Source organism: Streptomyces sp. NPDC127129, assembly GCF_042671585.1.
Classification (GTDB): Bacteria; Actinomycetota; Actinomycetes; order Streptomycetales; family Streptomycetaceae; genus Streptomyces.
The window spans coordinates 280,677-336,864 of record NZ_JBHXTV010000011.1; the positions used below are offsets into that span (position 1 = coordinate 280,677).

Here is a 56,188-nt window from a genome sequence, read left to right on the forward strand (position 1 = left end):
CCGCCAAGGAGTTCGTCTCGTGACCGGCTTCCTCTTCGACCTCAGCTTCTACCTCGCCGCCCCCGTCTGGCTGCTCATGATCTTCGCGCCACGGTGGCGCTGGACCGAGCGGATCGCGGCCTCGCCGCTGACCGTCGTACCGATCCTCGCGGTGTATCTCGCCCTGGCGCTCCCCGTCTTCCCCGAGCTGTGGGCAGCGGTCAGCAGCCCGGACCTCGACCGCTTCCGCGAACTCACCGCCCTGGCGAACGGGGCCGCGGCGGTCTGGGCCCAGGTCATCGCCTGGGACCTGCTGGTGGGCCAGTGGATGTACCGGGAGGCCCGCCTGCGGGGCATCTCGCCCCTGGTGATGGGCCCGCTGCTGGTCCTGACGATCCTGCTCTCCCCCTTCGGAGTGCTCGTGTTCCTGGCCCTGCGAGCGGCCAAGAGGAAGCCCACACCCCCCGTCCCGACCCCCCACCCCGCCTGACCCACCCACACCGACGCCCAGGGCCCGGAGGGCTGAGCCCAGGCAGGGCCAGACCGCCCCGGTCCCCGTACCCGGTGACCGGGGCCGCGTCTCACGTGCCCGGCAGGAGCCGTCTCTCGGCTGCCGGCAGTTTGCTCCACCAGTGGGCGTAGCGGCTGTAGACCCGTGGTTCGCGCGGGGCGAGGAACGCCGTCAACGAGCGGGCCTCCGCGGCGAGTTCCTCCCAGTCCTCGTCCGCGAGGCCGTGGAACGCGGTCGCCTCGATGCCTTCCTCCGTCGGGCGCCACACCCCGGCGACCTGTCCGTCGACGAGCAGGGTCGGCAACACGTCTCCGTTCCTGCGGATGACCACCGGCCGGTAGTCGGGTGGGATGACCCGGCTGCGGTCGGCGTAGGCCAGCAGCGTGCTGTCCCACATCGCCATCAGCCGCGGTGGGGCGGGCGTGTCCTCGTCCGGGCAGGGCGCGTCCGGCACGTCGAACAGCTCTTCTCCGGCCGGCCCCTCCCGCCGTACCAGTGCGTCGCCCAGCGTCGTCAGCGCCCTTCTGACCCTGGCCCGCTGGACCATGGCGAACTGCGCCATGTCCGCCGCGGACGCGGGCCCGAACCCTTCGAGGTAGCGCAGGAGCAGCGTCCCGAGCGCGGCGTCCGACTCCTCCGGCGTCGGAGGCTTCGGCGGGTCCGGGGGTGCGATGTACGACGGCCGCTCCCCGAACGACCACGGTGGCGCGGTGGGTGCGTGCAGCAGCGGGGTGTACTGCCGCAGCCCCCACCAGGCCCCGGACTTCGGCGCCGTCCCCACCCGTTGCTCCAGCCAGGCCTCGTACTCCGCGTTCGTCCGGGGCCGGTCCGCGAAGGCCAGCAGCTCGGGGACGAGCATGTCGGCGTCGGCCGGGGTCAGACCCGACACGGTGAAGCGGTCACCGAGCCTCGACGCCCTCAGCACGGGGTGCAGGGCCGTACGGAAGGCCCGGTAGTCGTCGGCGTGGACGGCATGCAGGGTGATCCGCATGAGCGTCGTCTTGACCACCGACCCGTGAGTGAAGGCGTCGTCGAGTCCGGACGGGTCGAACCCGGCGATCCTGTTCCACAGGGCGAGGTACGGCGAAGCCGGCTGCTGGGCCTGGAGCGCTACCACCCGCCGTACCGCGTCGACGGCACTGATGTCCTCCCTGCGGAGCAGCAACTGCCGTGCGAGAGTGGACCGGTTGAGCCCCCGGGCACTGATCTTCATACGGAGATCATCCCGCACCTCACGGACGGCGCGCGCGGACCGTGGCGAGGACCTCCCGGTCGGGCTGGAGGGTCAGGCTCGGCACGGGGCGTATCTCGCCGGGGTCGAGGTCGAGCCGGAACCGGCGGCCGAGGACGGCGAGGATGAGGACCGCCTCGACCATCGCGAACCGCGTCCCGAGGCACGCCCGGGGCCCACCGCCGAACGGGAACCACGCGTACTCCGGTATGTCCTCGCCGGCCTCGCCCTCCGCCGTCCCCCAGCGCTCCGGGCGGAACTCCTCCGGGTCGTTGAACCAGCGCCCGTCCCGGTGCGTGGCCCACTGACTGCTCCACACCCGCGTCCCGGGAGCTATCGGCATCCCGCCGAGCTGCGCGCCTTCCCTGGCCACACCGGTCAGGAGCCAGATCGTCGGGTAGAGCCGGAGCGTCTCCTTCACGACAGCCTGCGCGTACGTCAGCTGTGCGTAGTCGTCGAAGCCCGGCTCCCGGTCGCCGAGGACGCGGTCCAGCTCCTCCCCGAGCGCTTCCCTCACCCGGGGGTTGCGGGAGAGCAGGTGCCAGGCCCAGACGAGGGTGGAGCTGGTGGTCTCGTGTCCGCCGATGTAGAGCGTGACGGTCTCGTCGCGGATCTCCTGGTCGGAGAGGTGCGCGCCGGTCTCGTCCTGGGCGGCGAGGAGCCTGCTGAGCAGATCGGGCCGCTCCCCCTCGCCGTCGCGGTGACGGGCGACGACCCGGGCGACCTCGGCGTCGATGACCGCGGTCGCGCGCTTGATGCGCGCCCGTCCCGGTGTGGGCACCCAGTCGGGCAGCAGGGCTCCGATGCCGCTGAATTCGGCGCCGATCTCCTTCTGGGCGACGTCCATGGCACGGCCGATGGACTCCGCGTCGGCGGCGGTGTCCACGCCGAAGATGGTGCGGACGGCGATCAGTTGGGTGAGGGCGGCCATCTCCTTCTTGATGTCGATGTGCTGTCCGTCGCTCCACCGGTCGGCCAGGTCGACGGCGCACTCGGCCATCGTGGCGGCGTAGGAGCGGACCTGCTTGGGCCGGACGGAGGGCTGGACGAGGGAGCGCTTGCGGCGCCAGTCGGCGCCCTTGGCGACCACGACTCCGTTCCCCAGCAGCGTGCGGAAGGCTATGCCGAGGTCGGGCTGGTCGAAGGTGCTCTCGATCCGGGTGAGGAGTTCACCGATGGTGTCGGGGTGCGCGATGAAGAGCGCGGGGCCGCGTCCGAAGCGCCACCGGACGACGTCACCGCGCTCGCGCAGTCGCTCGAAGAAGGCGAGCGGGTCCTTGCCGAACTCCGGAAGGTTTCCGAGCAGCGGTACACCTCGTGGCCCCGGCACGATCGTGTGTCCGTCGGCCGTCTCCTCGACGGCGGCCGAACCGGCTTGCGTGGTCACGTGCGTCCCCTCCCAGCGGTGTTCCCCGGTGTGTGCGTCCATGCAATCGGAGAGGGCTGACACTCCGCCACCCCTGTGGACAACGACCTGTGGACAACCCGGCCCCACCCCACCCGGACGACGTACCGCACCATCGGCGAAGAAGCACGCCGAGGGGCCCGTGGCGTCAACCACGGGCCCCTACAGGCGAGTTCGCGAGCGAGGCGTCAGCCCACCGAGCTGTACGCCACGACTCCCCTCAGCAGCGACTCCACCGCCTTGCGCGCGTTCTTGGCGACGGTGCTGTTCTCCTTCGGCGCCGCGGCCGCGATCTGGCCCAGGACGTCGATGACCTGCTTGCACCAGCGCACGAAGTCGCCGGCGGGCATCTCCGCCTCCCGAAGGACTTCGTCGAGACCCTTGTCGGACGCCCACTGGTAGGCGGCCCAGGCGAAGCCGAGGTCGGGCTCGCGCTGCCCCACCCCTTCCGCCTGGTTGATCTTGAACTCTTCCTCCAGGGCGTCGAGACGGCCCCAGATCCGCACCATCTCGCCGAGCGCGGCCTTGGCCTTCCCTGCGGGCACCTTCGGCGCCACGGCGTCGTCGGACTGACGTGCCTCGTACACCAACGCCGAGACGCACGCGGCCAGTTCGGGCGAGGTCAGCCCCTCCCACACCCCGTCACGCAGGCATTCGCTCGCCAGCAGGTCGAGCTCGCCGTAGAGCCGGGCGAGCCGCTTGCCGTTGCCGGTGACCTCGTCGCCGCGCAGATAGTCGAGCTCGGTGAGGAGCGCGACGATCCGGTCGAAGGTGCGGGCGATCGTGTTCGTCCGGCCTTCGATGCGCCGTTCCAGCTGCCGGGTGTCACGCTGCAGCCGGTGGTAGCGCTCGGCCCAACGGGCGTGGTCCTCACGCTCGTCACAGCCGTGGCAGGGGTGCGCGCGCAGCTCGGTACGGAGCCGGCTGATCTCGCGGTCGTCCGCCGCGGCGGCACGCTGCCTGTGGTGCCGCTCGGGGTTCAGATGGCCCGCCTTGGTGCGCAGCGCGGAGGCGAGGTCCCTGCGGGACTGCGGGGAGCGCGGGTTGAAGGACTTGGGAATCCTCATGCGCTCCATGGCCTCGACCGGCACCGGGAAGTCGATCGATCCGAGGCGCTTGACCTGCCGTTCGGCCGTGAGCACGAGCGGGCGGGGCCCGTCGTGGGACTCGAAGCCGCGGTGGCCGTTGGTCCGCCCCGCCGGGATCCCCGGGTCGAGCACGAGGGCGAGTCCGGCGAACTTGCCCGTGGGCACGTGGATGACGTCGCCCGGCTTCAGCTTCTCCAGGGAGGCGGCGGCCGCCGCACGCCGCTGCGCGACGCCCTGCTTGGCCAGTTCGGTCTCACGGTCCTTCAGGTCGCGGCGCAGTCGCGCGTACTCCTCGAAGTCCCCGAGGTGGCAGGTCATGCCCTCCCGGTAGCCCTCCAGGCCCTCTTCGTTCTTCTGGACCTGACGGGAGATGCCGACGACGGACCGGTCCGCCTGGAACTGTGCGAACGAGGTCTCCAGGAGCTCTCGCGAGCGGTGGGCGCCGAACTGGTCGACCAGGTTGACGGCCATGTTGTACGACGGCTTGAAGCTGGAGCGGAGCGGGTACGTACGCGTGCCCGCGAGTCCGGCGAGGTGACCCGGGTCGAGACCGCGCTGCCAGAGGACCACGGCGTGGCCCTCGACGTCGATGCCGCGCCGCCCGGCGCGTCCGGTGAGCTGGGTGTACTCGCCGGGGGTGATGTCGGCGTGCTGCTCGCCGTTCCACTTGACGAGCTTCTCCAGGACCACGGACCGGGCGGGCATGTTGATGCCCAGGGCGAGCGTCTCGGTCGCGAAGACCGCCTTGACCAGTCCGCGGACGAACAGCTCCTCCACGACCTCCTTGAACGTGGGCAGCATGCCGGCGTGGTGCGCGGCGATGCCGCGCTCCAGGGCTTCCAGCCACTCGTAGTACCCGAGGACGTGCAGGTCCTCGGACGGGATGGCGGCCGTGCGCTCCTCGACGATCTCGCGGACCCGCTGACGCGCCTCGTCGTTGTTGAGCCGCAGTCCCGCGTAGAGGCACTGCTGGACGGCGGCCTCGCAGCCGGCCCGGCTGAAGATGAAGGTGATCGCGGGCAGGAGCCCTTCGGCGTCGAGACGGTCGATGACCTCGGGCCGTCCGGGCGTCCAGATGCGGGAGCGCTGACGGCGCTCGCGCTCGCGGTCGGCCTCGCGGACCATCTTGCCGCGGCGCCGCTCACGCGGGTTGTACGTACGGGAGTTCTCGGTGCGGGCCAGGCGCAGCAGGTCGGGGTTGACCTCGCGGCGGGCCGCGCCGCGGCCGCCGTGGTCGGTCTCCTCCTCGAAGAGGTCGTACATCCGGCGGCCGGCCAGGACGTGCTGCCAGAGCGGCACGGGGCGGCTCTCGGAGACGATGACCTCGGTGTCGCCCCGGACGGTGTCGAGCCAGTCGCCGAACTCCTCGGCGTTGGAGACGGTCGCGGAGAGTGACACCAGTGTGACCGACTCGGGGAGGTGGATGATCACTTCCTCCCAGACGGCGCCGCGGAAGCGGTCCGAGAGGTAGTGCACCTCGTCCATGACCACGTACCCGAGGCCGCTGAGCGCCTGGGACCCCGCGTACAGCATGTTACGGAGGACCTCGGTGGTCATGACGATGATCGGGGCGTCCCCGTTGACACTGTTGTCGCCGGTGAGGAGGCCGACCTTGCCCGGGCCGTACCGCTTCACGAGGTCGGCGTACTTCTGGTTCGACAGCGCCTTGATCGGTGTCGTGTAGAAGCACTTGCGCCCTTGGAGCAGGGCGAGGTGGACGGCGAACTCGCCGACGATGGTCTTGCCGGAGCCCGTGGGCGCGGCGACGAGCACGCCTTTGCCCGCTTCGAGGGCCTGGCAGGCCTCGATCTGGAAGGGGTCCAGACCGAACTCGTACATCTCGCGGAAGGGGGCGAGCGCCGTGGCCTGCTCGGCGTTGCGGGCCCGGGCAGCTGCGTAGGCTTCGGCTGGTGTGAGGTCCTCTGTCATCTTGCTGTCGAGCCTACCCGCCACCTCTGACAGTGACGCGATCTTTAATGAGGGACCGGAGACCCGGCCGGAGGCGCCAGGACCCGCAGCGCTCCGGGCACGCACTCGGCGGTCAGCGGAAGCGGTCCGAGCGGCTCTCCGTCGGCGTAGCCGGTGACTCCAGGCGCGTCGAGGGTCAGCGAGCGGACGCGGTGGACGGTGACCGCGGGGTGGTCGAGGTGGGTGCCCCGGTAGACCCGGGGGAAGACCTTGATCAGCGTCGTACGGCTGCAGTCGCCGACGACGGTGACGTCGAAGAGGCCGTCGTCCAGGCTCGCCCCGGCGCAGATCCGCATGCCGCCGCCGTACGAGGTGCCGTTGCCGACGGCCACGAGCGTGGCGTCGACCTGGCGCTCGGTGCCGTCGCCGAAGGTGAGGCGGTACGGGACAGGCCGGAAGGCGGCGAGCTCGGCGATCATCGCGAGGTCGTACCTGAAGCGGCCGACGGGCAGCCGCATGCGGTTGCCGCGGTCGTTGACCCGGGAGTCGAAGCCGGAGGCGAGGACGGTGCCGAACCACCGGTCGCCGACCCTGCCGAGGTCGATGTCGCGCCCGCCGCCGCCCTGGAGCAGCTCGGCGGCGAGCCGGCCCGCGGCCGCCGGTTCGCGCAGGGGCAGGCCGAGGGCGCGGGCGAAGTCGTTTCCGGTGCCGACGGCGACCACGCCGAGCGGGGTGCGGGTGCCGGCCACGGCCTGCAGGGCGAGGGAGACCATGCCGTCGCCGCCGACGGCGACGAGCGCGCCGGTTCCGCCCTCGACGGCCTCACGGGCGCGCCGCAAAGCGTCGTCGGCGTCGGCGCCGAGGAGGGTGCGGACGGTGAATCCGGCGTCCTCGAAGGCGCGAGCGGCCGGTCGCGCGGCGTGCGCGCCCCGGCCGCGGCCCGCGGCGGGGTTGACGAACAGGGCGATCTCGCGGGTCATGGGCGTCCCCCCGGACGGAGCTGGGGGCAGGACCCTACAAGATCAGGTGATGTCGTCGTAACCGCCGGGACGGAGTGACCTTCCGCCGTCGGCCTCACCGGCGGACTGCTCGGGCAGGGCTCGGACGGTGCCGGACCGTTCGAGGGCTCCGACCGGCTCGGGGGTGAGGTCGAGGCTGGAGGCCTCGTCGTCGTCGAGCTCGGCGTCCGGGTTCTTGCGGGCGCGGCGCCGGTCGTTGAGCATCGCGATGCCGACGGCGATGAAGTACAGGACGATGATCGGCCCGGAGAGGGCGATCATGCCGAAGGGGTCGGTCGACGGGGTGGCGATCGCACCGAAGACGAAGACGCCCATGATCACGCCGCGCCACCAGCCCGCCATGCGCTTGCCGGTCACGACGCCGGCGAAGTTGAGCATGATCAGCAGCAGGGGCAGTTCGAAGGCGAGTCCGAAGACGAGCACCATGCGCGTGGTGAAGTCCAGGATGTCGTCGAGGGAGACGAAGTTCGAGGCGACGTCGGGCGTGATGCTGATCAGGACCTTCACGCTGACCGGCATGATCAGGTACGCGACGTAGGCGCCGGCGGCGAAGAGGGGCACGGCGACGGCCGCGAAGTAGTACGCGTACCGCTTCTCACTCTTGTGCAGGCCGGGCGCGACGAACGCCCACAGCTGGTACAGCCAGACCGGGGAGGCGGCGATGACACCCGCCAGCATGACCACCTTCACCGTCGAGGTGAACGGCGACAGCACGGTCTGGTACGCGATGACGACGCAGCGTCCGCCGGTGTTGTCGGCGATCGAGGTGCCGGGCGGGCACTTCGGGACGGGCGAGGAGAGGAAGTCCATCAGCTGCTGGCTGAAGAACGCGGCCACCACCGAGGTCACGATGACCGCGAGCATCGCCTTGGCGACGCGGTTGCGCAGCTCGCGCAGATGCTCCACGAGAGGCATCCGCCCCTCGGGGTCCTTCTCCTTCTTCGTGCTGCGGGCAGGCTTGAGCAACCCACGTCCTCATCTCGTGCGTCAGGCCGTCGTGCAGCGGCCTTGGGGGTCGAGCGGGGTCAGCGCTGGGTGGTGTCGGACGGCTCGGTGACGGGCCGGGCGGAGGTGACGTCGCCGGGGGCGGCCTTGATGGTGCGCTGCGCGGCCGGGGGCTGCTCGGCCGGCGGGTCGGCGGGGGCCGGCTGCTGGCCCTCCGACTTCATCGCCTTGGCCTCGCTCTTGAGGATGCGGGCCGACTTGCCGAGGGAACGGGCCATCTCGGGAAGCTTCTTGGCTCCGAAGAGCAGCACGATGACAAGGAGGATCAGGCTGATCTCGAGAGGACCGATCTGACGGAACATAAGCGTGGTCTACCTTCTCATCGAGGCGGCGTGGTGCTGGTCTGGCGGTCGCCGTCCGGACCTGTGTCCGAACCCCGACCGTCAGCGATCGTAACGCGCACGAGTAAACGCAGGGCAATCCCCGTGCGTACACCCGTTTGCGACCCGCACCTCCGGAATCAGGGCCGCGATCAGCAGCGTACCCCGGGCTGCCGCAGGCGAGGAGACCACTACCCGCGCCCGCGGAGCGCCGCCGCGGGGCGCGGATTCCGTGTGCTAGCGCAGTGCCCCGCCGGTCTGGCTGAGGTCGGCGGCGGCCCGTTCGAGGTCTTCGGCGGCGCGGTTGATGCGCTCGGCGGTACGGGCCACTTCGCGGCCGAGCCGCTGGGCCTCGAGGAAGACCTTGATGGCGAGGACGCCGAGGACGGCGATGCCGAGGAAGCCGAGAGCGATGGCGAGCATGGGCCAGAACATGTGCCGAGCCTAGACGCTGTCCGGAGGCCGGCTCGTCCGGCGAGGCACGGCACGGCCCCCGGACAGGGCGTCAGACGGTGGAGGAGTGCAGGCGCAGGGTGCGGACGCCGCCGCCGGTGAGGAGTTCGACGATCCGCTCGCCCGCCGGCTTGCGGACGGAGCTGCCGCACTCGGGGCAGGTGAACGAGTAGAAGGTCGTACGGCGGCTGGCGCCGATGGCGAGGCGCAGGGCGCCCGCGGAGAGTTCGAAGCGGGCGCGGCAGTCCGGGCAGGCGGCCTTGAAGAAGACCGGTGCGATCGAAGCCGTCATTCCGTGCATCACGGACATTTCCCTCGTACCTCTCGTTCCCGCGCTCTCGCTTGCCCTGTACTCGGTCCCGCGTCCCCCGCCACCGCGTCTTCGCCCTCCCCCGGGCAACTGCGCCGGCTCGGCGGGGAATGTCACATTCCCCCGGGCCTCAGGCCTGACCCTCGTACGCGGCCAGCGCCGCGGACGCCGCCTCCCGCGCGCTGTCGGCGAGGTCCTGCGGGGAGACGATCCGGCCGTCGCTGCTTAGCCGCAGCGCCAGCCGACGCAGCGAGGCGGGGGTCGGCGTACGCAGCGTGATGCGCAGCCCGCCGTCGGCCAGCTCCTCGGCCCGGTCGTGCGGGTAGTACTCCGCGACCCAGCGGCCACCGGGTCCCACCTCGACGACGACCTCCGGGTCCTCCGCGGAGGGCTGGACGAGCCCTTCCGACAGATCCCGGAGTTCGATCTCCGGCGGCGCGGCGTGCTCGTCCAGGATCCGGATCTCGGCGACCCGGTCGAGACGGAAGGTACGGCGCGCCTCGGAGAGCCGGCACCACGCCTCCATGTAGGTGTGCCCGACGGCGAAGAGCCGGATCGGGTCGACCTCGCGCTCGGTCAGCTCGTCGCGGGCGGGCGAGTAGTACCGCACCCACAGCCGCCGGCGCTCCGAGATCGCCCGGTCCACCTCGGCGAAGACCCCGCCCTCGGACTCGAAGGTGACCGAGAGCCGCGCGCTCGCCCCGGCGACCTCACCGGCCGCCGTCTCCAGCTTGGCGGTGGCCCGCAGCAGGGCCTCCCGGTCGCTCTCCCGCAGCCCGGGCAGTGTCGCGACGGCCCGGGCGGCGACCAGCAGCGCCGTCGCCTCGTCCGCGGCCAGCCGCAGCGGCTCGGCGACGTCGTCCGGGTTGTGCCACCAGATCCGGTCGCCGTCCGTGTCGATGTCGAGCAGGTCGCCGCCGCGGAAGCTCGTGCCGCACATCGGCAGGACGTCGAGGTCCGAGATCAGCTCGTCCTCGGTGATCCCGAAGGCGCGGGCGACATCGGCGACATGCGCGCCGGGTCGTTCCCGCAGGTACGTGACGAGGGAGAGCATCCGCCTCGTCTGGTCGATCGCGTTCGCAGCCATGCTGTACGTCTCCCCCTTCAGCCCTTGGCCACGGCGCGCAGCCGGTCCACCACGTCGGCCCGCAGATCCGCGGGCTCGAGTACGACGACATCGGGACCGAACTCCACGAGCCAGGCGTCCAGGCCGTGCCCGTACGGAATCTCCAGCTCGTCCCAGCCGTCCGCGCCCTCGTGCACGGACCGGGCGCGGGCCCGAAGCGGGTAGCCGCAGCCGGCGCGCAGCCGGATGCGGGCGGAGCGGGTGGCGGTCTCACCGGCCCAGCTCTCCACGGTCTCGCGGACGGTGACCACGTCGGGCACGGGCGCGGTGAAGGCGCCGGCCCGGGAGCGGACCTTGCCGGTGATGCGGGAGAGGCGGAAGACGCGCTCGGCGCCCCGGTCGCGGTCCCAGCCGGCCAGGTACCAGTGGCCGCGCCAGCACTCCAGGGTCCACGGCTCGACCTGGCGGGTCTCGGGGCGGGCCGCCGTCGCCTTGCGGTAGTCGAAGACGACCGGGCGCCGGTCGCGGCAGGCCAGCATCAGGGGCTCGAAGGCGGCCTCGTGGACGGGGATGCGCGGTTCGAGGGCGCTGTGCTGCGCGTCGTACGAGTCCTCGGCCTCGGGCATGCCGGCCGCGCGGAGCTTCTGCAGGGCGCCGCTGGCGGCGCCGGCGAGGCGGGCCTGCTGCCAGACCCTGGCGGCCAGGCCGAGCGCCGCGGCCTCCTCGGCGTCGAGGGTGATCGGGGGGAGGCGGTTGGAGTCGCGGCGGGCCAGGTAGCCGGTCTCGCCCTCCAGGTTCTCGACGGTCTCGATGACCAGGCCGAGCTCGCGCAGGTCGTCCTTGTCGCGCTCGAACATCCGGTTGAAGGAGTCGTCGGTTCCGGCTTCCATGTAGGCCTCGATGGAGCCGCGCAACTCGCGCTTGCTGAGCGGCCTGCGGGTCCCGAGCAGGCAGAGGGCCAGATTCATCAGCCGCTCGGCCTTGGCAATCGCCATCGACGCCCTGCACCTCTTCTGCCGGATTGACTTCTGGGGACATCCGACCGTACCGCCCCGGGGTGTCCGGGCAAAAGCGAGGGCCCGTGCCTGGACAGGCACGGGCCCTCGTTCGAGCGGTTCCGGTCAGCGCTTCTTGACCGCGACCAGGTCGCAGACGAAGATCAGCGTCTCGCCGGGGGCGATCGCGCTGCCCGCGCCCCGGTCGCCGTAGGCGAGGTGCGCCGGGATGACCAGCTGGCGGCGGCCGCCGACCTTCATGCCCTGCACGCCCTGGTCCCAGCCCGCGATGACCTGGCCGACACCGAGCTGGAAGTCCAGCGCGCTGCCGCGGTTCCAGGAGGCGTCGAACTCCTCGCCGGTGGAGAAGGCCACACCCACGTAGTGGACCTTGACGAAGTCGCCGGCGCCGGCCACCTCGCCGTCGCCCTGCCAGATGTCCTTGATCTCCAGGTCGGCCGGCGGCTCGCCGCCCGGGAAGTCGACCTCGGGCTTCTCGATGCTCACTGCAGTGTGCTCCTCAAAACTGATGAACCGCGCAACGGTGAAGTGCGCGACCGGGACAGTCTTACATCTTCGCCAGGATGTCGACGGCGAACACCAGCGTGGAGTTCTTCGGAATCCCCTGCTGCTCCTGGTCGCCGAAGGCCTCGGCCGGCGGGGCGACGATCAGGATGCGGCTGCCGACCTTCTTGCCGGTGATGCCGTTCTTGAGGCCCTTCAACGTCAGCTGCTCGAGCGGGAAGTTCGCGGTCTTGCCCGTCGCGTACGTCGAGTCGAAGACCTTGCCGTCCTTCCACAGCGCCGCGACGTAGTTCACGACGACCGTGTCGGTGGCCTTCACGACCTCGCCCTTGGACTCCAGGATGTAGTTGGAGACGAGCTTGGTGGGCGGGTCGACCTTCGGCACGGTGAGCGAGGGGGCCTTGCCGTCGGTGTTCGTACCGACCTTGGGCAGGTCCTTGTTGTCCTGGGCGACCTCGGTGCCCTCGGCGGACTTCGGGATCGTGGTGGACTTCAGGATGTCCACGACGAAGACGAGGGTGGCGTTGGGCTTGATGTCACCCTGCCCCTGCTCTCCGTAGCCGAGCTCCGGCGGGATGCCGATCTCGACACGGCTGCCGACCTTCTGGCCCTCGAGGCCCTGGTCCCAGCCCTTGATGACCTGGCCGGCGCCGAGGGTCAGGTCGAACGGCTGCCCGCGGTCGAAGCTGTTGTCGAAGGGGGTGGTCGAGTCCCAGGCCTGGCCCAGGTAGTTCACCTGGAGCGCGTCGCCCTTCTTCGTGACCGCGCCGTCGCCCTCGCTGATCACGTTGACCTTGAGTTCCTTGGGCGGGTCGCCCTCGCCCTTGGAGAGGGTGGGCTTCTCCCCGAACTTCTCACCCGCGGTGATGGCGGGGAGCCCGTTCTTCATCGAGGCGGAATCGGAGCCTCCGTCGTCACTGCCGCAGGCCGCGGTCGAGAGCAGCAGCAGTGGGACGACCAGTAGGCCGGCAAGTCGGCGCACGTGTTCCTCAGATCTCAGACGGCACATTAGTTGCTCGACACTCTAGGGGACCGTCCGGACAGGCCAAGGGCCCCGCGCGTCGATCGCGCGGGGCCCCGGCACTTCGTACGCCGATGTCCTACATTCCGGCGATCAGTTTTTCCACCCGGTCGTCGACGGACCGGAAGGGGTCCTTGCACAACACGGTGCGCTGCGCCTGGTCGTTGAGCTTGAGGTGGACCCAGTCGACGGTGAAGTCCCGTCGCTGCTCCTGCGCGCGGCGGATGAAGTCGCCGCGCAGTCGCGCCCTGGTGGTCTGCGGGGGCACGGACTTGCCCTCGAAGATCTTCAGGTCGTTGCAGATCCGTGCCGCCTGCCCCTTGCGCTCCAGCAGGTAGTAGAGCCCGCGGCGGCGGTGGATGTCGTGGTACGCGAGGTCTATCTGCGCGACCCGGGGGTGCGACATGGTCATGTTGTTCTTCGCCCGGTACCGCTCGATGAGCTTGTACTTCATGACCCAGTCGATCTCGGTGCCGATCCGGTCCAGGTCCTCGGCCTCGATCGCGTCGAGCGTACGGCCCCAGAGCTCCAGGACCTGGGCGACGGTGCCCGTACGGATGCCCCTGCGGTCGACGAAGTCCGCGGCCTTCTCGTAGTACTCGCGCTGGACCTCCAGGGCGGAGGCCTCGCGACCGCTGGCGAGACGGACCTTGCGCTGGCCGGTGATGTCGTGGCTGACCTCGCGGATGGCCCGGATCGGGTTCTCCAGCGTCAGGTCGCGCATGACGGTGCCCGCCTCGATCATGCGCAGCACGAGGTCGGTGGCGCCGACCTTGAGCAGCATGGTCGTCTCGGACATGTTCGAGTCGCCGACGATGACGTGCAGCCGGCGGTAGCGCTCGGCGTCCGCGTGCGGCTCGTCACGGGTGTTGATGATGGGGCGGGAGCGGGTCGTCGCGGAGCTGACGCCCTCCCAGATGTGCTCGGCCCGCTGGGAGACGCAGTAGACCGCGCCGCGCGGGGTCTGCAGCACCTTTCCGGCGCCGCAGATGAGCTGTCGGGTGACGAGGAAGGGAATGAGGATGTCCGCCAGCCGGGAGAACTCTCCGTGGCGGGCGACGAGATAGTTCTCGTGGCAGCCGTAGGAGTTTCCCGCCGAGTCGGTGTTGTTCTTGAAGAGATAGACGTCGCCCGCGATTCCCTCCTCGTGCAGGCGGCGTTCGGCGTCGACGAGCAGGCCTTCGAGAATGCGCTCGCCTGCCTTGTCGTGGGTGACCAGTTCGGTCACGTTGTCGCATTCCGGCGTTGCGTATTCCGGATGCGAACCCACGTCCAGGTACAGGCGGGCGCCGTTCCGCAGGAAGACATTGCTGCTGCGGCCCCATGACACGACACGGCGGAAGAGGTAGCGCGCCACTTCGTCAGGAGACAGTCGGCGCTGTCCCCTGAACGTGCACGTGACGCCGTACTCGTTCTCCAGCCCGAAAATGCGGCGGTCCATGTCTGAACATTACGCCTGAAGGCCTGAGCTGAAACCGGGTTCGACGGCCCCGTTTCGATCATTTTCCGATGAGTGCGTGTTCTTTTCGGTGCGGCCCGCCCCGGCCGTGGCCGCGCTGACGGCGTGTCGCTCTCGGCGGGCGGGCGCCGCGAGCACCCGGCCGGTGGCCAGCAGGACCAGGAGGGCCACCGTGCCACCGGCTCCGGCGACGGCGAAGCCCGCGGTGGTTCCGGCGAGTTCGACGACCGGCCCTGCGACGGCGGAGCCCAGGGCGGCGCCCACGCCGAAGGTCGTGACGAGCCAGGAGAAGGCCTCGGTGACGGTGCCGCTCGGGGCGTGCCGGTCGACGACGATGAAGCCGCAGGCGAGGGCGGGGGCGAGGAAGACGCCGGAGAGCGCGGCGAGGGCGGTCATCGGCAGGACACCGGGGGTGAGCATGAGCGGGAGGTAACCGAGGGCGAGCAGACCGACGATGACCGTCAGCCGCCGCTCGGGGGCGCCGGCCCAGCGGCGGGCGCCGTAGAGGACGCCGCCCGTCAGCGCGCCGAGGCCGAGGGCGGCCATCAGCCAGCCGTACGCGGATTCGTTGCCCCGGTCGTCGGCGTACGCGAGGGCGGCGACCGTGATGGAGCCGAGGGCGAGCCCGACGAAGAAGAACGAGCCGAGCAGGGCCAGGAGGCCGGGCGAGCGCAGGGCGCCGAGCCAGTGCGCCTCGCGGGGCTCCGAGCGCCACGCGCGCGAGGGCTCGGAGAGGACCACGGAGAGCGCCCCGAGGACGCCGACGACGTTGATGACGAACAGGGCCGCCGCGGGCGACCAGAGGGCCACCAGGAGGGTCACCAGCAGGGGGCCGACGGTGAACATGACCTCCTGGGCCACGGCGTCCAGGGCGTAGGCCCGGTGGACCCGGTCCTCGCGGCCGAGGACGCTCGGCCACAGGGCACGCAGTCCGCCTTCGAGGGGCGGGGTGAAGAGTCCGGCGACGACGACCGCCGCGTAGGCGAGCACGAGGGGGCTGATTCCGGCCAGAGCCAGGACGATCATGCCGAGGGCGGAGACGAGCGCGGCGGGGAGCTGGACGCGCGGCTGCCCCTTCAGGTCGACGGCGCGTCCGAGGAGCGGCTGTCCGACGGCGGTCGCGATGCCGTACGCGGCGGTGAGCCCGCCCGCGAGGCTGTAGCTGCCGCCCTCGGAGCGGACGAAGAGCACGATGGCGATGGGCCCGGTGCCGTTGGGGAGCCGGCCGACGAGCGTGCCGGTGAGCAGCCGCAGCGCGTGCGGCGCCCTGAGGATGTCGCGGTATCCGCGGCTCTCCTTGGCCTCCGTGGCCATGTCGGTCTCCTCTCCCCCGGTGTCCACCCCCGAGGTTTTACGTATAACGTCCTGGGTCATACGTACCATGGCGGGATCCCACGGGTCCACCCCGCGGGCAGTGGACCACCTCTCGCGGAGGCACGAGTGCAGACCCCAGAGTCCCCCGGCTCGGCGCGGCCCACCAGTCGGGACGTCGCCAGGGCCGCCGGGGTGTCGCAGGCGACCGTCTCCCTGGTCCTCGGCGACAAGTGGCGGGGCCGGGTCTCGGAGCGCACCGCCGAGGCCGTGCGCGAGGCCGCCCGCACGCTCGGATACCGGCCGAATCTCGCCGCTCGGAATCTCCGTCTCGGCCGCACGAGGACCGCGCTGCTCGTCGTCCCGGCGCTCACCAACGAGTTCTTCGCCCGGGTCTACACCGGCGCCGCCACGGTCGCCGCCCGGCACGGATTCGGCGTCGTGCTCTACCCCTCCCCCGACGGCGTCGGCCCTGCCAAGGACCCTTTCGCCTCCGCGCGGGCCGCGCTCGACGGGATCATCGCCTCCTCCATGGCCGCGGACGCCCTGAAGGCCTTCCGCGGCACCGACCTGCCACTGGTGATGCTCGACAGCGACCCCTCGGACACCGGCGCGGCCGCCCACGTCAACCTCGACATCGCCGACGGGATGCGTCAGGTCACCGCCCACCTCAGGGCCCTGGGCCACCGCCGCTTCGTCCACCTGGCCTCGGCGGTGCCGTCCTGGACGTTCGACGTCCGCGCGGCGGCCCTCGCCGCCGCGCTGGCCGACGCGGACGTACGGACGGTCCGCGCCCCCCTCGACGTGGAGGGCGCCCGCGCCGCCGCCGAACACGCCCTCACCGGCCCGGGACCGCGCCCCACGGCCCTGATCTGCGACGACGACGTCCTCGCCGCCGGCGCGTGCAAGGCCGCGCGCCGTCTCGGCCTGCGCGTCCCCGAGGACGTCTCGGTCACCGGCTTCGACGATCTGGCGCTCGCCACCGCCGTGGAGCCGGAACTCACCACCGTCAGGCTGCCCGCCGAGCACATCGGCGAGCGCGGCATGGCCGCTCTCCTGGCCGTCCTGGCGGGCGACAGCCCCGACCCCGGCGACCTCCCGGTGACCCTCGTCGCCCGAGCCTCCTCCGGCCCCGCGCCGGCCTGAACCGGCCACGGATCGGACCCGGCTGTTCCGGGTACGCCGGAGGCCCCGGGCCGCATTTCGCCGCCCGGGGCCTCCCACACGTCATGCTCCCGGAGTTCTACTCCTCCGAGTCCTCCGCGATCTCGTCGGACGGCTCGTCCGTCCTGGCGCTCGCCGCGTTGTCCGCGTCCAGGAGACGCGCCAGCTGGCGCCCGACGATCCGCTTGAACTTGCGCTGCTGGGGGCGCTTGCGGTCGAGGACCGCCACCTCCAGACGCTCCGCGGGGATCTCCCGCTCGCTGCCGTTGGTGTCCCGCGAGAGGGCCTGCACGGCCAGCTTCAGCGCCTCGGCGAGCGACATGCCGTCGCGGTGCCGCTGGTCGAGGAAGCTGCTGATCTGCTCCGCGTTGCCGCCGACCGCGACCGAGCCGTGCTCGTCCACGATCGAGCCGTCGTGCGGCAGCCGGTAGATCTGGTCGCCCTCGGGCTCCTCGCCGACCTCCGCGACGACCAGCTCCACCTCGTACGGCTTCTCGCCGGCGCTGGAGAAGATCGTGCCCAGCGTCTGCGCGTACACGTTGGCCAGACCACGGGCCGTCACGTCGTCGCGGTCGTAGGTGTAGCCCCGCAGGTCGGCGTAGCGCACACCGCCGATGCGGAGGTTCTCGTACTCGTTGTACTTGCCCGCCGCGGCGAAGCCGATCCGGTCGTAGATCTCGCTGAACTTGTGCAGCGCGCGGGACGGGTTCTCACCGACGAACACGATGCCGTCGGTGTACTGCAGGACGACCAGAGAGCGGCCTCGGGCGATGCCCTTGCGGGCGTACTCCGCCCGGTCGGCCATGGCCTGCTGGGGTGAGACGTAGAACGGAGTAGACACCGGCTATCCGCCCCTTTCTTCTGGGCTGGGGTCCCTCCGGACCAGGTCCGGAGGGAGAACGACGAGGGATCAGAGCAGGGCCGCGCGCGGGCCGTCGGGCTGCTCCAGGCGCCGATCGGTGACCGAGCGGGCGAGCGAGGAGGACTCCTCCTCGGTGAGCCTGCGGAAGCCCTCGTCGGTGATGACGGTGACGATCGGGAAGATGCGGCGGTACAGGTCCGGGCCGCCGGTCGCCGAGTCGTCGTCGGCGGCGTCGTACAGCGCCTGGACGACCAGCGTGGTGGCCTGCTCCTCCGTGAGGTCGGGGCGGTACAGCTTCTTCATGGAACCGCGGGCGAAGACCGAACCGGAGCCCGTGGCGGCGAAGCCGTGCTCCTCGGAACGGCCGCCGGTCACGTCGTAGGAGAAGATCCGGCCCTTCTCCTTGCCCTCGTCCCAGCCGGCGAAGAGCGGCACGACGGCCAGCCCCTGCATGGCCATGCCGAGGTTGCCGCGGATCATGGTGGACAGGCGGTTCGCCTTGCCCTCCAGGGAGAGCGTCGCGCCCTCCACCTTCTCGAAGTGCTCCAGCTCCAGCTGGAACAGCTTGACCATCTCGACGGCGAGACCGGCGGTGCCGGCGATGCCGACGGCCGAGTACTCGTCGGCCGGGAACACCTTCTCGATGTCGCGCTGCGCGATCATGTTGCCCATGGTCGCCCGCCGGTCACCGGCGAGGACCACACCACCGGGGAAGGTCACGGCGACGATCGTCGTGCCGTGCGGCGCCTCGACGACACCCTCCGGCAGCTTCCGGTTGCCCGGGAGCATCTCCGGCGAGTGGGCGGAGAGGAAGTCCATGAACGAGGACGAGCCCGGCGTCAGGAAGGCAGCTGGTAGACGCCCGGTGCTACGAGTGTTGGCTTCCACGCGTGTCCCTCCAAATATGAGATGGCCCGACGCGGACCGGGTTCGTCTCCCGGCATGCCGTTGGCCGCGTTGCAGTTGAAGCACGGTACGTCACGGACCCTACCCGGCTCGTGACGGTGATCCACATCGGCTTCCTGGGGAGCTGCCGGCCGCTGCCGGCCCGCGCGCACGCACGGTGCCGCGCTGTGACGGGACGGTGCGGGCGCCGTGGCCCGCACCGTCCGGTGACCCGATGAGTCACCCACCCCCGCCTTCGATTCGAAGGTCAGATGGCCTACTGTCCGCCCTTTTGCACGAAGGACCGCACGAAGTCCTCGGCGTTCTCCTCAAGGACGTCGTCGATCTCGTCCAGGACGGAGTCCACGTCGTCGCTCAGCTTCTCCTGGCGTTCCTTGAGGTCGGAGCTCGCCTCCGCGGTCGTCTCCTCGACCTCCTCCGTGGAACGCGTCGCCTTCTGCTGTCCGCCGCCGGTGTCCTTGGTCGCCATATCCCTCACCCCGCTCGAATCGGCCCGCTCGGTTGGGTCTCTCAAGATCAGACCCTACAAGCCAGGTCTGACATCGGCCCCGCAGTTTGCTACAACGTCCGGGCACTAGTCCCATGATTCCCAGTGCCCGGCCATTTCAGCCGCCCGACAGGACGCGGACCAGTTCCTCCGCCGTCCTGCACCGGTCGAGCAGCTCCTTCACGTGGTTCCTGGTGCCCCGCAGGGGCTCCAGCGTCGGCACGCGCTGGAGCGAGTCGCGACCGGGAAGATCGAAGATCACGGAGTCCCACGACGCGGCCGCCACATCGTCCGCGTACTGCTCCAGGCAGCGGCCGCGGAAGTAGGCCCTGGTGTCCTCCGGAGGCTTCGTCTCCGCCCTCTCGACCTCGGACTCGTCCAGGAGGCGCTTCATGCGCCCACGGGCCACCAGACGGTTGTACAGGCCCTTCTCGGGGCGCACGTCGGCGTACTGCAGGTCCACGAGGTGCAGCCGTGCCGCGTCCCAGTCGAGGCCGTCCCGCCGCCGGTAGCCCTCCATGACCTCCCGCTTGGCGATCCAGTCCAGCTCCCCGGCCAGGCTCATCGGATCGTTCTCGAGCCGGTTGAGGGTGTCCTCCCAGCGGACCAGGACGTCCTTGGTCTGCTCGTCGGCGTCCACGCCGTAGCGCTCCTCGACGTACTTCCTGGCCAGCTCGAAGTACTCCATCTGGAGCTGGACCGCGGTGAGTGTCCGGCCGCTGCGCAGCGTGATCAGGTACTGGAGGCCGGGGTCGTGGGAGACCTGGTGGAGGGTGCGCACGGGCTGGTCGACGGCGAGGTCCACGTTGATGAACGAGTCCTCGATCATGGAGAGGACCAGCGCCGTCGTACCCAGCTTGAGGTAGGTGGAGATCTCCGAGAGGTTGGCGTCGCCGATGATCACATGGAGCCGGCGGTACTTCTCGGCGTCCGCGTGGGGCTCGTCGCGGGTGTTGATGATCGGCCGTTTCAGGGTCGTCTCCAGACCGACCTCGACCTCGAAGTAGTCGGCGCGCTGGCTGATCTGGAAGCCGTGCTCGCGGCCGTCCTGGCCGATGCCGACCCGTCCCGCGCCGGTGACCACCTGGCGGGAGACGAAGAACGGGGTGAGGTGGCGGACGATGTCCGAGAAGGGCGTCTCCCGCTTCATCAGGTAGTTCTCGTGGGTGCCGTAGGAGGCGCCCTTGTTGTCGGTGTTGTTCTTGTACAGATGGATGGGCTGGGCGCCGGGGAGCTGGGCGGCCCGCTCGGCGGCCTCCGCCATGATCCGTTCGCCGGCCTTGTCCCAGAGGACCGCGTCGCGGGGGTTGGTGACCTCGGGGGCGCTGTACTCGGGGTGGGCGTGGTCGACGTAGAGCCTGGCGCCGTTGGTGAGGATCACGTTGGCCAGGCCGATGTCCTCGTCCGTGAGCTGAGTGGAGTCGGCGGCCTCGCGGGCGAGGTCGAAGCCGCGGGCGTCCCGCAGCGGATTCTCCTCCTCGAAATCCCAGCGGGCGCGGCGCGCCCGGTGCATCGCCGCCGCGTAGGCGTTGACGATCTGGGACGAGGTGAGCATGGCATTGGCGTTCGGGTGGCCCGGAACGGAGATCCCGTACTCCGTCTCGATGCCCATTACTCGCCGTACGGTCATGCGGCCCTCCTTGCCCGGCGGCGCTCCCCATCGGGTGCGGCGCTACAAGTACCGACGAGCCTAGAGCGACTCCGCGCCGGTGGGGAGATCGATTACGTCATTCCTGCGAGGAAAACTGCGGGGAAAAGCGTCCGGCTGCGGAGGTCCGTGGGTCCGGACCTCCGCAGCCGGTGTGCGATCTAGAGGTACTGACCGGTGTTGGCCACCGTGTCGATGGAGCGTCCGGTGTCCGCGCCCTGCTTTCCGGTGACGAGGGTGCGGATGAACACGATCCGCTCGCCCTTCTTTCCGGAGATCCGGGCCCAGTCGTCGGGGTTGGTGGTGTTGGGCAGGTCCTCGTTCTCCTTGAACTCGTCCACGCAGGCCTGGAGGAGGTGGGAGACGCGGATGCCCTTCTGGTTGTGGTCGAGGAAGGCCTTGATGGCCATCTTCTTGGCCCGGTCGACGATGTTCTGGATCATCGCTCCGGAGTTGAAGTCCTTGAAGTACAGGACTTCCTTGTCGCCATTGGCGTAGGTGACCTCGAGGAAGCGGTTCTCCTCGGATTCCGCGTACATCTGCTCGACCACGGACTGGATCATTCCGTGGGCCGCGGCCTCCTTGGAGCCGTGGTGCTCCGAGAGGTCGTCGGAGTGCAGCGGAAGCGTGGCCGTGAGGTACTTCGCGAAGATGTCCTTCGCGGCCTCGGCGTCCGGGCGCTCGATCTTGATCTTGACGTCGAGCCGGCCGGGCCGCAGGATCGCCGGGTCGATCATGTCCTCGCGGTTGGAGGCGCCGATGACGATGACGTTCTCCAGGCCTTCCACTCCGTCGATCTCGGCGAGCAGCTGCGGGACGATCGTGTTCTCGACGTCCGAGCTGACTCCGGATCCGCGGGTGCGGAAGAGGGATTCCATCTCGTCGAAGAAGACGATGACGGGGGTGCCCTCGCTCGCCTTCTCTCGGGCACGCTGGAAGACGAGGCGGATGTGCCGCTCGGTCTCGCCGACGTACTTGTTGAGGAGCTCGGGACCCTTGATGTTCAGGAAGTAGGACTTCCCGGCGGGCTGCCCGGTCACCTCGGCGACCTTCTTGGCAAGGGAGTTGGCGACGGCCTTCGCGATCAGCGTCTTGCCGCAGCCGGGCGGACCGTAGAGCAGGATGCCCTTCGGCGGCCGGAGCTCGTGCTCCTTGAAGAGGTCCGGGTAGAGGTACGGAAGCTCGACCGCGTCCCGGATCATCTCGATCTGGCCGCCGAGGCCGCCGATCTTGTCGTAGTCGACGTCCGGGACCTCTTCGAGGACCAGTTCCTCGACCTCGCTCTTCGGCACGACCTCGTAGACGTAGCCGGAGCGGGGTTCGAGCAGCAGGGCGTCGCCAGGACGGATGGTGATGTCCAGCAGCGGCTCGGCGAGCCTGACCACCCGTTCCTCGTCGGTGTGCCCGATCACCAGGGCGCGCTCGCCGTCCTCGAGGATCTCCTTGAGGGTGACGATGTCCCCGGCGCGCTCGAACTCCATGGCCTCGACCACGTTGAGCGCTTCGTTGAGCATGACTTCCTGGCCGCGCCGGAGCTCGTCGAGCTCGACGCTGGGGCTGACGTTCACCCGGAGCTTGCGGCCCCCGGTGAAGATGTCGCACGTGCCGTCCTCGTTGGCCTGCAGGAAGACACCGAAGCCGGCCGGCGGCTGTGCGAGCCGGTCGACCTCCTCCTTGAGAGCCACGATCTGGTCGCGGGCCTCACGGAGTGTGTTCGCGAGCCGCTCGTTCTGCGCGGACACGCCGGCCAGGTTTGTCTGCAGCTCGACGATCCGCTCTTCGAGAATCCTCGTATGGCGCGGAGAGTCGGCGAGCTTGCGGCGCAGGACGGCGATTTCCTGCTCGAGATAGGCAACCTGGCCGGCAGGGTCTTCAGACCCCCGCCCCGGCCGGATGCCGCGGTTGATGTCGTCGTCGTGGGCTGCCACGGTCCTCACCTCCTCCAAGGGGAGCTGGACGCTTCCTGACCCTACCTGCGTGGGTGGTGATTGAAACCCCTAGATCACAAAGACTGTCGGGGTGTGTCCGATCTTCACCCTTGCGCTTCCCCTCACGCCAGGGGAATACCCACCCATCAACATCGGAAAGCAGCCGGTTGTATCGTCATCAGTGGTCAACACCCGTCAGGCTTGACCGGACTTAGAAGAACGATCTCTTTTTTCGACGCTCAGGAACGGCAGGAGACATGACCGTGCAGCACGAGGCCCCGACGGAGGGCGCCGGCGAGGCGCTGGAGGTCTGGATCGACCAGGATCTCTGCACCGGGGACGGGATCTGCGCGCAGTACGCTCCCGAGGTCTTCGAGCTCGACATCGACGGCCTGGCGTACGTGAAGAGCGCGGACGACGAACTGCTGCAGGACACCGGGGCCACGACGCCGGTGCCGCTGCCGCTCCTCCAGGACGTCGTGGACTCCGCGAAGGAGTGCCCGGGCGACTGCATCCACGTCCGCAGGGTTTCGGACAGGGTCGAGGTCTACGGCCCTGACGCGGAGTGACGGATCACACGCTCCGCGCGTCGGACTGGTCGGAGCGGACGAAGCTTCCGCCCTTCCACCGCCAGCTGACGCGCTCCTGCTCGTCGGGGCAGCAACTCGGTACGTCCGGGGAGGAGTAGCCGAGCAGGGTGGCGGCCACCGCTCCGTCGCGTACGGCGAGGTCGGCGACGTTCTTCTGCAGGCCGGCCTCGACGAGGGTCGCCACCACGCGCGCCCCCGGGCCGGTCTTGGCGTGGGTCAGGACGTAGAGGGCGTGGGGCGGCGTTCCCGAACCGGCTTCGCAGTGTACGACTGCGACGGTTTCGGGGTTTCCGTCGCCGTCGAGGTCCCCGGAGGCGCGCTGCGCGATCTTGACGGGGGCTCCCCCGCACTCCAGGGGATACTCGGCCGTCGAGGCGTCGGGCGCGGGCCGTACGGCGGCCGGCCCGGCGCCCGGGGCGGCGGCGGTGGTGGCGGTGGCGGGGCCGGGCTGCAGCAGTCCGGCGGCGGCCACGACGGCGGCCATCGCGGTCGCGGTGGCCAGCCAGTGCACCGGCCGGGCGTGGGTGTGCGCGAGGTCCGGGACGGCGGGGGGCTGCACGCGGGATGTCTCCTGTGAGGGTGGTGCGGAAGGAGTTGCGGGCATCGTGCCACACGTCACAGGCGGGCGGAACAGGTGGGGTGCGGGCTCTGCGCAAAGATGCCGAACGTGAAGGTGCCGCCGTCGAGTTCCCGGCCCTTGGGGCGGAACTCGACGGCGGCACGCGTTCGTTGTCGGGGCGTCAGCCTCGGGGATGTCAGCCCTTGTTGGGGCCTTCGTAGTCCTCGCCGTAGGCGCCCTTGGCGGGGCGGCGGCGGCGCATCGGGGGCTCGACGCCGTCGGCGAGGCGCCGGGCGGTGACGAGGAAGCCGGTGTGCCCGATCATGCGGTGGTCGGGGCGGACGGCCAGGCCCTCCACGTGCCAGTTACGGATCATGGACTCCCACGGCTGCGGCTCGGCGTAGCAGCCGAACTCGCGGATGGACTCCACGGTGCGCGCGAGCTGGGTGGTGGTCGCCACGTAGCAGCAGAGGATGCCGCCGGGGACGAGGGCCTTGGAGACGGCCTCCAGGCACTCCCAGGGAGCGAGCATGTCCAGGATGACGCGGTCGACGTCGGTGTCGGACAGGTTGTCCTGCAGGTCGCCGACGGTCAGCTGCCAGGCGGGGTGCGGGCCGCCGAAGTAACGCTCGACGTTGCCCTTGGCGATCTCGGCGAAGTCCTCGCGGCGCTCGTAGGAGTGCAGCATGCCGCTGTCTCCGATGGCGCGCAGCAGGAAGCTGCTGAGAGAGCCCGATCCCACACCGGCTTCCACGACGCGCGCGCCGGGGAAGATGTCGGCGAAGGCCAGGATCTGCCCCGCGTCCTTGGGGTAGACCACGGCGGCGCCGCGGGGCATGGACAGGACGTAGTCGGGGAGCAGGGGGCGCAGCGCGAGGTAGGCGACGTTTCCCGTGGTACGGACAACACTGCCCTCGGGAGCACCGATCAGCTCGTCGTGGGGGAAGGAACCCTTGTGGGTGTGGAAATTCTTCCCGGCCTCGAGCGTGAACGTGTAGTGGCGTCCCTTGGGATCGGTGAGCTGGACCTGGTCCCCGACCTTGAAGGGCCCGCGACGGCGGGCGGCACCGGTCGGTTCGGACATGTGACCAGAGTACCGGGGTTATGCGGAGGGTCGTGCCATGGCCTTGACGAAGGCACGTTCCACGTCCGCGGCGGAGAGCACTCCGTAGATCTCGTCGGAGTCCTCCACGACGAGGTACTCGGAGGCCGGGCTGGCGCGGAGGTGGTCGAGGAGGGGCTGGCCGGTGAGTTCGGCGGGGACCCTCATGCCGTCGGTGAGGTCCTGGGAGAGCGTGCTGACGGCGACCCAGGGGCGGCGGTGCTGGGGGACGCCGGCGATGGCGGTCTCCCGGACGAGTCCGGTGGGGTTGCCTTGGCCGTCGACGACGACGAGGGCGCGGGCCCCGGCCTCGTTGGCGCGGCGGAGCGCCTCGGAGAGCGGGGTGGCGGGCTCGACGGGGATGGCGCGCCGGGTGAGGGTGCGGGCCCTGAGCTCGGGGAGGTGTTCGCGGAGCCGGGCCATGCGGAGGCTGTTGCCCGCGCCGGTCCAGATGATCGCGGCCAGGATCGCGGCGAGCAGGGCGTCCGTGACGGTGTCCATGCCGCTGATCTCGTCGGTCGAGTTGCCGAGGAGGCCGGTGCGGGTGAGGAGCGGGAGGCCGACGAGGACGGCGACGGCGAGGGCGCGGCCGACCCAGGCGGCGGCGACGGTGCCGGTCATGGGCTTTCCGGTGATCTTCCAGACCACGGCGCGCAGCATGCGGCCGCCGTCGAGCGGGAGGCCGGGCAGCAGGTTGAAGATGGCGACGATCAGGTTGGAGATCATCAGGCCCGCGAGGAGGACGCCGGGGACGGTGCCGGGCTCGACGGCGTACATCGTGAGGTAGAAGACGCCCGCGAGGACCAGCGAGAGGAGCGGGCCGACGAAGGCGAGGACGAACTCGCGGCCGGGGGTCTCCGTCTCCTTCTCGATCTCGGAGACTCCGCCGAAGAACTGGAGCTGGATGCGGCGCACCGGGAGTTTGAAGCGGAGCGCGGCGATGGTGTGCGCCAGTTCGTGCACCAGCACGGAGGCGTAGAAGGCGATCGCGAAGAAGAGGGAGACCAGGTAGCGGGCGGCGCCGAGGTCGGGCAGGACGCGCTGGATCTGGTCGCCGAAGACCCAGGTGATCAGCGCGGCGACGAGGAACCAGCTGGGCGCGACGTAGACGGGCACGCCGAAGGGGCGGCCCATGAGGATGCCTCCGCCGGGTTCCTCGCTCCGCCGGGTGCGGGCGTCGGCGTTGGCCGGCGGTTCCGCGTCGCCGGACCGCGGCCGCTTGTTCTCGCCGCGCTCGTCGTCCTGGTTCACGGGTTCCTCTCGTAGCCTTCCGCGCGACCCCTGTCGTGCGTCACTCTTCGATCATGCAGCGTGACGGGGTCCGGCGTCGATGGTATTCGGCTCGCTGTCAGTGGCGGGTCGTAGGGTCTGTGTCATGAGTACGAGCGAGCAGCCGCCCGTGGGGGCCAGGACGCCCACGTCGTTGTCGCCCTCGCGGGCGAGCGACTTCATGCAGTGTCCCCTGCTGTACCGGTTCCGCGTGATCGACAGGCTGCCCGAGAAGCCGAGCGAGGCGGCGACACGGGGCACGCTGGTGCACGCGGTCCTGGAGCGGCTCTTCGACCATCCCGCGGTGGAGCGGACGGCGCCGCGGGCGAAGGCGCTGATCCCGGGCCAGTGGGACCGGCTGCTCGAGTCGCGGCCCGAGCTGGGTGAGCTGTTCGCCGAGGACGCGGAGGGGGAGCGTCTGTCGCGCTGGCTGGTCGAGGCCGAGCGGCTGGTCGAGCGGTGGTTCACGCTGGAGGATCCGACGCGCCTGGAGCCGGCGGAGCGTGAGCTGTTCGTGGAGACGGAGCTCGACTCGGGACTGCGGCTGCGCGGGGTGATCGACCGGATCGACGTGGCGCCGACGGGCGAGGTGCGGATCGTCGACTACAAGACGGGCAAGGCCCCGCGCCCGGAGTACAGCGAGGGCGCGCTCTTCCAGATGAAGTTCTACGCGCTGGTGATCTGGCGGCTGAAGCAGGTCATCCCGCGCCGTCTGCAGCTGGTGTACCTGGGCAGCGGTGACGTGCTGACGTACGACCCGGTGGAGGCGGATCTGCTCCGGGTGGAGCGGAAGCTGCTGGCGCTGTGGGAGGCGATCCGCCTCGCGACGGAGACGGGCGACTGGCGGCCGCGTCCGACGAAGCTCTGCGGCTGGTGCGACCACCAGGCGGTCTGTCCGGAGTTCGGCGGGACTCCCCCGGCGTATCCGCTGGAGATCGGGGGCCCGGTCCGCGAGGAGACTCCGCAGGTCGATGCGGGTTCCCCCGCGGAGATCCCGGAGGTCCGGGCCGATTCCCCCGCGGAGATCCCGGAGGTCCGGGCCGATTCCCCCGTGGAGATCCCGCAGGTCCGGGAGAGGACGCTGGAGGAGATCGGGGAGAAGACCCGGGAGGAGATCCAGGAGGAGGTCCGGGGCGAGATCGTCTCCGCGCGCCCGCCGGAGTCGGGCGATTCGGGGCAGGGCAGAATGGACCCGGTCCAGCCCGCGCCGTGAAGGAGTTCTCGTGGCTATCCGCGTCCTACTGGTCGACGACCAGCCGCTGCTGCGCACCGGTTTCCGGATGATCCTGGAGGCCGAGCAGGACATCGCGGTCGTCGGTGAGGCCGGGGACGGCCTGCAGGCCATCGACCAGGTGCGGGCGCTCCAGCCCGACGTGGTGCTGATGGACATCCGGATGCCGCGGATGGACGGGGTCGAGGCGACGCGCCAGATCACGGGTCCGGGCCGGGACGGCCCGGCGAAGGTGCTGGTGTTGACCACCTTCGACCTGGACGAGTACGTGGTGGAGGCGCTGCGGGCGGGGGCCAGCGGCTTCCTCCTGAAGGACGCGCCGGCCAACGAGCTGGTGCAGGCGATCCGGGTGGTGGCGGCCGGCGAGGCGATGCTGGCGCCGTCGATCACGCGCCGGCTGCTCGACAAGTACTCGGCGCACCTTCCGTCGGGCGACGAGCAGGTGCCGGACACGCTGAACACCCTGACCGAGCGTGAGGTCGAGGTCCTGAAGCTGGTGGCGCGCGGTCTGTCCAACGCGGAGATCGCGGCGGACCTGTTCGTCAGCGAGACGACCGTGAAGACGCACGTGGGCCATGTGCTGACGAAGCTGGGCCTGCGCGACCGGGTCCAGGCCGCGGTGTACGCGTACGAGAGCGGTCTGGTGCGCCCCGGCGCGCAGTAGGCGGCGGCCCGGCACAGCGGGAACGGAACGGAAAGGGGCCCGGCACGCGTGATGCGTGCCGGGCCCTTTCGCTCGGCGCCACGGGACGGTGCACCGTGGCGCCGGGCGCCTCCGGGTGACCCCCGTCAGCCCTTCTTGATCTCCCAGAAGCGGAAGACGGTCGAGGCGTCGAGCGTCCAGTCGAGACCCGTGATGCCCTCACGGGCGACGGCGTACTGCTTGCCCTGCCAGAGCGGCAGGAGGGGCAGCTCTTCGGCGACCAGGTCCTGGAGCCTGCCGAAGTCCTGGCCGGTGCCGGAGCGGTCGGCGGCCGCGGCGGTCTTCGGGAGCAGGGTGCCGGTGATGGTGTCGTTGGTGTAGTTGTTGCCGAGGACGTTGCCCTCGCCGAAGAAGGGTGCGGTGAAGTTGTCCGCGTCCGGGTAGTCGGGCACCCAGCCCTTCACGTACACGCCGTACTTGCCCGCCGCGATGTCCTTCTCGTACTGCTCGTACTCGACGGACTTCACGTCGGCCTGGAACAGGCCGCTGCGGTTGAGCTGCTCGGCTATCGCCTTGAGCTCCTGGTCGGTGGAGGGGCCGTACCGGCTCGGCGTGGACCAGAGGGTGAGCTTCACCTTGTCGGTGATGCCGGCCTTGCGCAGCGCCTTCTTGGCCTTGGCGGCGTCGGGGCTGCCGTAGGTGTCGAAGAAGGCTGTGTTGTGGCCGGCGATGCCCGCGGGGACGATCGAGTAGAGCGGCGTGGCCGTCGACTTGTAGATGTTCTGGACGAGCGCCTCGCGGTCGACGAGGTGGGCGATCGCCTGGCGGACGCCGAGCTTGCCGACGACGGGGTCCTTGACGTTGAAGACGAGGTGCTGGACCTCGGCGCTGGTGCCCTGGACGACCTCGACGCCCTGGTCGTCCGCGGAGGCTTCGAGGGTGGCGATGTCGTCGGCGTTGAGGCCTCGGTAGGCGACGTCGACCTCGTTGTCGGCGAAGGCCTTGGAGAGGGCGGCGCGGTCACCGCCGTAGAGCTTGAGGGTGACACCGCCGTTCTGCGGCTTGGCGCTGCCCCGGTAGTCGGCGTTGACCGAGAAGACGGCCTCGGTGTCGCTGATGGAGTCCAGCTTGTACGGGCCGGAGCCGACGGCCTTGCCGTCGGTGCGCAGCGCGTTCTCGTCGTACTCGCGGTGGTCCACGATCGAGCCGGCGCCCGAGGCGATCTTGCTCGGGAAGGTGGCGTCGGGGGTCTTCAGACGGAAGACGACGGTCAGGTCGTCGGGGGTGTCGATGGAGGCGATCGAGGAGAGCAGCGGCGCCGGGCCGGCCGGGTCGTCGATCTTGAGCGCGCGGTCGAAGGAGAACTTGACGTCCTTCGAGGTCAGCGGGTTGCCGTTGGAGAACTTCAGGCCCTCGCGCAGGGTGCAGGAGTACACCTTGCCGGCACCGGTGAAGGCGCACTTCTCGGCCGCTTCCGGCTGGGGCTCGGTGGTGCCCTTGGGGAAGCTGAGCAGGGACTGGAAGACGTTGTTGAACAGCAGCCAGGAACCGGGGTCGTAGCCGGCGGCCGGGTCGGTGGCCAGTACCTCGTCGGACATGCCGACGCGGACGTTCTCACCGGAGCTCGCGGCGCCTCCGCCCTGCTCCGTGCCGCAGCCGCTGAGCAGTGCGGCGGACAGGCCCGCGGCGAGGGGGGCCGTCAGCCACTTGTTGTGCTTCACAGAACGTGCCTCTTGATCTCTTGCCAGGCCGGTCGCGCTCGGGTGCGCGGCCGGTGTAGCCGAACGGGTTGAGGAGGGTCAGGCGCTGCCGCGGCCGAGCTCCCACAGGAGCAGGTCCGAGGAGGTGTTCAGCGCCCATTCGACACCGGTCAGGTCGTCGTGAGCGGCGACGTACTGCTTGCCCTGCCAGAGCGGCAGGACCGGTACGTCCTGGGCGACGATCTTCTGGATCTGTCCGAAGACGGGGCTCGCGGCGCTGCGGTCGGCGGAGCGGCGGGAGCGCGGAATCAACTGGTCGCGTACGGACGCGTTGACGTAGGGGGTGTTCAGGAAGTTGTCGGCGTCGAGGAAGGGGGCGACGTAGTTGTCCGGGTCCGGGAAGTCGGGGAACCAGCCGAGGCCGTAGACGGGGAAGTCGCCGCGCTTCTGCGCGGGCCGGAAGGTAGACCACTCGCTGCCCTTGACGGTCACGTCGAAGAGCCCGGTGGCGTTGAGCTGGTCGCGCAGCGCCTCGAACTCCGCCTTGGTGCCGACGCCGTAGTGGTCGGTGGTGTAGTGCAGCGTGAGCGCGACCGGGGCGGTGATGTCGGCCTTGCGCAGGATGCCGGCCGCGCGGCTCTTGCTGGGCTCGCCGTAGGCGTCGAAGAAGGCGGTGGAGTGGCCGGTGACGCTGGAGGGGATCAGCGAGTAGAGCGGCTGGGCGGTCGCTCCGTAGACCGAGTTGACGATCGCGCCCCGGTCGATGACGGCGGCCATGGCCTGCCGGACGGCCTTGTCCTTGACGGACGGGGCGTCGGTGTCGAAGGCGAGGTAGCGGATCTCCAGGCCGGGGACCTCGGTGAGCTCGATGCCGTCCTTGGGCTTCTCGGTGAGCGACCGGACCTGGTCGAGCGACATGGAGCGGGTCATCATGTCGATCTCGCGGCTCTCCAGGGCGTTGCCCATGACATCCGCGTCGGGGAAGGAGCGCAGCTCGACCTTGTCGTTGTTGAGGGCTATGTCGCCCTTGTAGTGCGGGTTCTTCGTGAAGACGGCCTTGGTGATGCGCTCGCCGTCGCGCTCGGTCTTCATGACGTACGGCCCGGAGCCGTCGACGTCGAAGCCCTCGCGCAGCTCCTTGGCGCCGTACTTGCTCTTGCTGAGGATGCCGGCGACGGGGGTGGAGACCTTGTACGGGAAGGTCGCGTCGGGGGTCTTGAGGTGGAACACGACCTCGCGCTCGCCGTTGGTCTCGATGGTGTCGACGTTGGCGAGGAGGGCGGCGGTGCCGTTGTCCGACTTGATGGCGAGGACGCGCTCGACGGAGAACTTGACGTCCGCGGCGGTGAGGGGCGAGCCGTCGGCGAAGGTGAGTCCCTCGCGGAGCTTGCAGCGGTAGCTCTCGCTGGCCCGGTCGCTGAAGCCGCAGCTCTCGGCGGCCTCGGGGACGGGCTCGCCGCCGCCGCGGGGCACGTGCATCAGGGTCTGGACGGTCTGCCGGAGGATGTTCCAGGCACCGGTGTCGTAGGCGAAGGCCGGGTCGAAGGGCGCGGGGGCCTCGCTGGTGGCGACGAACTGGTCCGTGGTGCCGACGACGATGGCTCTGGACTCGTCCGAGTCGCCGCAGGCGACGAGCAGGGGGGCGAGCAGGCCGACGACGGCCGGCAGGGCCAAGGTCTTGCGGTTCATCCGGGGCGTTCTCCTCATCCCGCACTGGGATACAGCGGCGTACGGACACTCCGCCGCTTTGCCCGTTCCGGGCGGGCGATCGGGCCGGGATGGGGAGCGATCGGTCCTGTGTTCGCGGCGACTTGGATGCGGCGCCGGTGCACGCGGAAGGTGCGGCGAGTACTCGCGAAAGATTAGTGGGAGACGCCGATACGACGGACCGCGCAAGGGCGGGCCCGGATGCGGATAGTGATCATGAATACGGTGAGCCCGATAGTCATGCGCGGGAATGATTCAGCAGGGAACGTGCGAATCGGGACAGACCTCGGTGGGCAAAACCTGGCGTTACGGACATGGGGTGCGGGACAGCCACCGGGGGCCCTGCACGCTGGGTGACGAAGGTCACGCGTGCGGCCGTTCCGCGGATGGCCGGTCCCGTTCCATGGATGGCCGGTCACAGAGGTACGGGGAAGAGCACCGGCCGTGTCACGGCCCGGCGATCACCGACGGGTCACGGCCGGGAGTACCGACGGGTCACGGCGCGGTGCTCACCGACGGGTCAGGGCCCGGCGATCAGCGTCCGCAGGAAGGGCACGTCCACGTCCTCCAGGGAGCGGACCACGACCCGGCCGGCGGAGGGGGCGATCGGGGCGACCGACGGGACGGCGACCACGCGGCAGCCGGCGGCCTCGGCGGCCGCCACGCCGGTCGCGGTGTCCTCGATGACGGCGCACAGCGAAGGGTCCGCACCGACCCCGCTCGCCGCCGTCAGATACGGCTCGGGGTGGGGCTTGGTACGCAGCACCTCGTCACCGGCCACCGTGAGGGTGAAGCGGTCACGGCCGAGCGAGGCGAGGACCCGGTCGATGATCCGGCGGTGCGAGGCGGAGACCAGCGCGGTCGGGATGCCGTGCTGCGCCAGCTCGGCGAGGAGCCGCTCGGCGCCCGGCATCAGCGGCACGCCCAGGCCGATGCGCTGCTCGAACTTCTCGTTGAGCAGGACCGTGAGCTCGGGAAGCGTGATGTCGGCGCCGGTGGCCTCGATGAGGTAGCCCGCACTGCGGGTCATGGGTCCGCCCACCACGATGTCGCGCCAGGCCTCGTCCAGCCGGTGTCCGAGGTCGGCGAAGACCTCGACCTCCGCGTCCCACCAGAACCCCTCGGTGTCGACCAGGGTGCCGTCCATGTCGAGGAAGACCGCTTGCAGGGCGGAGCTTCCGTTGGCGCGGAACAAGGACGCGGGGACCGTACTGGTCATCCGGCACACCTCCATGGAGGGACGAGAAGGCCGGTCTCCCTCCCCGGTACGGGGGGAGGGAGACCGGCCTGCACTGGACCGACCAGTGTACGTCCGGATCACCTGAGGTGCGCTGATTTACCCGCGGGGCGGGTGTTACCTCGCGTTGAAGTACTTCGCCTCGGGGTGGTGGATCACGATGGCGTCGGTGGACTGCTCGGGGTGGAGCTGGTACTCCTCCGACAGCTGGACGCCGATCCGCTCGGGCTGGAGGAGGTCCGCGATCTTGGCCCGGTCCTCCAGGTCGGGGCAGGCCCCGTAACCGAGCGAGAAGCGGGCGCCGCGGTACTTGAGCGCGAACATGTCCTCGACGTCGGCCGGGTCCTCGCCCGCGAAGCCGAGCTCGGCGCGGACCCGGGCGTGCCAGTACTCGGCGAGGGCCTCGGCCAGCTGCACGGAGAGACCGTGCAGCTCCAGGTAGTCACGGTAGGAGTCGGACTCGAACAGCCTGGCGGTGGCCTCGCCGATCTTGGAGCCGACGGTGACGACCTGGAGGCCGACGACATCGGTCTCGCCGGACTCCTCTGGGCGGAAGAAGTCCGCGAGGCAGAGGCGGCGGCCGCGGCGCTGGCGCGGGAAGGTGAAGCGGGTCCGCTCGTTCCCGGCCTCGTCGAGGATGATCAGGTCGTCGCCCTTGGAGACACACGGGAAGTAGCCGTGGACGACGGCCGCCTCCAGGAGGTTCTCGGTGTGCAGCTTGTCCAGCAGGCCGCGCAGCCGGGGCCGGCCCTCGGTCTCGACCAGCTCCTCGTACGTCGCACCGCCCGCGCGGGCCTGCTTCAGTCCCCACTGACCCTTGAACAGGGCGCCTTCGTCCAGCCAGGACGCGTAGTCCTTCAGCGGGATGCCCTTGCTGACGCGGGTGCCCCAGAACGGAGGGGTGGGTACCGGGTTGTCCGTGGCCACGTCGGAACGGCCGCCCGGCTCCGGCTCCTCCGCCTGGAGGGCCGGGGTGTCCCGCTTGGCGACCCGGCGCTGCTTGAGCTCCGGCAGTACGGCTCCGGGGACACCGCGCTTGACGGCGATGAGCGCGTCCATCAGCCGCAGGCCCTCGAAGGCGTCGCGGGCGTAGCGCACCTCACCCTGGTAGATCTCGTGGAGGTCCTGCTCGACATAGGCACGGGTCAGGGCGGCGCCGCCGAGGATCACGGGGTACTTGGCGGCCAGCTCACGCTGGTTGAGCTCCTCCAGGTTCTCCTTCATGATCACGGTCGACTTGACCAGCAGGCCGGACATGCCGATGACGTCGGCGCGGTGCTCCTCCGCGGCCTCCAGGATCGCCGAGACCGGCTGCTTGATGCCCAGGTTGACCACGTTGTAGCCGTTGTTGGACAGGATGATGTCGACGAGGTTCTTGCCGATGTCGTGGACATCGCCCCGGACGGTCGCCAGCACGATCGTGCCCTTGCCGTCCGCGTCCGACTTCTCCATGTGCGGTTCGAGGTAGGCGACGGCCGTCTTCATGACCTCGGCCGACTGCAGCACGAACGGCAGCTGCATCTGGCCCGAGCCGAAGAGCTCGCCGACGACCTTCATGCCGTCGAGCAGCGTCTCGTTGACGATGTCGAGGGCCGGGCGCTCCTGCAGGGCCTCGGCGAGGTCCGTCTCCAGGCCGTTCTTCTCGCCGTCGATGATGCGGCGCTTGAGGCGCTCCTCCAGCGGCAGGGCGAGAAGCTCCTCGGTCTTGCCGGCCTTCATCGACTTGGTGGTGGCGCCCTCGAAGAGGGCCATCAGCTTCTGCAGCGGGTCGTAGGCCGGCTCGTCCCCCTGCTGGGGGCGCCGCCGGTCGTAGATCAGGTCCAGTGCGGTGCTGACCTGCTCGTCGTCGAAGCGGGCGATCGGCAGGATCTTCGAGGCGTGCACGATCGCCGAGTCGAGGCCGGCCTTGACGCACTCGTCGAGGAAGACGGAGTTGAGCAGGATGCGGGCGGCCGGGTTGAGGCCGAAGGAGATGTTGGACAGGCCCAGCGTGGTCTGGACGTCCGGGCGGCGCCGCTTGAGTTCGCGGATGGCCTCGATGGTGGCGATGCCGTCCTTGCGGGACTCCTCCTGCCCGGTGCAGATGGTGAAGGTGAGGGTGTCGATGAGGATGTCCGACTCGTGGATGCCCCAGTTGCCGGTCAGGTCCTCGATGAGCCGCTCGGCGATCGCGACCTTGTTCTCGACGGTCCGGGCCTGGCCCTCCTCGTCGATGGTGAGCGCGATCAGCGCGGCGCCGTGCTCCTGGGCCAGACGGGTGACCTTGGCGAAGCGGGACTCCGGTCCGTCGCCGTCCTCGTAGTTGACGGAGTTGATGACGGCGCGGCCGCCGAGCTTCTCCAGGCCGGCCCTGATGACCTCGACCTCGGTCGAGTCGAGGACGATCGGCAGGGTCGAGGCGGTGGCGAAGCGGCCGGCGAGCTCCTCCATGTCGGCGACGCCGTCGCGGCCGACGTAGTCGACGCAGAGGTCGAGCATGTGCGCGCCCTCGCGGATCTGGTCGCGCGCCATCTCCACGCAGTCGTCCCAGCGGCCCTCCAGCATGGCCTCGCGGAACTTCTTGGAGCCGTTGGCGTTGGTGCGCTCGCCGATCGCCATGTAGGAGGTGTCCTGGCGGAACGGGACGGTCTGGTAGAGCGAGGCGGCGCCGGGCTCGGGACGCGGTTCGCGGACGCCGGGGGCGAGGTCGCGGACCCGCTCGACGACCTGGCGCAGATGCTCCGGGGTCGTACCGCAGCAGCCGCCGATCAGGGACAGTCCGTACTCGCGGACGAAGGTCTCCTGGGCGTCGGCGAGCTCGACCGGGGTGAGCGGGTAGTGGGCGCCGTTCTTGCCGAGGACGGGCAGGCCGGCGTTGGGCATGCAGGAGAGCGGGATACGGGAGTGGCGGGCCAGGTAGCGCAGGTGCTCGCTCATCTCGGCCGGACCGGTGGCGCAGTTCAGGCCGATCATGTCGATGCCGAGCGGTTCGAGCGCGGTGAGCGCGGCGCCGATCTCCGAGCCGAGCAGCATGGTGCCGGTGGTCTCGACCGTGACCGACACGATCAGCGGCACGTCGGCACCGAGGGCGTCCAGGGCGCGGCGGGCGCCGATGACGGACGCCTTGGTCTGCAGCAGGTCCTGGGTGGTCTCCACGAGGAGCGCGTCGGCGCCGCCGGCGAGCATGCCCTCGGCGTTCTGCTGATAGGCGTCGCGCAGGAGGGTGTACGGGGCGTGGCCCAGCGTCGGCAGCTTCGTACCGGGGCCCATGGAGCCGAGGACCCAGCGCTGCCGTCCGGTCGAGGCGGTGAACTCGTCGGCGACCTCGCGGGCGATGCGGGCGCCGGATTCCGACAGCTCGTACACCCGGTCGGGGATGTCGTACTCCCCCAGGGCGGCGAAGTTGGCGCCGAAGGTGTTGGTCTCCACGCAGTCGACGCCGGCGGCGAAGTACTCCTCGTGCACCGAGCGGACGATGTCGGGCCGGGTGACGTTGAGGATCTCGTTGCAGCCTTCGAGGTTCTGGAAGTCCTCGAGGCTGGGGTCCTGTGCCTGGAGCATGGTGCCCATGGCTCCGTCGGCCACGACCACCCGGGTCGCGAGTGCCTCGCGGAGGGCTGTGGCGCGGGTCCGGCTGTCAGCGGAAGGGGTCGGCGACGAGGCCATGGATGAGCTCCCTGGGATGCGACGGCTGTCGGCTTTGCACGCTCGGCGGAGGGTGCACGGAGCCAGACTAACCGCGCTGATGCCGGGGTGGACATCGCGTTCCACTGGGCGGACGGCATCCTGTGTCGCGGGGCTCCCGGTCGCGGCCGTTCATGCCCGACACTGTGTAGGTAAAGATCGGTCGGCATCGACCGATAGTGTTCAGCATTGTCGAACAGCATGATCCAAGCGATCCTGTTGCCCGAGGATCCACGGGACGACCCGGGGTCGGGACATCAATGGACAGGGAGAAGGGCCGGGCGATGGCGAAGAACATCCAGTCGCTTGAACGGGCGGCGGCGATGCTGCGACTGCTCGCGGGCGGCGAGCGCCGGCTCGGCCTGTCGGACATCGCCTCGTCCCTGGGCCTGGCCAAGGGGACGGCGCACGGCATCCTGCGCACGCTGCAGGCCGAGGGCTTCGTGGAGCAGGACGCGGCCTCGGGCCGCTACCAGCTGGGCGCCGAGCTGCTGCGCCTGGGCAACAGCTACCTGGACGTGCACGAGCTGCGGGCGCGGGCGCTGGTCTGGACGGACGACCTGGCGCGGTCCAGCGGCGAGAGCGTCCACCTCGGCGTACTGCACCAGCAGGGCGTGCTGATCGTGCACCACGTCTTCCGGCCGGACGACAGCAGGCAGGTCCTGGAGGTCGGGGCCATGCAGCCGCTGCACTCCACCGCCCTGGGCAAGGTCCTCTCGGCGTACGACCCGGTGGCGCACAGCGAGGTCCTGGAGGTGCCGCGCGAGGGCTTCACTCCCCGTACGGTCACCGAGCTCAAGGAGTTCGAGACGCTGCTCGACATGACGCGGGCCAAGGGCTGGGCCGCGGACGTGGAGGAGACCTGGGAGGGCGTGGCCTCGGTGGCCGCCCCGATCCACGACCGGCGCAGGATGCCGGTGGGCGCGGTGGCCATCACGGGCGCGGTGGAGCGGGTCTGCGACGGGGGCGAGCTGCGCTCCGAGCTCGTCGCGGCGGTACGGGACTGCGCACGCGCCGTCTCCCGCGACCTGGGGGCCGGCCGCTTCTGAAACGGAGCCGCTGATCAGGGGCGCGCGAGCGCGCGGAAGGGCACGCTGAACCCGTCGGTAACGATCCCGTTATCGGCGGGTTTTTCGTTACCGGAACCCTTGACGCGCTGTTAACCGGAGGGCAAAACTTCCGTTCATCGGTCGGCATTGTCGAACACCTACCGGCAATACGCGCTAGAGTGTGGCAGTGCCAAGGGCCGGCAACGCCCTCATCAGAGGGCGCGGACCACCGGAGGGACCCGGGGTTCGCCTTCCCCTGGACGAAGGACAAAGGAGTCGCGGGTGTCCAGCTCCGACATCTTCATCGGCGAGATCATTGGTACCGCCGTACTCATTCTGCTCGGCGGCGGTGTCGTCGCCGCCGTGGTACTCAAGCGCTCGAAGGCTCAGAACGCCGGGTGGCTCGCCATCACCTTCGGGTGGGGCTTCGCGGTCATGACTGCCGTGTACATGACGGGTACCCTCTCGGGCGCCCATCTGAACCCCGCCGTCACGGTGGGCATCGCCCTCAAGGACGGCGACTGGAGCAACGTTCCGGTCTACTTCGCGGGTCAGATGGTCGGCGCCATGCTCGGCGCGGTGCTGGTCTGGGTCGCTTACTACGGACAGTTCCACGCCCACCTCACGGACCAGGAGATCATCTCCTCGCCGCACGAGGAGGGCATGGTCGACCAGAAGTCCGCCCCCAAGGCGGGCCCGGTCCTCGGTGTCTTCTCCACCGGCCCCGAGATCCGGAACGTCTGGCAGAACCTGGCCACCGAGATCATCGGCACCGTCGTGCTGGTCCTCGCGGTGCTCACGCAGGGCCTCAACGACAGCGGCAAGGGCCTCGGCGTCATCGGTGCCCTGATCACCGCGTTCGTCGTGGTCTCCATCGGCCTCTCGCTCGGCGGCCCGACCGGTTACGCGATCAACCCGGCACGTGACCTCGGCCCGCGCATCGTGCACGCCCTGCTCCCGCTGCCGAACAAGGGTGGCTCCGACTGGGGGTACGCCTGGATCCCGGTCGTCGGCCCCCTGGTGGGCGGCGCCATCGCCGCGGGTATCTACAACATCGCGTTCGCCTGAGACGTCCTTCCACCCAGACCTCCTTGGAGCACACCGTGACCGACGCACACACCGCCGGCTCTTCCTCCCACGGCAGCGGCCCGTTCATCGCCGCCATCGACCAGGGCACCACCTCCTCCCGCTGCATCGTCTTCGACAAGGACGGCCGGATCGTCTCGGTCGACCAGAAGGAGCACGAGCAGATCTTCCCCAAGCCGGGCTGGGTCGAGCACGACGCCGCCGAGATCTGGACCAACGTCCAGGAAGTCGTGGCGGGCGCCATCGACAAGGCGGGCATCACCTCCGCCGACGTCAAGGCCATCGGCATCACCAACCAGCGCGAGACCACCCTGCTCTGGGACAAGAACACCGGTGAGCCCGTCCACAACGCCCTCGTCTGGCAGGACACCCGCACCGACGCCCTCTGCAAGGAGCTCGGCCGCAACGTCGGTCAGGACCGCTTCCGCCGCGAGACCGGTCTGCCCCTCGCCTCGTACTTCTCCGGTCCCAAGGTCCGCTGGCTGCTCGACAACGTCGAGGGCCTGCGCGAGCGCGCCGAACGCGGCGACATCCTCTTCGGCACCATGGACTCCTGGGTCATCTGGAACCTCACGGGCGGTGTCGACGGCGGTCACCACGTCACCGACGTCACCAACGCCTCGCGCACCATGCTGATGAACCTGCACACCATGGCCTGGGACGAGAAGATCCTGCAGTCCATGGAGGTCCCGGCCGCCGTGCTGCCGGAGATCCGCTCCTCCGCCGAGGTGTACGGCACCGTCAAGGGCGGCGTCCTGGACGGCGTGCCGGTCGCCTCCGCGCTGGGCGACCAGCAGGCCGCGCTGTTCGGCCAGACGTGTTTCGCCGAGGGCGAGGCCAAGTCCACGTACGGCACCGGCACCTTCATGCTGATGAACACCGGCGACAAGATCATCAACTCCTACAGCGGCCTGCTGACCACCGTCGGCTACCAGATCGGCGACCAGAAGCCGGTCTACTCGCTGGAGGGCTCGATCGCCGTCACCGGTTCGCTGGTGCAGTGGATGCGCGACCAGATGGGCCTCATCAAGTCGGCCGCCGAGATCGAGACCCTCGCGTCCTCGGTCGAGGACAACGGCGGCGCCTACTTCGTGCCGGCCTTCTCCGGCCTGTTCGCCCCGTACTGGCGCTCCGACGCCCGCGGTGTGATCGCCGGTCTCACCCGGTACGTCACCAAGGCGCACATCGCGCGCGCCGTCCTCGAGGCCACCGCCTGGCAGACCCGCGAGATCACCGACGCCATGACGAAGGACTCCGGCGTCGAGCTGACCGCGCTCAAGGTCGACGGCGGCATGACCTCCAACAACCTGCTGATGCAGACCCTCTCGGACTTCCTCGACGCGCCGGTCGTGCGCCCGATGGTCGCCGAGACCACCTGCCTCGGTGCCGCCTACGCCGCCGGTCTGGCCGTCGGCTTCTGGCCCGACACCGACGCCCTGCGCGCCAACTGGCGCCGCGCGGCGGAATGGACCCCTCGCATGGACGCCGACAAGCGTGACCGCGAGTACAAGAGCTGGCTGAAGGCCGTTGAACGCTCCATGGGCTGGCTCGAAGACGGATCTGACGAGGAGTAATTCGACATGACCACCCTGCAGAGCGTCCCCGCCCTGGGGACGCGACCGGCCGCCGGTTCCCTTCCGAGCCGCGCCGAGACCCGGGAGCAGCTTTCCAAGGCGACGTACGACCTCCTGGTCATCGGCGGCGGCATCCTGGGCATCTCCACCGCCTGGCACGCCGCGCAGTCGGGCCTGCGGGTGGCCCTGGTGGACGCCGGCGACTTCGCCGGCGCCACCTCCTCCGCCTCCTCCAAGCTTCTCCACGGCGGTCTGCGCTACCTGCAGACCGGCGCGGTGAAGCTGGTCGCGGAGAACCACTTCGAGCGGCGTGCGGTCTCCCGTCAGGTGGCACCGCACCTCGCCAACCCCCTCACCTTCTACCTGCCCGTCTACAAGGGCGGCCCGCACGGCGCCGCCAAGCTCGGCGCCGGTGTCTTCGCGTACTCCGCCCTCTCCGCCTTCGGTGACGGCGTCGGCCACCTGCTCAGCCCGGCCAAGGCCGCGCAGGACGTGCCGGAGCTGCGCACGGACAACCTGAAGGCCGTGGCCGTGTACGGCGACGACCAGATGAACGACGCCCGCATGGCGCTGATGACGGTCCGCGCCGCCGTCGACGCCGGCGCCGTCGTCCTCAACCACGCCGAGGTCACCGGGCTGCGCTTCACCCGCGGCCGGGTCACGGGCGCGGAGCTGAAGGACCGTACGAGCGGAGACGAGTTCGGCGTCACCGCCCGCCTGGTGCTCAACGCCACCGGCCCCTGGGTCGACCACCTCCGCCGGATGGAGGACCCGAACGCGGCGCCCTCCATCCGTCTCTCCAAGGGCGCGCACCTGGTCCTGAAGCGGACCTCGCCGTGGAAGGCCGCCCTGGCGACCCCCATCGACAAGTACCGGATCACCTTCGCCCTCCCGTGGGAGGACATGCTGCTGCTCGGCACGACCGACGAGGAGTACGAGGGCGACCCGGGCAAGGTCGAGGTGACCGAGAAGGACACCGCCCAGATCCTGGACGAGGCCGCGTTCTCCATACGCGACCAGCAGCTGTCGCGCGACCTGATCACCTATGCCTTCGCCGGTCTACGGGTGCTGCCGGGCGGTCCCGGCGACACGTCCAAGGCCAAGCGCGAGACGGTCGTCACCGAGGGCCGCGGCGGGATGCTGTCGGTGGCCGGCGGCAAGTGGACGACCTTCCGCCACATCGGCCGCACGGTGATGAAGAAGCTGGAGTCCCTGCCGGGCCACCCGCTGGGCGAGGACTACGAGTCGGTCTCCACGCTGCCGAAGCGGCTCCCGCTGCCCGGTATCGCCAACCCGAACGCGGTCGCGCACCGGCTGCTCGTCGACGGTCCGGCGCCCGGTCCCCGGATGGCCGCCGACACCGCCAAGCACCTGGCGACGCACTACGGTTCGCTCTCCTTCGACATCGCGCGGATGGCGAACGAGAACCCCGAACTGGCCCGGCGCATCCACCCGGACGCGCCGGAGATCTGGGCGCAGGTCGCCTACGCCCGCGACCACGAGTGGGCGGAGACGGCGGACGACGTGCTGCGTCGCCGTACGACGCTGACGATCCGCGGTCTGGCGACGGACGAGATCCGCGGCAAGGTCGAGGACATGCTCGGCCGGTAACACCACGTAAGGGGCGGTCTCCCATGGAGACCGCCCCTTACGCGTTCGTGTGCCGAGGCCCGTTCCTGGGTAGTCGATCAAGGCCGCGAAGGCTCCCGGTGGTGCACGAGGGCTGCGGACGGGCCGTCGGAAAGCCGTAAGGTTGGTCCGTACGACAGGAACTTCGAAAAGGAGGCACTGGGTGATCGAGCTCGAGGGGGTACCCGAGCTGATCGACCCGGTCATGGTGGCCGCGTTCGAGGGCTGGAACGACGCCGGCGACGCCGCCTCCACCGCGGTCGCCCATCTGGACCGGGAGTGGAAGGGCGAGGTGTTCGCGGCGCTCGACGCCGAGGACTACTACGACTTCCAGGTCAACCGGCCCACGGTATGGCTGGACAACGGTGTCCGGAAGATCACCTGGCCGACGACGAGGCTCTCCGTGGTCCGGGTCGGCGGCGACAAGCCGCGCGATCTGGTGCTCGTGCGCGGGATCGAGCCGTCGATGCGCTGGCGCTCGTTCTGCAACGAAATCCTGGGCTTCGCCCATGAGCTGGGCGTGGAGATGGTGGTGATCCTGGGCGCGCTGCTCGGCGACACCCCGCACACCCGGCCCGTCCCGGTCAGCGGGGTCACCTCCGACCCGGACCTGGCGCGGACGATGGATCTGGAGGAGACCCGCTACGAGGGACCCACCGGCATCGTCGGGATCCTGCAGGAGGCCTGCACGCACGCGGGCGTGCCCGCGGTCAGCCTCTGGGCCGCCGTACCGCACTACGTGTCGCAGCCGCCCAACCCCAAGGCGACCCTGGCGCTGCTCAACCGCCTCGAGGACCTGATCGACATGCGCATCCCGCTGGGCGAACTCCCCGAGGACGCACGGGCCTGGCAGCTCGGCGTGGACCAACTCGCCTCCGAGGACAGCGAGGTGGCGGAGTACGTCCAGACGCTGGAGGAGGCGCGGGACACGGCGGAGCTGCCGGAGGCCTCCGGCGAGGCCATCGCCCGGGAGTTCGAGCGCTATCTGCGGCGGCGTGACGGCGGTCCCGGGCAGGGCCCGGGTCAGGGTCCAGGTCTCGCGACCGAGGGCGGCGACACCTCGTATCTGCGGGACCCCGGCAGCGGCCGGACCCGGCCGCCGAAGCCGGAGCGTCCGGCGCCGGAGCCGGAGCAGCCCCAGGAGGACGAGGGCTCGGAGGACGGCGACGGCGAGCAGTGAGCCGTCAGCAGCAGGCCGCACGCCTGAAGCCGTAAGTCTGAAGCCGTAAGAGAGCCGAGCCGTACGCATACGGGTCGACCGTACGGAGGAGGGGCCGCACCGGGGTCGGTGCGGCCCCTCCTCCGTCGCTCAGGCGCAGGCGAAGCGGGCGGCCGCCCAGTCTCCGTGATCACCGCTCTTGGAGCCGTTGGTGTCGGTGATCCGCAGGCGGACATGGCGTGCGCCGGTGACGTCGACGTCGACCGGTACGGTCGCCGACGCGCCGGTCACCTTGGGCGAGGTCCAGAGAACCCTGCCGTCGGCCTCGACCGAGAACGCGACCTCGCCGTAGCCGTTGATCTCGTCGTCGATGCCGACATCGGCGGTGAAGGCGGTGCAGCGGCCGCCGAGGTAGACCTCGATGTCGGAGTCGGCGTGGGCGCCGATGCCCTTCTCGTAGGCCGTGCCGGCCAGGGTCAGCGTGCGGCCGTCGCTCGCGCCCGACTCGCCGTTGGAGCGGTCGCGTTCCGGCGGGCCCCAGCCGTTGGTGGCCTTCAGCCAGGTCAGATCGCTCGCCCAGACGCCGGTGCTCGGCGGCTCGGGCATCACCCCGACGGCGAACCGCTGCACGGCGGTGCGGTCCTGGCCCGCCGCGCGGTGGCGGACGGTCGCCGTGAGCGTGGCCTCGCCGGGCTTCGCGTCCTTCGCCGGAGTGACGGACACCTCGACCCGCCGCGTGGTGCCGGCGGGGATGCGGGCGACGGGCGCGGCCGGGGTGACCTGCCAGCCGGCCGGGGCCGTGAGGGACACCTCGACGCCGGTGGCGTCCTTCGTCCCCGCGGTGACATCGACGGCGACGGTGCCGGGCGCGCCCGCGCCGAGCTCCTGTCCGGCCGGGACGGCGGCGGTGGCGGACGCTCCGGGCACGGCGCCGCCGACGGCGCTGGTGTCCTCCAGTCCGAGGGTGAAGGACCGGTCGGTGCGCTGGGCGGCGGTCTTGACCTTCACCACTCCCCCGCGGTCGTCGCGGTCGTACCACCAGCCCTGGCCCGCGGCCTCGTAGGCGGCCCGGGAGGTGAGGCGGGGCAGCCTGCGTTCGCCGAGGGTGACGGCGCTCGGCGCGTCACCGGTGTGGACGGTGAACTGGTACGGCCGGGAAGGGGACTTGCCCGCGTAGGAGCCCTTGCTCGCGCCGATCCGTACCGTCACGTCACCCGCGCCGCGCCGCGGCGCGCGGACCTCGGCGGTCTGGGTGGCGTACTGGCCGGTGCGGTGCGCGCGGGTGACGCCGTCGTCCTCGTAGAGCTCGAAGGAGGAGTCGCCCTGGGGGTAGATGTCCCAGGCCAGCGGGGAGTCCGGGGTGCGGTCGGTGTACGAGCGGATGCCGCCGGGCCACATCGGGACGGTGGCTCCGGCCCGCACGAACAGGGGCAGCGTGTCGAGCGGGGCGCTGTAGTCGTCGACGGTGACCGGACCCTGGTGGGTGCGGCCGCTCCAGTAGTCGATCCAGGTGCCCTCGGGGAGGTAGATGCCGTCGCGCTCGACGGCGTCCTGGTACACGGGTGCGACGAGGAAGTCCTCACCGCTCAGGAACTCGTACTTCGCCGTGTCCGAGGCGGCCTTCGGGTCGTCCGGGTACTCCAGGACGAGCGGCCGGGCGAGGCCGACACCGGTCGTGGTGGCCCGGTGCGCGTGCGAGTAGATGTAGGGCAGCAGCGACTCGTGGAGCTTCAGGTAGTCGCGGTTGATCGAGGTGTACGGCTCGCCGTACCGGAAGGGCTGCTTGTCGCTGGCGGCCCAGCCGTCCATGGTCATGGTGACGGGAAGGAACATCTTCCACTGCAGGTCACGGGTGTACGTCTTGGCGCTGCCGCCGAAGATGCCGTCGACGTCCCCGGTGGTGTAGGCGAGGCCGGACATGGATGCGCCCGCGTAGGTGGGGATCTGCCAGCGGATGTACTCCCAGGTGCCGGCCTGGTCGCCGGACCACTGGACTCCGCAGCGCTGGGCGCCGGACCAGCTCTCGGGCGCCCAGGTGAAGCCGCGGGCGTCGCTGTGCGCCTCGATGCCGGCGTAGGCGTCCTTGCAGCCGTCGAGGGCGAACTTGTACCCCTCTCCGACCCAGGCGACGTCGAGCTTGGCGACCCGCTGGCCCGCCTTCACCTGCTCCTCGAGCTTGTCGATGCCGTCCTCGGTCCACAGACCGAGCTCCATGCCGCGCTGCTTCAGGCCGGTCGCGGTCTCGGCGAGGTTCTCGTAGCCGCAGCCGTAGCCGTCGTTGACGAGCATCCAGCCGTTGGGCATGTCGTGCTCGACGTAGCCGTCGGCGACCTTCAGGGCGTCGAGGGTGTGGCGCTCGCCGCGGTTGGCGTTGTGGAGGTAGCAGTCGGCGTCGCCGATCTCCAGTCCGTAGACGGGCGGCAGGAACGGCTTCCCGGTGAGGCCGGTGTACTGCCCGATGACGTCCTTGAGCGCGTCGGACCCCGAGCCGGCGAAGTAGTAGGCGTCGAAGCGCTGTTCGCGGGCGCTGGTGGTGACGGGCTCTCCGAAGACGTAGGTGTTCGGCGCGTAGGTGTTGCGGTAGACGCCGTAGCCGGCCGAGGAGAGGTAGAACGGCACGGAGTTGGGGTGGCCCCCGTCGTCCCAGTTGTAGTCGACGCCGACCTCGACGGTCTTGCCGCGGTGCGAGGTGTTGCCGCGGCCGTTCTGCATGCCGGCGCCGTAGAACTGCTCGCCGGCGCCCCGGGCCAGGGTCTGGGTGGTGCGGTCCCGGCTCCAGGTGAGGCCCTGGGTCTCGGACCAGAGCGGGGTGCCGTCGGCGCGGACGGCGGCGAAGCGCAGCGGCGCCTTGTAGGCGCGCAGGGTCACCTTCGCGGTGGTGAGTTCGTAGCGGTCGCCGCGGTCGTGCCAGCGGGTCGTCGGCGGTCGGCCCTGGGGCCGGACGATGTCCTGTCCGGTGGGGTCCGTGAACCGCCCGTCGGGGGCCAGTTCGATGCGGAAGGTCTCGTCGGTGACGAAGCTGACGCGGGCCTGGGCGGTGCCGGCGGTCAGCCGGTAGACGGCGCCGTCGGCCTCGAAGCCGGTGAGGTCGCCGACGGTGGTGGGCGCGGGCTCGGCGGACTGGGCGCTCCCCGGCCCCGCGAACACCGCGAGGAGGCCGAGCACAGCGCCGGCGAATGCAGTCTTCATGCGCAATGTTGATTGCATGGACGGTATTTAGCGCAGAAACGAGCATGAGGGCCAGGACAAAACGGAACCGCCCTCGGACTTCGCGAGAAGTCCGAGGGCGGTTGTCCGAAAGCGGGTCGTACGGAGGCGGGCCTAGAGAGCCACACCGAGCAGCGCGTCGACGGCACGGGAGGCGAGGCCGGGCGCGGACTCGTCCGTACCGCCCTCGGCGTTCTGCCGCTCGGCCCACCGGTCGACCGCGGCGAGCGCGGCCGGGGTGTCGAGGTCGTCGGCGAGCGCCTCACGGATCTCCTCGACCAGCGCGTCGGCGGACGGCCCGTCGGGGCGGGAGACGGCCGCGCGCCAGCGGTCCAGGCGCGCCACGGCGTCCTGGAGGACCTGGTCGGTCCACTCCCAGTTCGCGCGGTAGTGGTGCGAGAGGAGCGAGAGGCGGATGGCGGCCGGGTCGACGCCCTGGCGGCGGAGCGCGGAGACGAAGACCAGGTTGCCCTTGGACTTGGACATCTTCTCGCCGTCGAGGGCGACCATGCCGGCGTGCACGTACGCCGTGGCCATGGGGAACTCGCCCGTCAGCGCCTGGGCGTGCGAGGCGCCCATCTCGTGGTGCGGGAAGATCAGGTCGGAGCCGCCGCCCTGGACGTCGAAGCCCATCCCGAGGTGGTCGAGAGCGATGGCCACGCACTCGATGTGCCAGCCGGGGCGGCCGGGACCGAGGCTGGCGCCGTCCCAGCTCGGCTCGCCCTCACGGGCGGCCATCCAGAGCATCGGGTCCAGCGGGTTCTTCTTGCCCGGGCGGTCCGGGTCCCCGCCGCGCTCCGCGGAGAGGTGGCGCATCAGCTCGGTGTCGTAGTTCGACACCTGCCCGAAGTGCGGGTCCGCCTCGACGGAGAAGTAGATGTCGCCCTCGAGCTCGTAGGCGGCGCCGGAGTCACGCAGCCGCTCGACGAGCGGCACGATGCCCGGTATGGCCTCGACCGCGCCGATGTAGTGCTGCGGCGGCAGCATCCGCAGGGCGGTCATGTCCTCGCGGAAGAGAGCGGTCTCGCGCTCGGCGAGCCCGACCCAGTCGACGCCGTCCCGGATCGCCCGCTCCAGGAGCGGGTCGTCGACGTCGGTCACGTTCTGGACGTAGTGGACCTGCCGCTTGGTGTCGAGCCACACGCGCTGAACGAGGTCGAACGCGTTGTAGGTCGCCGCGTGACCCATGTGGGTCGCGTCGTACGGCGTGATGCCGCAGACGTAGATACGGGCGACGGGGCCGGGGGCGAGGGTCACTCGTCCGCCGGTCGCGGTGTCGTGGATCCGGAGGTCGCGGCCCTTGCCGGGAAGGGCGGGGACCTCAGAAGCGGGCCAGGCATGCATGACCTGAGCGTAACCGGACACCTGTTCCGGATACGAACCGGATCCGGGATCTTGGCCGACAAGGCACTCTTGCAGCTCGCAGCGGTTCGTGCATACCCCCTGGGGGTCCACACCCCAGAGGTACGGCTGGCCGGATCCGATCGGTCAGACCGGGGGCCAGGGGATCGCCGGCCACTGCCCGGAGGGCTCCGGGTGGCGGCCGGTGGTGCGCAGGGCGGTGACCCGGCGGCGCAGCGCGTCGACCTCGGCGGCCGTGAGCAGTTCGGCCAGTCGGGTGGCGAGCGGCGTCCCCGGTGCCAGGGAGCCGTCGAGCCGCGCGAGGACGCCGGCGGCCTCGGCGGGCAGTTCCTCGCCCGCCCAGCCCCAGAGCAGGGTGCGCAGTTTGTCGTCCACGTGGAAGGTCACCCCGTGGTCGATGCCGTAGAGGCGGCCGTCCGGCGCGGGCAGCAGGTGCCCGCCCTTGCGGTCGCCGTTGTTGATGACCGCGTCCAGGACGGCGAGCCGGCGCATCTCGGGGCTGTCGGCGTGGACGAGCAGCGCGGTGCGGCCCTCGTCGACCTGGGCCGGCCCCACGGCCTTCCACCCTTCGCCCGCCTCCTCGTCCTCGGTGAGGGCCAGCAGGCTCGCCGCGGGGTCGGCCTCGATCCACAGCTGGACCATGCCCTCGCCGTACGGGCCGTCCCGGAGCACCGTGGGCGGGACGAGTCCCCAGCCGGTGGCCTCGGAGATCTCGTACGCGGCGACCTCGCGCTGGGCGAGGGTGCCGTCGGGGAAGTCCCAGAGCGGCCGCTCGCCGGCGACCGGCTTGTAGACGCAGTCGGCGTCGACACCGTCATGGCTGACCGAGCAGACGAGCACGGCGTTGGACGCCTCGCGGACCTGGCCGCGCACGGTCAGCTCGCCCTTGGTGAGCAGGTCGACGACCGCCTGGTTGCCAAGGCCGCTCATGCGCCGCGTCGGTATCCGTTCTGGCGCGGGCACACGTGTCCCTCGGGGTCGAGCGGCAGGCTGCAGAGCGGGCACGGCGGGCGGCCCGCGTTGACCACGTCCAGCGCGCGCTTGGCGAAGGCCCTGGCCTGCGCGCCGGTGAGCCGGACCCGCAGCATCGGCGGCCCGTTCTCCTCGTCCTGGAGCAGCCGTTCCTCGGCGGCGGCGAGGTCCTCCTCGGACTCGGCGTCGAGTTCGACGAGGGCCTGCGCCTCGACGATCATGCGCTGCTCCTCGCCGTCCCAGGCGAGCGCCATGGTGCCGACCCGGAACTCCTCCTCGACGGGGACGTCGAGGGGGGCGGTGTCGGCGTTGTCGGCCGGGGCCATGGCCGGGACGGGGGCGTTGCCGCCGGTGCGGCGCACGACCTCGTCGAGGAGTTCGTCGATGCGTTCGGCGAGCGCGGCGACCTGGGTCTTCTCCAGGGCCACGCTGGTGACCCGGCCGGCCGCTGACGCCTGCAGGAAGAACGTACGGCGGCCAGGCAGCCCGACCGTACCGGCCACGAAACGCTCCGGTGGGTCGTAGAGGAACACCTGACGGGACACGTCCCTGACTCCCTTGCGTCTCGGCGGTGATGGAGGTCCGCGCTACGGCGGCCCGTCCACCCTACTGCGCGGATCGATCACGGTGCGCCCGCACCGCCCCCGACCTCGGCGGCCCCGCCCGACTCGCCGCTCTCCCGCGGCGCGAGGCCGGCGAAGTCGCCGGTGTCGCCGAGCCGTACGAGGAAGGGGCGCAGCCGTGTGTAGCGGATGACGGTGACCGAGCAGGGGTCCACGTGGATGCGCTGGAAGAGGTCGAGGTGCATGCCGAGGGCGTCGGCGACGATCGACTTGATGATGTCTCCGTGGGAGCACATCGCGTAGACGGCGTCCTCGCCGTGCTCGGCCTCCACGCGCGCGTTCCAGTCCCGTACGGCGTCGACGGCCCGCGTCTGCATGGCGCGCATCGACTCGCCGCCGGGGAAGGACGCGGCGGACGCGTGGGCCTGGACGACCTCCATGAGGGGTTCGTCGGCCAGTTCGGCGAGCTTGCGGCCGGACCAGTCGCCGTAGTCGCACTCGCTGATCCGCTCCTCGGTGTGGAGCGCGAGGCCGGGCCGGGCGTCGAGGAGCGGCCGCAGCGTCTCGCGGCACCGCTGCAGCGGGCTGGTGACGACGGCGGCGAGCGGCACCCCGGCCAGCCGGCCGGGCAGGGCGGCGGCCTGCGCCGCCCCCCGCTCGTCGAGGGCGACGCCGGGCATCCTCCCGGCGAGCACACCGGAGGTGTTGGCGGTGGAGCGTCCGTGCCGGACGAGAATCAGCGTGGCCATGGCGGCAAGCGTAGGCGGCCGCGCACACCGGCGGGGTGTCCGCGCGTGTGGAAACGCGCGGAGCGGGGAGAATACGGCGCGTGATCGTGGACTCTGCCATCTACCGGGACGGGCGCCGCACCGCGGGGCCCACGGACCTGTCCGATGCCCTGGCGGAGGCGCGGGCGGCCGGGGACGCCTTCCTCTGGATCGGTCTCCACGAGCCCACGGAGGCGGAGTTCGACCACGTCTCCGACGAGTTCGCGCTGCATCCGCTGGCCGTCGAGGACGCGCTGAAGGCCCATCAGCGCCCCAAGCTGGAGATCTACGACGACTCGCTGTTCGTGGTCCTCAAACCCGTGGTGTACGAGCCGAAGAGCGACCGGGTCTCCACGGACGAGCTGATGCTGTTCGTGGGCGATTCGTTCGTGGTGACGGTCCGGCACGGGGAAGGGGCGCCGCTGGCGGCGGTACGCCGCCGTCTGGAGGCCGAGCCCGAAGTCCTGAAGCACGGACCGACGGCCGTGCTCTACGCCGTCAGCGACGCGGTCGTGGACCACTACATCGACGTGTCCGGTGAGCTGCAGATCGACCTGGAGGAGCTGGAGGCGGACGTGTTCGCCCCGGTGGGCAGACACGGGGCGAACACGGCGGCGCGGATCTACACGGCCAAGCGGCAGGTGCTGGAGTTCCGGCGGGCCAGTGTTCCCCTCTCGGGCCCGATGGCCCGGCTGGCGGCAGGTGAAGTGCCGTTCGTCCACGAGCACGCGCGGCCCTTCTTCCGGGACGTCGCCGACCATCTGATCCGCGCCAACGAGCAGGTCGAAGGCCTGGACCGGCTGCTCTCGGACGTCCTGTCGGCGCATCTGGCGCAGATGGGGGTGCGGCAGAACGACGACGTACGGAAGATCTCGGCCTGGGCGGCCATGGCCGCGGTCCCCACGATGGTCGCGGGGATCTACGGCATGAATTTCGAGCACATGCCGGAACTCTCGTGGACCTGGGCGTATCCGGCCGTGATCCTGCTGATGGCCGGCGTCGAGGTCGGCCTGTACCGGCTGTTCAAGCGGCGCGGCTGGATGTAGCCGCCGGTCCGGCCGGCCGGGGCGTTCAGAACGCGGGGGCGGGTGTCATCGGACCGCCCAGCGCGTCGCGCCGCTCGGGCATCCGCAGGCCGACCATCTTGTGCCAGCCGGCGGCCCGTTCCCACGCGTACACACCGTGGATCCCGGCGGCCAGGACGGCCGACTTGGCCTTGGGCCAGCCGAGGATGCGTCCCATGTGGCTCATCACGGCGAGGCTGACGTCGCGGTAGACCCGGATCTCGGCGAGCGCGGACTCGCGCAGGGTGCGCTGGATGAGCCGGCCGTGTCCGACGTACGCGAGGGCCAGCAGCTCCTCGTGGCAGTACGCCAGGTGGTTCGCCTCGTCGTTGTCGATCATGTGGATGGCCTTGCCCAGCTCGGGGTGGTCCCCGAAGTAGGTGACCAGCATGTTCATCTGGTCCGCGGCGCGCTGCTCGGTGACGCGGCTGTGCGAGAGGTAGACGATGATGTCCTCCTCGCTCAGCGGCTCGTCACGGCGGAGCTTGTCGTGGGCGAGGCCGATCCCGCCCTTCTCCAGGAGCATCGTGTAGTCGGTGTCGGGCGGCACCGGCACGGGGTCGAGTCCGCGCTTCTTCAGGAGCGCGTTGAAGATCCGGCCGTGCTTGTCCTCGTCGGCCCCGTGCCGTGTGATCTTGGGCGCGAGATCCCGCATGGCGGGCGGGACGAGGGCCGCGATCCGGGCGTTCTCCCAGCCGCCCTGGGCCTCGCCGCTGGCGGCGATGGAACAGAAGAGCTGGAAGGACTCGTCGTCGTCGATGATTTCCTGGAACAGGCCCTTGGCCGTGAGCATGGCTCCACCTCCCTGCGGGCGTCCGCACACCGCACGTCCGCAGAGAACGAGTCAAATGCGGTACCGGCCTCCCGGCAACACGAGCGGCGGGCCGTTCGGCTGAAAGATGGAGCGTTCCGCTCGTAACCGCGCGCCCCGTGGCGCGTTGAGCAGCATGACGGCCGTGGCGGGGAAGACCCCCGAGCCCCCACCACGGCCGCAGAACCTCTCAAGGCCCGAAGGCCGCGCCTCAGGCCAGGCCCGCGTGCTCCAGGGCCTCGGTGCCCGCCCGCAGCGCCGCCACCCGCTCGTCGAGGGTGAAGCCGGCCGGGGCGAGGGTCAGGGTCGTGACTCCGGCCTCGGCGTAGGCCTTCATCCGGTCGGCGATCCGCTCGACGGAGCCGAGCAGGGTGGTCTGGTCGATCAGCTGCCGCGGTACGGCGGCGGCCGCGCCGGCCTTGTCCCCGGACAGGTACTTGTCCTGGATCTCGGCGGCCTGCTTCTCGTAGCCCATGCGCTGGGCGAGCTGGTTGTAGAAGTTCTGCTTGCGGCTGCCCATACCGCCGACGTACAGGGCGGTGTACGGGCGGAAGATGTCGGCCAGGGCGTCGATGTCGTCGCCGAGGGCGAGGGGCAGGGTCGGGTGGACGTCGAAGCCCTCCATGGTGAGCCCGGCCTTCTCGCGGCCCGCGCGGAGCGGGCGGAGTGCGGTCTCCTCCAGGTGCTCGGCGGAGGGGAAGATCAGCAGGGCGCCGTCGGCGATCTCTCCGGTCTGCTCCAGGTTCTTCGGGCCGATCGCCGCGATGTAGAGCGGGATGTGCTCGCGCTCCGGGTGGACGGTGAGCTTGATCGGCTTGCCCGGGCCGTCCGGCAGCGGGAGCGTCCAGTGCTCGCCCTCGTAGGTGAGCCGCTCGCGGGACATGGCCTTGCGGACGATCTCGACGTACTCGCGGGTGCGGGCCAGGGGCTTGTCGAACTTGACGCCGTACCAGCCCTCGGAGACCTGCGGACCCGAGACACCGAGGCCGAGGCGGAAGCGTCCGCCGGACAGCGAGTCGAGCGTGGCGGCGGTCATCGCCGTCATCGCGGGCTGACGGGCCGGGATCTGCATGATCGCGGAGCCGATGTCGATCCGCTCGGTCTTGGCGGCGACCCAGGAGAGCACGGTGGGCGCGTCGGAGCCGTAGGCCTCGGCGGCCCAGCAGACGTCGTACCCGAGGCGGTCCGCCTCCTGGGCGACGGCGAGGTTGTCGCCGTCCATACCGGCGCCCCAGTAACCGAGGTTGATGCCGAGCCTCATGACCACACACCCTCTTTACCGATCAGTAACGTCCCTTGCGCCGGACTCTAGCGCGAGGCGAGGGGATCCGTCAGGGGGAGGTTGTCCACAGGCTCTCTCCGCGTGGGGTCTTGGCCAGTAATCTCGCGTCCCATGGAGCAGAGGCATCTCGGACGTACCGGCCTGCGCGTGTCCCGGCTCGGGCTCGGCACCCTCACCTGGGGCCGCGACACCGACGAGCACGACGCGGCCGACCAGTTGAAGGCGTTCTGGGACGCGGGCGGCACGCTGGTCGACACCGCGGACGTGTACGGCGGGGGCGAGGCCGAGTACATGCTCGGGCAGCTCATGGAGCGGCTGGTGCCACGGCGGGATCTGGTCGTCTCCACCAAGGCGGGCAGCGTGCCCGACCCGGACCGGCGGATGGACGGCTCCCGCGGCCATCTGCTGGCCGCGCTCGACGCCTCCCTGAACCGGCTCGGCACGGACCACGTGGACCTGTGGCAGCTGCACGCCTTCGATCCGTACACCCCGCTCGAGGAGTCCCTCCAGGCGCTGGACATCGCCGTGAGCAGCGGCCGAGCACGGTACGTGGGGGTGTCGAACTTCTGCGGGTGGCAGCTGGCGAAGGCCGGGACGTGGCAGCTCGGGGCCGCGGGCACGGGGCGGACGCGCCTCGCGGCGACGCAGATGGAGTACTCCCTGCTCCAGCGGGGCGTCGAGCGGGAGGTGCTGCCCGCGGCCCTGGACCTGGGGATAGGTCTGCTGCCGTCCTCACCGCTGGGGCGCGGGGTGCTGACGGGCAAGTACCGGGACGGCACGCCCACCGGATCCCGGGGCGGTTCCGAGACCATGGCGCCCTTCGTGGAGCCGTACCTGGACGACGCGGCGAGCCGGATCGTCGACGCGGTGGCCACGGCGGCGGACGGCCTGGCGACGACGCCGCTCAAGGTGGCGCTCGCCTGGGTCCGCGACCGTCCGGGGGTGACCGCCCCGATCGTCGGCGCGCGCAACGCGCAGCAGCTCACGGCCGCGTTGTCAGTGGAGAGCCTTAGTCTTCCTGACGAGATCTGCCGGGCTCTCGACGATGTGTCGGCGCCCGTGCACCGCTATCCGGACCAGGACTGGAGCACCTTGTGACCGAGCCTTCGCGGGAGACCCCTCCCGAGGCCACCGAGCCCGTGCCGGGCGAGGCCGACGAGGCCGCGACCGAGCGCACCCCGGAGGCCGGTGACGCGAGCGCTTCCGCGGACGGGGAGACGAAGGCCGCGGAGGTGTCCGAGGCGCAGGCCGAGCTGGCCGCGCAGCGCGAGCTGCGGGCCAGGATCGAGCAGCGCAAGGCCGAGAAGGCTGCGACGCCGGTCGACGCGGGCGGGAAGCTCAGCGGCACGGCGGCCGATCTGCTCGCGGCGGTACGGGCGGTGGAGAGCGGTACGAAGCCGGGCACCGCGTTCTTCGAGCCGGCCGAGCCCGCACCACGACGCCCCGCTCCCCCGGCGACGCCCACACCGGCGCCCACCCCCACGGCGCGCCCGTCGGCCCCCGCACCGGCAGCGGCCCCCGAGACGGTCGAGGCCGTGCGGGCCGTCCTCGCGCGCGGTGGGGCACCGGAGTCCCTCACCGGGCAGGTCGCGGCAGCGCTGGGCGAGGGCGCCGCCGAGGCGCTGCGCGAGGACCCGTGGCTCCTCCTCTCGGTGCCGGGGGTCCAGCCCGAGCACGCCGACGCCTTCGCGCGTGCCCTGCTGGGCGCGGAGTGCGGTCCCGACGATCCCCGTCGGGCGGTCGCCCTGGTGGCGTGGCTGCTCGAACGGGCCGCGGTGAAGGGGCACACCGCCCTGGAGGACGGCGCCGTGCGTGCAGGCCTCGGCAAGCTGTCCGTCCCGGACCCGGACGAGGCCCTGCGCCAGGCGGTGTCCGAGGGCGCGGTGCTGGTGTTCCAGGACGAGGAGCCCGCGCCGGAGGACGTCGAGGACGAGGGCGAAGGCGACGAGGGCGCCGAGACCGCCGACGGGGACGGCGGGGCTCCCGAAGCCGATGTTCCGGTCCTGCTCGGGCTCGACCGGTACGCCCTCGCCGAGGAGAGCCTGGCCGACGGCCTGGCCCGGCTGGTGAAGACCGTGTCCGGCGAGGTCTGGGAGGGTCCCGAGCTGGTCCGCGCCGTCGGTGCGCACGGCCTGGTCCTGCACACCGGCGGCGAGGCGGCCCGCAGCGAGCCGGTCGCGCTCGCGGAGGCGGCCCGTGAGCGGGGCCTGCGGGTCGCCGTGGCCGTGCACAGCGAGAACGGAGTCCGCCGGCTCGGCGCGGAGGCGCTGACGGTCGCCGCGCTGCTGTCCGGCACGGCCGGACCCGGCAGGGACGCGGAGGGCGCCTTCGCCCTCGACCTCCTGGTCGTCCTGGACGCGCCGCAGCTGGACGTCGAGAGTGCCGCGATGCTCGTGGAGTCCCTGCCCGACGGCTGCCGTCTGGTGCTCGGCGGCGACCCCGGTGTCCTCGGCTCCGCGGGCGCGGGGCGGGTGTTCGGCGATGTCCTCTCGGCCCGGGTGTGCCCGCAGATCGCCTCCCGGATCCCCGACCCCGGGCCGATCGGCGAGCTGGTCTCCGGCATCGGCATCGGTGAGCTGAACCAGGTGGAGGCCCCCGGCAAGGAGGTCGTGATCGTCCCCGTCCGGGACGCGGGCGAGGCCGTCCACCGCACGGTCCAGCTCGTCGCCGACTCGATTCCCCGCGCGATCGGCGTTCCCACCGAGCAGACCCAGGTGATCACCGTCGGCCATGGCGGCTCGGCGGGCACCCGCGCGCTGAACGCGGCGCTCAAGCAGCGGCTGAACCCCGGCCCCGGCCGCTTCGGCGGCTTCGACCCGGGCGACCGCGTGGCGTACGTACCGGCTCCGGGGCGGACGGTGACCGGGACGGTCGTCTCGGCCGACGCCGAGGGTCTGCGCCTGGAGTGCGAGGGCGAGGAGCTCGTCGTACCGAAGGAGCGGGTGGAGTCCGCGCTGCGGCACGGCTGGGCGCTCACGGCGCACCAGGCTGCCGGGATGCGCTGGCCGGCGGCCGTCGTGGTGCTGCCGGGCGACGCGGCGCAGGGGCTGAGCCGGACCTGGGTCTACACGGCCTTCGGCCGCGCCGAGCGCCATCTGTCGGTCGTCCACGGGGTGGACCAGGCGCTGCCGCGCGCGGTCGCCGAGGGGCTGCCCCAGGACCGTACGACCCGGCTGGGGCCGCTTCTGGAGGCTCTTCTGGCGGCCGCGGAGGACTGACCAGGGCTACGGGGGCCGGGTACGGCGGAGGGCGGGACACCACGTGGTGTCCCGCCCCGCCCCCGGACGGGGTCGGCCGCGGTACCCGGAAGGGGCCGCGCGGGCGAGGGGGGGGGGCCGAGGGGGGGGGGGAGAACCGCGGG

47 protein-coding genes and 1 pseudogene (1 of these 48 running past the window's edge) are annotated in these 56,188 nt (G+C 70.8%); 14 read left to right on the top strand and 34 right to left on the bottom strand.

From position 1 onward, the window contains the following. Both ACFVGW_RS22655 and ACFVGW_RS22660 read left to right on the top strand, forming a co-directional pair. Positions 1–23: the 3' portion of a hypothetical protein gene (locus ACFVGW_RS22655; protein ID WP_385853255.1), read on the top strand. It extends 949 nt beyond the left edge of the window; 23 of the gene's 972 nt are visible here — the last part of the coding sequence; its start codon lies off the left edge, out of view; it ends in the stop codon at positions 21–23. Then, a complete protein-coding gene (locus ACFVGW_RS22660; RefSeq protein WP_385853256.1) occupies positions 20–469 on the top strand; it encodes an ABA4-like family protein in 450 nt (149 codons plus the stop codon). The genes ACFVGW_RS22655 and ACFVGW_RS22660 overlap by 4 nt, the downstream gene beginning before the upstream one ends. Positions 470–560: 91 nt before the next feature. Here ACFVGW_RS22660 and ACFVGW_RS22665 read toward each other — a convergent pair whose 3' ends face one another. The 14 genes from ACFVGW_RS22665 to ACFVGW_RS22730 all read right to left on the bottom strand — a co-directional run bounded on the left by ACFVGW_RS22665 (position 561) and on the right by ACFVGW_RS22730 (position 15,609). Then, positions 561–1,703, bottom strand: coding sequence for a winged helix DNA-binding domain-containing protein (locus ACFVGW_RS22665; RefSeq protein WP_385853257.1), 1,143 nt, complete (start codon positions 1,701–1,703; stop codon positions 561–563). Positions 1,704–1,722: 19 nt separating this feature from the next. After that, a complete protein-coding gene (locus ACFVGW_RS22670; RefSeq protein ID WP_385853258.1) occupies positions 1,723–3,108 on the bottom strand; it encodes a cytochrome P450 in 1,386 nt (461 codons plus the stop codon). 206 nt (positions 3,109–3,314) lie between these two features. Then, positions 3,315–6,143, bottom strand: a complete 2,829-nt coding sequence (locus ACFVGW_RS22675; protein ID WP_385853259.1) for a DEAD/DEAH box helicase — start codon at positions 6,141–6,143, stop codon at positions 3,315–3,317. 44 nt (positions 6,144–6,187) lie between these two features. Then, on the bottom strand, positions 6,188–7,102 hold the full coding sequence (locus tag ACFVGW_RS22680; protein WP_385853260.1) for a diacylglycerol kinase: 915 nt from the start codon (positions 7,100–7,102) through the stop codon (positions 6,188–6,190). A gap of 42 nt (positions 7,103–7,144) precedes the next feature. Then, the gene (tatC, locus tag ACFVGW_RS22685; protein WP_385853283.1) at positions 7,145–8,056 is read right to left on the bottom strand and encodes a twin-arginine translocase subunit TatC; all 912 of its coding nucleotides are present in this window, start codon (positions 8,054–8,056) and stop codon (positions 7,145–7,147) included. A gap of 110 nt (positions 8,057–8,166) precedes the next feature. Next, the gene (tatA, locus tag ACFVGW_RS22690) at positions 8,167–8,448 is read right to left on the bottom strand and encodes a Sec-independent protein translocase subunit TatA (RefSeq protein ID WP_352186430.1); all 282 of its coding nucleotides are present in this window, start codon (positions 8,446–8,448) and stop codon (positions 8,167–8,169) included. A gap of 255 nt (positions 8,449–8,703) precedes the next feature. Next, positions 8,704–8,901 (bottom strand): hypothetical protein, encoded by a 198-nt coding sequence (locus ACFVGW_RS22695; protein WP_385853261.1) that lies wholly within the window; start codon positions 8,899–8,901, stop codon positions 8,704–8,706. A gap of 70 nt (positions 8,902–8,971) precedes the next feature. After that, complete coding sequence (locus ACFVGW_RS22700; RefSeq protein WP_383224743.1) at positions 8,972–9,211, bottom strand: hypothetical protein; 240 nt, start codon at positions 9,209–9,211, stop codon at positions 8,972–8,974. A 148-nt stretch (positions 9,212–9,359) separates the two neighbouring features. Continuing rightward, positions 9,360–10,316, bottom strand: coding sequence for a helix-turn-helix transcriptional regulator (locus ACFVGW_RS22705; protein ID WP_385853262.1), 957 nt, complete (start codon positions 10,314–10,316; stop codon positions 9,360–9,362). A 17-nt stretch (positions 10,317–10,333) separates the two neighbouring features. Continuing rightward, complete coding sequence (locus ACFVGW_RS22710) at positions 10,334–11,290, bottom strand: helix-turn-helix transcriptional regulator (protein ID WP_385853263.1); 957 nt, start codon at positions 11,288–11,290, stop codon at positions 10,334–10,336. 126 nt (positions 11,291–11,416) lie between these two features. Continuing rightward, positions 11,417–11,797 (bottom strand): FKBP-type peptidyl-prolyl cis-trans isomerase, encoded by a 381-nt coding sequence (locus ACFVGW_RS22715; protein ID WP_385853264.1) that lies wholly within the window; start codon positions 11,795–11,797, stop codon positions 11,417–11,419. A gap of 61 nt (positions 11,798–11,858) precedes the next feature. Continuing rightward, positions 11,859–12,797 (bottom strand): FKBP-type peptidyl-prolyl cis-trans isomerase, encoded by a 939-nt coding sequence (locus tag ACFVGW_RS22720; RefSeq protein ID WP_352186425.1) that lies wholly within the window; start codon positions 12,795–12,797, stop codon positions 11,859–11,861. Positions 12,798–12,915: 118 nt separating this feature from the next. Next, positions 12,916–14,277, bottom strand: coding sequence for a Pup--protein ligase (gene pafA / locus ACFVGW_RS22725; protein ID WP_137990376.1), 1,362 nt, complete (start codon positions 14,275–14,277; stop codon positions 12,916–12,918). Positions 14,278–14,286: 9 nt separating this feature from the next. After that, the gene (locus ACFVGW_RS22730; protein WP_385853265.1) at positions 14,287–15,609 is read right to left on the bottom strand and encodes an MFS transporter; all 1,323 of its coding nucleotides are present in this window, start codon (positions 15,607–15,609) and stop codon (positions 14,287–14,289) included. Positions 15,610–15,735: 126 nt separating this feature from the next. Here ACFVGW_RS22730 and ACFVGW_RS22735 point away from each other — a divergent pair, with 126 nt between their 5' ends. Then, a complete protein-coding gene (locus ACFVGW_RS22735; RefSeq protein ID WP_385853266.1) occupies positions 15,736–16,752 on the top strand; it encodes a LacI family DNA-binding transcriptional regulator in 1,017 nt (338 codons plus the stop codon). A gap of 97 nt (positions 16,753–16,849) precedes the next feature. Here ACFVGW_RS22735 and prcA read toward each other — a convergent pair whose 3' ends face one another. The 6 genes from prcA to arc all read right to left on the bottom strand — a co-directional run bounded on the left by prcA (position 16,850) and on the right by arc (position 22,601). Continuing rightward, positions 16,850–17,611: a proteasome subunit alpha gene (gene prcA / locus ACFVGW_RS22740; protein WP_383224732.1), complete on the bottom strand. Its 762-nt coding sequence runs from the start codon at positions 17,609–17,611 to the stop codon at positions 16,850–16,852. Positions 17,612–17,680: 69 nt separating this feature from the next. After that, positions 17,681–18,520 carry a proteasome subunit beta gene (gene prcB / locus ACFVGW_RS22745; protein ID WP_361439010.1) on the bottom strand — a complete coding sequence of 280 codons (840 nt, stop codon included), beginning with the start codon at positions 18,518–18,520 and terminating at the stop codon, positions 17,681–17,683. After that, positions 18,472–18,690, bottom strand: coding sequence for an endonuclease domain-containing protein (locus ACFVGW_RS22750; RefSeq protein ID WP_352186420.1), 219 nt, complete (start codon positions 18,688–18,690; stop codon positions 18,472–18,474). The genes prcB and ACFVGW_RS22750 overlap by 49 nt, the downstream gene beginning before the upstream one ends. A gap of 104 nt (positions 18,691–18,794) precedes the next feature. Continuing rightward, entirely contained in the window at positions 18,795–19,007 is a 213-nt protein-coding gene (locus tag ACFVGW_RS22755) for a ubiquitin-like protein Pup (RefSeq protein ID WP_175439096.1), read from the bottom strand. A gap of 136 nt (positions 19,008–19,143) precedes the next feature. After that, entirely contained in the window at positions 19,144–20,655 is a 1,512-nt protein-coding gene (gene dop / locus ACFVGW_RS22760; protein WP_385853267.1) for a depupylase/deamidase Dop, read from the bottom strand. Positions 20,656–20,834: 179 nt separating this feature from the next. Then, positions 20,835–22,601, bottom strand: coding sequence for a proteasome ATPase (gene arc / locus ACFVGW_RS22765; RefSeq protein WP_352186418.1), 1,767 nt, complete (start codon positions 22,599–22,601; stop codon positions 20,835–20,837). 257 nt (positions 22,602–22,858) lie between these two features. On the opposite strand from arc, the gene ACFVGW_RS22770 reads away from it, so the two are divergent. Further along, the gene (locus ACFVGW_RS22770; protein ID WP_383224724.1) at positions 22,859–23,170 is read left to right on the top strand and encodes a ferredoxin; all 312 of its coding nucleotides are present in this window, start codon (positions 22,859–22,861) and stop codon (positions 23,168–23,170) included. A 4-nt stretch (positions 23,171–23,174) separates the two neighbouring features. On the opposite strand, the gene ACFVGW_RS22775 is transcribed toward ACFVGW_RS22770, so the two are convergent. From ACFVGW_RS22775 to ACFVGW_RS22785, 3 genes are all read right to left on the bottom strand, one after another. Next, complete coding sequence (locus ACFVGW_RS22775) at positions 23,175–23,750, bottom strand: hypothetical protein (RefSeq protein WP_385853268.1); 576 nt, start codon at positions 23,748–23,750, stop codon at positions 23,175–23,177. A 196-nt stretch (positions 23,751–23,946) separates the two neighbouring features. After that, a complete protein-coding gene (locus tag ACFVGW_RS22780; protein WP_019884997.1) occupies positions 23,947–24,834 on the bottom strand; it encodes a tRNA (adenine-N1)-methyltransferase in 888 nt (295 codons plus the stop codon). Positions 24,835–24,852: 18 nt separating this feature from the next. Next, a complete protein-coding gene (locus ACFVGW_RS22785) occupies positions 24,853–25,986 on the bottom strand; it encodes a site-2 protease family protein (RefSeq protein ID WP_385853284.1) in 1,134 nt (377 codons plus the stop codon). Between the two features lie 241 nt (positions 25,987–26,227). Between ACFVGW_RS22785 and ACFVGW_RS22790 the strand changes: the two are divergent. Continuing rightward, positions 26,228–27,058 (top strand): annotated as a pseudogene (locus tag ACFVGW_RS22790) (RecB family exonuclease); the annotation flags it as partial. 286 nt (positions 27,059–27,344) lie between these two features. Further along, entirely contained in the window at positions 27,345–28,016 is a 672-nt protein-coding gene (locus ACFVGW_RS22795) for a response regulator transcription factor (RefSeq protein ID WP_352186413.1), read from the top strand. A 125-nt stretch (positions 28,017–28,141) separates the two neighbouring features. On the opposite strand, the gene ACFVGW_RS22800 is transcribed toward ACFVGW_RS22795, so the two are convergent. The 4 genes from ACFVGW_RS22800 to metH form a co-directional block, all read right to left on the bottom strand. Beyond that, entirely contained in the window at positions 28,142–29,716 is a 1,575-nt protein-coding gene (locus tag ACFVGW_RS22800) for an ABC transporter substrate-binding protein (RefSeq protein ID WP_385853269.1), read from the bottom strand. A 78-nt stretch (positions 29,717–29,794) separates the two neighbouring features. Next, positions 29,795–31,384 (bottom strand): ABC transporter substrate-binding protein, encoded by a 1,590-nt coding sequence (locus ACFVGW_RS22805; RefSeq protein ID WP_385853270.1) that lies wholly within the window; start codon positions 31,382–31,384, stop codon positions 29,795–29,797. A 538-nt stretch (positions 31,385–31,922) separates the two neighbouring features. Further along, the gene (locus tag ACFVGW_RS22810; protein ID WP_385853271.1) at positions 31,923–32,621 is read right to left on the bottom strand and encodes an HAD family hydrolase; all 699 of its coding nucleotides are present in this window, start codon (positions 32,619–32,621) and stop codon (positions 31,923–31,925) included. A gap of 135 nt (positions 32,622–32,756) precedes the next feature. Then, positions 32,757–36,284: a methionine synthase gene (gene metH / locus ACFVGW_RS22815; protein WP_385853272.1), complete on the bottom strand. Its 3,528-nt coding sequence runs from the start codon at positions 36,282–36,284 to the stop codon at positions 32,757–32,759. A 302-nt stretch (positions 36,285–36,586) separates the two neighbouring features. Between metH and ACFVGW_RS22820 the strand changes: the two genes are divergently transcribed. The 5 genes from ACFVGW_RS22820 to ACFVGW_RS22840 all read left to right on the top strand — a co-directional run bounded on the left by ACFVGW_RS22820 (position 36,587) and on the right by ACFVGW_RS22840 (position 42,820). Continuing rightward, entirely contained in the window at positions 36,587–37,351 is a 765-nt protein-coding gene (locus tag ACFVGW_RS22820; RefSeq protein ID WP_385853273.1) for an IclR family transcriptional regulator, read from the top strand. A gap of 282 nt (positions 37,352–37,633) precedes the next feature. Then, entirely contained in the window at positions 37,634–38,419 is a 786-nt protein-coding gene (locus ACFVGW_RS22825) for an MIP/aquaporin family protein (protein WP_385853274.1), read from the top strand. 35 nt (positions 38,420–38,454) lie between these two features. Further along, positions 38,455–40,011: a glycerol kinase GlpK gene (glpK, locus tag ACFVGW_RS22830; RefSeq protein WP_352192722.1), complete on the top strand. Its 1,557-nt coding sequence runs from the start codon at positions 38,455–38,457 to the stop codon at positions 40,009–40,011. A gap of 6 nt (positions 40,012–40,017) precedes the next feature. Beyond that, positions 40,018–41,622, top strand: a complete 1,605-nt coding sequence (locus ACFVGW_RS22835) for a glycerol-3-phosphate dehydrogenase/oxidase (protein ID WP_352192721.1) — start codon at positions 40,018–40,020, stop codon at positions 41,620–41,622. 181 nt (positions 41,623–41,803) lie between these two features. Beyond that, a complete protein-coding gene (locus ACFVGW_RS22840; RefSeq protein ID WP_383224709.1) occupies positions 41,804–42,820 on the top strand; it encodes a PAC2 family protein in 1,017 nt (338 codons plus the stop codon). Positions 42,821–42,949: 129 nt separating this feature from the next. Here ACFVGW_RS22840 and ACFVGW_RS22845 read toward each other — a convergent pair whose 3' ends face one another. From ACFVGW_RS22845 to ACFVGW_RS22865, 5 genes are all read right to left on the bottom strand, one after another. Continuing rightward, the gene (locus ACFVGW_RS22845; RefSeq protein ID WP_385853275.1) at positions 42,950–46,006 is read right to left on the bottom strand and encodes an NPCBM/NEW2 domain-containing protein; all 3,057 of its coding nucleotides are present in this window, start codon (positions 46,004–46,006) and stop codon (positions 42,950–42,952) included. A 114-nt stretch (positions 46,007–46,120) separates the two neighbouring features. Beyond that, positions 46,121–47,350, bottom strand: coding sequence for a cysteine--1-D-myo-inosityl 2-amino-2-deoxy-alpha-D-glucopyranoside ligase (mshC, locus tag ACFVGW_RS22850; RefSeq protein ID WP_383224706.1), 1,230 nt, complete (start codon positions 47,348–47,350; stop codon positions 46,121–46,123). Positions 47,351–47,494: 144 nt separating this feature from the next. Beyond that, entirely contained in the window at positions 47,495–48,331 is an 837-nt protein-coding gene (locus ACFVGW_RS22855) for an SCO1664 family protein (protein ID WP_383224704.1), read from the bottom strand. After that, positions 48,295–48,885, bottom strand: coding sequence for a DUF3090 domain-containing protein (locus ACFVGW_RS22860; protein WP_352192775.1), 591 nt, complete (start codon positions 48,883–48,885; stop codon positions 48,295–48,297). Before ACFVGW_RS22860 ends, ACFVGW_RS22855 begins: the two co-directional genes overlap by 37 nt. A 77-nt stretch (positions 48,886–48,962) precedes the next feature. Further along, a complete protein-coding gene (locus tag ACFVGW_RS22865) occupies positions 48,963–49,652 on the bottom strand; it encodes a histidine phosphatase family protein (protein ID WP_385853276.1) in 690 nt (229 codons plus the stop codon). A 71-nt stretch (positions 49,653–49,723) separates the two neighbouring features. On the opposite strand from ACFVGW_RS22865, the gene corA reads away from it, so the two are divergent. Then, positions 49,724–50,716, top strand: coding sequence for a magnesium/cobalt transporter CorA (corA, locus tag ACFVGW_RS22870; protein ID WP_383296094.1), 993 nt, complete (start codon positions 49,724–49,726; stop codon positions 50,714–50,716). Between the two features lie 25 nt (positions 50,717–50,741). On the opposite strand, the gene ACFVGW_RS22875 is transcribed toward corA, so the two are convergent. Both ACFVGW_RS22875 and ACFVGW_RS22880 read right to left on the bottom strand, forming a co-directional pair. After that, complete coding sequence (locus ACFVGW_RS22875) at positions 50,742–51,527, bottom strand: ferritin-like domain-containing protein (protein WP_385853277.1); 786 nt, start codon at positions 51,525–51,527, stop codon at positions 50,742–50,744. A gap of 229 nt (positions 51,528–51,756) precedes the next feature. Beyond that, positions 51,757–52,806: an LLM class F420-dependent oxidoreductase gene (locus tag ACFVGW_RS22880; RefSeq protein WP_352192772.1), complete on the bottom strand. Its 1,050-nt coding sequence runs from the start codon at positions 52,804–52,806 to the stop codon at positions 51,757–51,759. 132 nt (positions 52,807–52,938) lie between these two features. Here ACFVGW_RS22880 and ACFVGW_RS22885 point away from each other — a divergent pair, with 132 nt between their 5' ends. Further along, complete coding sequence (locus ACFVGW_RS22885; RefSeq protein ID WP_383224696.1) at positions 52,939–53,925, top strand: aldo/keto reductase; 987 nt, start codon at positions 52,939–52,941, stop codon at positions 53,923–53,925. Next, on the top strand, positions 53,922–56,045 hold the full coding sequence (locus ACFVGW_RS22890; protein WP_385853278.1) for a helix-hairpin-helix domain-containing protein: 2,124 nt from the start codon (positions 53,922–53,924) through the stop codon (positions 56,043–56,045). Before ACFVGW_RS22885 ends, ACFVGW_RS22890 begins: the two co-directional genes overlap by 4 nt. Positions 56,046–56,188: the final 143 nt, after the last annotated feature.

Coding starts and splice junctions, on each gene's coding strand:
- ACFVGW_RS22675 (WP_385853259.1), bottom strand. CDS start 6,143: ATGACAGAGGACCTCACACCAGCCGAAGCCTACGCAGCTGCCCGGGCC.
- ACFVGW_RS22755 (WP_175439096.1), bottom strand. CDS start 19,007: ATGGCGACCAAGGACACCGGCGGCGGACAGCAGAAGGCGACGCGTTCC.
- metH (WP_385853272.1), bottom strand. CDS start 36,284: ATGGCCTCGTCGCCGACCCCTTCCGCTGACAGCCGGACCCGCGCCACA.
- ACFVGW_RS22665 (WP_385853257.1), bottom strand. CDS start 1,703: ATGAAGATCAGTGCCCGGGGGCTCAACCGGTCCACTCTCGCACGGCAG.
- ACFVGW_RS22845 (WP_385853275.1), bottom strand. CDS start 46,006: ATGCAATCAACATTGCGCATGAAGACTGCATTCGCCGGCGCTGTGCTC.
- pafA (WP_137990376.1), bottom strand. CDS start 14,277: ATGGACCGCCGCATTTTCGGGCTGGAGAACGAGTACGGCGTCACGTGC.
- mshC (WP_383224706.1), bottom strand. CDS start 47,350: ATGCATGCCTGGCCCGCTTCTGAGGTCCCCGCCCTTCCCGGCAAGGGC.
- ACFVGW_RS22875 (WP_385853277.1), bottom strand. CDS start 51,527: ATGCTCACGGCCAAGGGCCTGTTCCAGGAAATCATCGACGACGACGAG.
- ACFVGW_RS22710 (WP_385853263.1), bottom strand. CDS start 11,290: ATGGCGATTGCCAAGGCCGAGCGGCTGATGAATCTGGCCCTCTGCCTG.
- ACFVGW_RS22730 (WP_385853265.1), bottom strand. CDS start 15,609: ATGGCCACGGAGGCCAAGGAGAGCCGCGGATACCGCGACATCCTCAGG.
- ACFVGW_RS22780 (WP_019884997.1), bottom strand. CDS start 24,834: ATGTCCGAACCGACCGGTGCCGCCCGCCGTCGCGGGCCCTTCAAGGTC.
- ACFVGW_RS22880 (WP_352192772.1), bottom strand. CDS start 52,806: ATGAGGCTCGGCATCAACCTCGGTTACTGGGGCGCCGGTATGGACGGC.
- tatA (WP_352186430.1), bottom strand. CDS start 8,448: ATGTTCCGTCAGATCGGTCCTCTCGAGATCAGCCTGATCCTCCTTGTC.
- dop (WP_385853267.1), bottom strand. CDS start 20,655: ATGACCGTACGGCGAGTAATGGGCATCGAGACGGAGTACGGGATCTCC.
- ACFVGW_RS22865 (WP_385853276.1), bottom strand. CDS start 49,652: ATGGCCACGCTGATTCTCGTCCGGCACGGACGCTCCACCGCCAACACC.
- ACFVGW_RS22805 (WP_385853270.1), bottom strand. CDS start 31,384: ATGAACCGCAAGACCTTGGCCCTGCCGGCCGTCGTCGGCCTGCTCGCC.
- ACFVGW_RS22770 (WP_383224724.1), top strand. CDS start 22,859: ATGACCGTGCAGCACGAGGCCCCGACGGAGGGCGCCGGCGAGGCGCTG.
- ACFVGW_RS22700 (WP_383224743.1), bottom strand. CDS start 9,211: ATGACGGCTTCGATCGCACCGGTCTTCTTCAAGGCCGCCTGCCCGGAC.
- ACFVGW_RS22695 (WP_385853261.1), bottom strand. CDS start 8,901: ATGTTCTGGCCCATGCTCGCCATCGCTCTCGGCTTCCTCGGCATCGCC.
- tatC (WP_385853283.1), bottom strand. CDS start 8,056: ATGCCTCTCGTGGAGCATCTGCGCGAGCTGCGCAACCGCGTCGCCAAG.
- ACFVGW_RS22835 (WP_352192721.1), top strand. CDS start 40,018: ATGACCACCCTGCAGAGCGTCCCCGCCCTGGGGACGCGACCGGCCGCC.
- ACFVGW_RS22820 (WP_385853273.1), top strand. CDS start 36,587: ATGGCGAAGAACATCCAGTCGCTTGAACGGGCGGCGGCGATGCTGCGA.
- ACFVGW_RS22705 (WP_385853262.1), bottom strand. CDS start 10,316: ATGGCTGCGAACGCGATCGACCAGACGAGGCGGATGCTCTCCCTCGTC.
- ACFVGW_RS22785 (WP_385853284.1), bottom strand. CDS start 25,986: ATGGGCCGCCCCTTCGGCGTGCCCGTCTACGTCGCGCCCAGCTGGTTC.
- ACFVGW_RS22680 (WP_385853260.1), bottom strand. CDS start 7,102: ATGACCCGCGAGATCGCCCTGTTCGTCAACCCCGCCGCGGGCCGCGGC.
- ACFVGW_RS22810 (WP_385853271.1), bottom strand. CDS start 32,621: ATGACCAGTACGGTCCCCGCGTCCTTGTTCCGCGCCAACGGAAGCTCC.
- ACFVGW_RS22885 (WP_383224696.1), top strand. CDS start 52,939: ATGGAGCAGAGGCATCTCGGACGTACCGGCCTGCGCGTGTCCCGGCTC.